Origin of the sequence: Caballeronia zhejiangensis, from assembly GCF_022879815.1 — a bacterium.
GTDB lineage: Bacteria > Pseudomonadota > Gammaproteobacteria > Burkholderiales > Burkholderiaceae > Caballeronia > Caballeronia zhejiangensis.
Map to the genome: position 1 here is coordinate 172,495 of NZ_CP084288.1, position 56,903 is coordinate 229,397.

The following is a 56,903-nucleotide window of genomic DNA, read 5'->3' on the forward strand; positions in this document are numbered from 1 at the left end:
CCAATGGCGACAAGATCTATCAGTACATGAACTTCGACCAGATCGAAGACTTCAAGGAAGTCGCCGACACCGTGCAGATGTAAGCGTGCTGTCGGGCTACGGCGAGCGGTTTCGTCGTAGCGTCGCGCAATGGCGCCGCGGGCTGAACGCCCGCGGCGCTTTTTTTTTGCGCGAGGGTCGTCGAATGGATTACCTCATATGTGCGCGCCCGTTTTCTACGCGCGTTCACTTCTTCGCCCCGTATGTCGGCGACGCCAGAGTTTCATGATGACCTTATAGGCGACGATGGCCACAAGCAGGTCGAGCGCCGCCATAGAGAACACGTAAAGACCATCATAGTCACGGACACCGAGCCAGTCGGAGACACCGATTAATATTTCCTGTTGCCGCAGCGTCAGCGGCGTCGGATAGGTATGTACGTAGCGAGTCGCGAGCAGAAATAGCCCAATAAACAGCGCGGATTTCAGCGAAAGGATCGCCACCCTACGGGCAAGTGTTGCCAATGGTAATCACCTCGATTACGCCATATGCGCGTAAGCCGGTGGCACCGACGGGCACTGTTGGCGATTGCAAGAGAGCCTGCCGCAGCCTTTGAAAATCCGCAACGCTTTGAAGCGTAATGCAGCCGAACGACACACCCGAACCGCCGATCGGATGAAGGCGAAAGTTCCCTCTATTAACGCCGTTCACCCAAGTCCAATCATCGATCAGTCCGTCATCGCGGTAGAGTGCGAACCATTCGCCGTGATATGACGGACGTCCGGCCACAGTATTCAACGTATCCTTGGCCCATGCATATAACTGCGAGCCAATCCCGCCAGTAGGTCTATCGACGATCCAGTAACGACCGGAAGGGATCGGGCCTTTATCGACCACCGCCGTGCAGCCCCCCCGATTGCGATAGGCTTTATCGCCGGAAAACGCCTGAAACGCCCCGACACCAGCCATGACAAGCGTCAGCATCGGCGCATTATCGACCACGAACTTTCCCCGCAGAGCCATCTCGTTCCCCCGAGCCTAGCGTTCCGTCCACGCGTCGGAGAACTTGATGTTGCCGTCCAGGTAGTGCCAGGTGATGTTGTCATACATGAGCGATACGGCCTCGACGTGATTGAGCGGGCTCATGCTGGCGATCTTCGTGTTCGCGAAACCGGGATGAACGCCGGCCACTTTCACGCCCTCGAGCAGCATCGTGAAGTAGTTTTCCTCCCGGCCCGCGTCATTGATCCGATAGAACCTGATCTCGGCAGATCGAAGGGTTTGCCCTTTGGCAACCGCTTTGTACAGATACGGGCTGGCCGCATCGAACTCTTTTTCGATCGACATGGGCGCGTGTATGCGCGTGCCGGTAATCCTGCCGGCGTTGCCATCGACCGGAAGCGTCAGGCCGTGTCCAAAGCCGATGATCTCGATGCTGCCCTCGCGCCCTTGCACGGAGACACTGCCCTTGATCGGCGAACCGCCATCGTCCTTCAGCCACATGTATGCGGGAATCGGCATGGTTGTTTCGCTTAATTCGTTGGGAAGCCGAAACAATGGAGTAAGACACATCAACAGCGCAATACGCTTTTTCTTAACAAGGTCGATTGAGTGGCGAAGTAGACAGCGCATGATTTTGTCGCCGTCGCGGACGAAAACGAGCCGCCCCGATATCATCCCCAATCCATCAGCCCAACCCTGCCGACATCCATGGAAAAAGCTTTCAGCGACGCCGATCGCGAAGCCGTCTACCGCGCGATCCGCGAGCGTCGCGACATGCGTCACTTCGTCGGCGATCCGGTGTCGCCGCACGTCATGCAGCGCCTCATCGACGCCGCGCTGCACGCGCCGAGCGTCGGCTTCATGCAGCCGTGGCGCATCCTGCGCATTACCTGCGCGAACCTACGCGCGCGGTTGCGCGATGCGGTCGAACGTGAACGCGTGCTGACCGCCGATGCGCTCGGCGAACGCCGCGATTCGTTCATGCGGCTCAAGGTGGAAGGATTGCGCGAGTGCGCCGAAGTGCTGGTGATGGCGCTGATGGACGGCCGCGAGCATCATGTCTTCGGACGGCGCACGCTGCCCGAGATGGACCTCGCTTCCGTCGCGTGCGCGATCCAGAACATGTGGCTCGCGGCGCGTGCCGAAGGGCTGGGAATGGGCTGGGTCTCGCTGTTCGATCCCGTGGAAGTTGCCGCGCTGCTCGACATGCCCGCCGGCGCGCGGCCCGTGGCCATTCTTTGCGTCGGGCATGTCGAACGCTTCTACGATGCGCCGATGCTCGAAAGCGAGCGTTGGGCGGCGCGCCGTTCGACAGAGGAATGCGTCTTCGAGAATACGTGGCCGTCTCGGAAGGACGGATGAATTTTTTCGCGATATCTGTCCATCGGCGCACGCCCCGCGCGTCATCGTGATGGCGCCCGGATGATCCGGCCGCATCGACCTTGTGACGGAGGCTCACATGCACTATCTGCTGATGATCTATTCGGACGAAAACCGCTGGAACCAGATGACCGACAGCGAGCGGCAGCAGGGCGTCGCCGCGTATCAGGCGTACACGGAATCGTTGAAGAAGGCGGATGCGCTCGTCGGCGCGAACCGCCTGCAGCACACGAGCACGGCCACGACGGTGCGGCTCGTCGACGGGAAACCGCAAGTGCTCGACGGGCCGTTTTCCGATACGAAGGAGCAGCTCGCCGGCTATTACCTGATCGACGTGCCCAATCTCGACGCGGCGATCGCGTGGGCGTCGCGCTGTCCCGGCGCGGCGCACGGCCTCATGGAAGTGCGTCCGGTGTGGACCGCGCCTTACGATGCGCCATCCGCCGGATGAGCGAGCCCGCTGACGGCGCGAGCGCGGTAGCGGAATTGGTCGCGCGACGCAGCTACGGCAAGCTCGTCGCGCTGCTGGCGATGCGTACGCGCGACGTCGCCGCAGCCGAGGACGCGCTCGCCGACGCGTTCGCGGCCGCGCTCGCGGACTGGCCGAAGCGCGGCTGCCCGGCGAATCCCGAAGCGTGGCTGATGACGGTGGCGCGCCGCCGGGCGATCGACGGCGCGCGCCATCGCCGGGTCGGTGACGACGTCGCGCATCAACTGACGATTCTCTCCGGCGAAATCGACGAGCACGAAGCCGGCGCATTGCCCGACCGGCGGCTCGGGCTGCTGTTCGCGTGCACGCATCCCGCGCTCGAGGCCGCGATCCGCACGCCGCTGATGCTGCAAGTGGTGCTCGGGCTCGAAGCGAAGACGATCGCTTCCGCGTTTCTCATGTCGCCCGCCGCGATGAGCAAACGCCTCGTGCGCGCGAAGAACAAGATCCGCGAAGCCGGCATTCCGTTCAGCGTGCCGGAGCGCGAAGACTTGCCCGGCCGTCTCGACGCGGTGCTCGAAGCCGTGTACGCGGTGTATGCCGAAGGATGGACGGATCCGCTCGGCGGCGATGCCGCGCGGCGCGATCTGACCGGCGAGGCGCTGTTTCTCGCGCATCTGCTCGTCGACTTGCTGCCCGATGAACCGGAGACGCTCGGCCTTCTTGCGCTGATGCTCTACGCCCAGGCGCGATGCGACGCTCGACGCGATGCGGCAGGCGACTACGTGCCGCTGTCGGCTCAGGATCCGTCGACATGGAACGCGCCGATGATCGACGCAGCCGACAGGCTGCTGCGGCGCGCGAACGCTTTCAACGCGATCGGACGGTTTCAGCTGGAGGCCGCGTTGCAGTCGGCGCATGTGCATCGCTGCCGCACGCATCGGCCGAACTGGGACGAGATCGTGCAGCTCTACGATGCGCTGTTCGGGATCGCGGCGTCGCCGGTGGTGGCGGTGAACCGCGCGCTCGCGCTGGCGGAACGCGACGGCGCGCGGGCGGCGCTCGATGCGCTCGCGCCCTACGCGGACGATCCGCGCCTCGCCGACTATCAGCCGTATTGGGCGGCGCGCGCCGATCTGCTCGCTCGCGTCGGCGCGACGGACGAGGCGCTCGCCGCCTACGATCTCGCGATCGGACTGGAGCGCGATCCGGCGGTGCGCCGGTTCTTGCAGCGCAGGCGCGCCGCGGTGTCAGCGGGCGGGCGATGAACCCTCGGTTCCAGGCGTCGCGGGCTGCGCCGCGTTTCGCACATGCGTCAGATCGACCACGTTGGTTCCGTCGCCGTGATCGTATCCATCGATGTGGGGCAGCGCCGGCACGGTGTCGTCCTTCTCCAGCCAGTTGTCGCTCTTGTACGTGGCCGAGCGCGCCTGCATGTAGCCGTAGCGATCCGCGGCGATCGCCTGAAGCTGCGACGCGTCGCGAACGATCACCGGCCTCAGGAAGATCAGAAGGTTCGTCTTCTGCCGGCTTTTCGTCTCGTGCCTGAATAGCGATCCGAGCACCGGAATCTTCGAAAGCCACGGGATTCGGGAATTGCCGTTCGTGTAGTTGTCGCTGATCAGTCCGCCGAGCACGACGATCTGGCCGTCGTCCGCGAGAATGGTCGTCTGCAGCGAGCGCTTGTCGATGCTGTAGCCGCCCGCCTGATCCGCCGTGCCGTTCTGCACGCTCGAATCTTCCTGATAGACCTGCAGCGTCAGCGTTCCGCCCTGATTGATCTGCGGCTTGACGTTCAGCATCACGCCGACATCCTTGCGGTCGTACGTGTTGAACGCCGATACCGATGACGAGCTCGTCGTGTTCGTCGAATAAGACCCGGACTCGATGGGAACATTGGTGCCGACGAGAATGCGCGCCTCGTGATTGTCGAGCGTGACGAGGCTCGGCGTCGACAGCACGTTGACATCCGAGTTCGACTGCAATGCGCGGAACAGGCCCTTGGTGCCGAGGATATTGCCGAATCCCGCGACCAGGCCGACGTTCGTCGTGGTCGCGGCGACGGACTGCAGCCCCGCAGCCGTCAGCCATTCGATGCCGAATTCGCCTTCCTTGTCGGAAGCCACTTCGATGATGAGCGATTCGATATACACCTGAACCTTGCGCTGATCGAGCCGCGCTATCACGGTGGCGAGGTTTCTGAACACCGGTTCGGGCGCGGTGATGATGAGCGAATTCGTGGACACGTCCGCGACGACTTCGCCGCTTCCTTGCTCGTCCTTGTCATCGCCCGAGCGCGATTGCATCCCGCCGAAAGGGCTTTTCGAGGAAGACGCCGACGATGACGTCGCGCTCACCGACGATGCCGAATCCGTGCCGCCCGGCAGCGGCGGCAGCGTGCCGTTGCTGCTCGGAAGCCCCGACGAGCTTTGATTGCCGCCGCCGTTGCCCGAGCCCGATTGCGAATCGCCGCCGCCTGTCTGGCCGAGAATCCGTCGCAGCGTCTTGGCGATATCGGTGGCGTCGGCGTTGCGCAGGCTGACGATATGAATGTTGCCCGGCGCGCGCGTCGGCGTGTCCAGCTTGACGATCAGCGATTCGGCGTCGGACAGCCGCGCGGCGCCGCTCGACCGAAGCACGACCGCGTTGCTTCTCGCGTCCGGCGTGACGACGACCTTCTGCGTCGGATCGCTGTTGCCGATGCCGTTCAGATCCAGCAACTTCTGCGCTTGTTGCGAGACGGCCGTCGCATCCGCGAAATTGAGCTGCACGACCGCGATATGCGGGCTCGACGCCCCTTCGATGCCCGCGATGATCGACGCGATCCTGCGCACGTTATCCGCATAATCGGTCACGATCAGCGTGTTGTTGCTCGGGTTGGCGGCAATCGTGTTGTTCGGGGAAATCAGCGGCCGCAGCGTCGGCAGGATACTGTTCGCGGACTCCCTGCGAAGCTGAAATACCTGCGTGACGATCTGATCGCCCTTCGCGACGGGCTGATTGCCGACATAGGTCGGCACGCCCTGAACCTTCGCTTCCGATTCCGGCACGACCTTGAGTACGCCGTGATCCTGCAATAGCGCGAAGCCCTGCATACGCAATGCGGATTGCAGCGTCTTGAGCGCTTCGTCTTCGGGAACCGGATTCTCGGAGACGAGATCCAGTTGTCCCTTCACGCGCGGATCGACGATGATCGTCTTGCCCGTGGCGAGTCCGATCGCGCGCACGACCTCGTTTATATCGGCATGCGAAAAATTCATCACGACGGCGGCGAACGGCGCACGCGGATACGCAACGAGGAAAGTCATCCCCGCGACGAATGCGGTTCTTGCAAGAGATCGCGACAGGGCGCGGCGAAAACGGTCTTGGATCGGGAGAGTTGTCAAATCGGCGGGCGATGTAGTTGGCTTCAGCGCAGACAGGAAATACACGCAAAAAAGCGCGCTGCGGGGACTATACGTGCCGTTCGATGACTAAAGGACTACAGGTAAGGTTTCGATAGGATTGCAGATCCGTTCAAGGCGCGCGATGACGTTCCACTATCACAAGATGTTTCGCAATCCTTCTTTAGAGCGAAGGCACTCGCACCGATCGACGACACAACCTGTTTCCCGGAGAAATAGTTGGTAAGAAGATCGTCGCGTGCGAGTGCCGGGCGCGCTTACTTGGCCGCGCCGACGAGCTTGAACGAGTCGAAAGCGGGATCGATGGGCGTGTGGCCGATATGCGTCAGCGCTTCCGCGACGAGCGGCTCGCACGCGCTGTAGTCGGAGTTCATGCTGTCGACGTGCGCCTGGGGAAAGTTCACGGACAGCACCTTGCCGCCCCAGCGTTCGGTGGTCGCGGTCATGCTGCACTTGCCGGCGCCGCCGATCTTCAGATCGAGCAGGATCACGTTCATTTCGAACGCCGCATCCGAATTCGAGAAGTTCCACTGCATCACCATGCGGTCGCCCGGCGTGTTCGTATCCACGAGTTTCATCGTCTTGTCGGGAATGCCGACCGCCGCGACGAGATCGAGAACATTCGATCCGATGAGCGCGCCGGAATCGCTGCGCGCCTCATGTGTCCGGTAAGCCGCGCATCCGGAAAACAGCGTCACGAACAGCAGAAAAATCAGGGTAAAAGGCCGCACGACAACTCCTCCGTCGAAGTAGATGGAATCCCGCAATTGGAAGAAATGCAGAGTGGGCGCCGTGAAAACGGGCGCGCAGACGGGAACCAGCAAGAAGGCGACCCAGGCGGCCGCGCGGCGCGTTTGTCTCTCGCCGATTGCCTTTCGGAATATTTCGCGGCGGTCCGCGTGAGGTATTAACTACCGCTTCATCAACGTCCATCGGGCAAAGTCGCCGCGACGGGCATCAAGAATCCGCTTGCGCCGCCGACATATCGTGCATGGCCTCCGGTGCCACACACGAATAGGCCCCGCGAATTGCGAGGCTCATCACCGCCGGACGCCGCAACGTCAAAGATGCGCGCGCAGCCAGTCCCATGCGAGCGGCCCGCAGATCACGCCCCACGTAAGCAAGCCGATGACGATGGCCACCGTGACCGCCGCGCTGCCGCAGTCCTTGGCGCGTCCGGAGAGTTCGTGACGTTCGAGCGAAATGCGGTCGATCGCCGCCTCGATGCTCGAATTGATCAGCTCGACGAGCAGCACGAGCAGCACCGAAGCCGCGAGCAGAACGCGCTCGGCGGCGCCCACGGGCACCGCGAACGCGATCGGCAGCAGCACGGCCGCGACGCACACCTCCTGGCGAAACGCGCTCTCCTCGCGCCAGGTCGCGGCGATGCCGTCGCGCGAATGGCGCAACGCGAAAAGGCCGCGCAGCAGGCCGCTGCGCTTGACTGCGGGCTTCGCGATCCGCTCGGCGTGGCCGGATTTTTCGGATGCGGAAGACGTAGCGGATGAAGAACGGGATCGAACCATGTCGCGATGTGGCGCTTTTTTTGATGAAGGACGGCTGAGGTGATACAAATTGTCACAAATTATGCTACTGTTGCGTCCGCTTTTCAGCGGCAAAGGTGCGTCATCGCACAGACCGGCGCGATGAACGCAGCAGCCGCACGACGGCACCCGCGTCGCGGATCACGCACGCCCCGACGCCTCGCTTCGTGCATCGCACGCTTGCCCCGATTCTTTCCCGCTCTTGCTGCATTCGTCCCGGTTGCCGCGCGCGCCGCTCGCCTGGCGATCCGATTGTCGTTGCGCCTCCGTCACGATGCCATAGCGGGCAGCGCGGCGCGCGGCCGTGAATTCCGTAGCTGACTCGCCGATGAAACCAGTCGTCTCGTTCTGCCTCTCGCTGGCGATGGCCGCCAGTGCGCTTTTCGCCGGCGTCTGCGCCGAAGCGGCGCCGCCGGCCGTCAATCCGGACGCCGCTGCCAGCGCCGACGCCGGCTCGATCCACGTCCCGTTCTCCGCGCTCGGCGCGTATCAGCCGATGCATCTGCGCGGCCTCGAAGATACGCGCTCGATCGTGCTCGGCGTGCGGCTCGACCGCGTCGTGACCGGCGCGCGCCTGCGTCTGCGCTACACCTACTCGCCCGCGCTCCTGTTCGCGCTGTCGCACGTCAAGGTGTCGATCAACGGCGAAGCGATCGCCACCGTGCCGTTCGACAAGGAGCACGCCGGCGCGATGCTCACGCAGGACATCCCGCTCGATCCGCGCCTGCTCACGGACTACAACCAGTTCGGGCTGCGCTTCATCGGCCATTACACGCTCGATCATTGCGAGGATCCGGCGAACACGGCGCTGTGGGCCGACATCAGCCCGACGAGCGAATTCATCCTCGATACCGCGCCGATCAGGCTGCCGAACGATCTCGCGCTGCTGCCCGCGCCGTTCTTCGATGCGCGCGATGTGAGCCGTCTCACGCTGCCGTTCGTGCTGCCCGCATCGCCGGACAGCGCGACGCTCAAGAGCGCGGGCGTGCTCGCGTCGTGGTTCGGCGCGCTCGCGGATTACCGTCAGGCGCGCTTCCCGGCGATGAACACGCTGCCCCCGAACGACCACGCGGTCGTCGTCGGCACGCGCGCGCAATTGCCGGCGGGTCTCGCGCTGCCCGATATCGACGGGCCGACGATTCTCGTCGCCGACAATCCGGCGTCCAAGGATCGCAAGCTGCTCGTCGTGACCGGCCGCAACGGCGCCGAAGTCGACGATGCCGCGTATGCGCTCGTGCTCGGCCGCACGGCGATGTCCGGCGATGCGGCGAAGGTCGCGCATGTCGACATCGGCCAGCCGCGCGAACCGTACGACGCGCCGCGCTGGATGCCGACGAATCGCCCGGTGCAGTTCAAGGAACTCGTCGACGACGTGTCGCAGCTTCAGGTCGCGGGCAGCGAGCCGGAGCCGATCCGCCTGAACCTGCGTGTGCCCGCCGATCTGTTCTCGTGGAACAGCGTCGGCGTGCCGCTCAATCTCAAGTACCGGTACACCGCGCCGACGGTGCAGAACAACTCCGCGCTCGCCATCGACATCAACGAGCAACTCGTGAAGTCGTTCCGGCTGCCGCCCGCCAAAACCGATGACACGCAAGGCCGCCTGCAATTGCCGCTGCTTTCGGGCGCGCCGGGCGGCACGGCCAACGCGCTGGACATTCCGGCGTTTCGCGTCGGCAGTTCGAACCAGCTGCAATTGCGCTTCAACCTCGATTCGCAGAAGCAGGGCCTGTGCGCGGGCGTGCCGACCAACCCGGCGCGGGCGGCGGTCGACCCGGATTCGACCATCGACTTCTCCGGCTTCGTGCATTACGCGCAACTGCCGAATCTCGCGTACTTCGCGAACAGCGGTTTTCCGTTCACGCGCTACGCCGATCTGTCGCAGACGGCCATCGTGATTCCCGCGCGTCCCGCCAATGCCGAGATCGAAGCGATGCTGACGATGCTCGGCCACATGGGCCAGTGGACCGGCTTTCCGAGCCTGCGCGTGACCATCGCGCGTCCGGACGATGTGCCCGCGCTCGCGCAGAAGGATCTGCTCGTGATCGGCGGCGCGCCGTCGTCGCCGGTGTTTTCGCGCTGGCACGATGCGCTGCCGCTGTCGATCGCGGGTTCGGCTGCGGGAACGCCGTCGAAGGAGGGCATCGCGCGGGCGTCGTTCTCGGTCGGCGAGCATTGGCGCGATGGCGCGCGTGTCACGCACGGCGGCGCATCGCTGGATCAGAACGGGCCGCTCGCGGCGCTGATGGGCTTCCAGTCGCCCGGAACGAAGGGGCGCAGCATCGTCGCGCTCGCGGCGACCGGCGACGGCCATCTCACCGATCTGCTCGACGTGCTCGAACGCGCGGATCGCCTGTCGCAGATTCAGGGCGATGTCGCGCTCGTGCGGCACGGCGGCGTGGACAGCGCGCGCGTCGGCGAGACGTATGTCGTCGGCTACGTGCCGTGGTACGCGAAGCTGTGGGGCCACGCGATCCGTCATCCGGCGCTGCTCGGCCTCGCCGGCGCGCTGGCGGGCCTGCTGCTCGCGATCGCGGCATTCGCGGCGCTGCAGGAACTGGCCGCGCGGCGCCGGGGTATCTGAGCGATGAAGGCTTCGGGCGTAAAGCGCGCGATCGTGTCCGGCGCGCTCGTCGTGTTCGGCGCGAATGCAGCAGCGACGGATCTGGCGTCGCCATCGGCGTGCATGGATTCGTGGCCGCGCTGGGACGCCTTCAAACGCGACTTCATTTCGAAGGAAGGCCGCGTGATCGACGTCGGTTCCGCAGACGAGCGCACGGTCTCCGAAGGCCAGTCCTACGCGCTTTTCTTCGCACTCGTCGCCAACGACCGCGCGAGCTTCGACACGATTCTCCACTGGACCGAAGACCGGCTCGCGCGGGGCGATCTCACGTCGCGCCTGCCCGCGTGGCTCTGGGGCCGCGACGACGCCGGCACGTTGCGCGTGCTCGACGGCAACGCGGCGTCCGATGCGGACTTGTGGATCGCCTACGCGCTCCTCGAAGCGGGCCGCGCGTGGGGCGAGCGCAGCTACACGGCGCGCGGCGCATCGCTTGCGAAGCGCGTGCTCGACGAGGAAACGGCCACGCTGCCCGGCCTCGGCCTCACGCTCTTGCCCGGGCCTCTGGGTTTTCATCCGTCAGCCGATACGTGGCGCGTCAATCCGAGCTACGCGCCGCTGCAGGTGATTCGCGGCATCGGCGCGAGCCTGCCCGATGACGCGCGCTGGACGCGGCTCGCGGCATCGAGCGCACGCATGCTGATCGACACCGCGCCGCAGGGCTTTGCGCCGGACTGGGCGCTGTATCGCGCGAACCGGGGTTTCGAGCCCGACGAAGAGACGCACGCCGAAAGCGCCTATAACGCGATCCGCGTGTATCTGTGGGCGGGCATGCTCGCATCCGACGATGAAGCGCGCGCGCGCCTCCTCGCGCATTTCGCGCCGTTCGCCGCGTATATCGACGCGCACGGCGCGCCGCCCGAGCGCATCGACACGCGCGACGGCAAGCCCGGCCCGAACGACGGCAACGCGGGTTTCTCCGCCGCCGCCGTGCCGTTTCTCGACGCCATCGGACGCCCCGAACTCGCGGATGCGCAAGCGGCGCGCGCGGCGGGGGCATCGGCGCCGGGGTACTACACGAGCGTGCTGACGCTCTTCGGCCTCGGCTGGCGCGAGGGCCGCTATCGATTCGCGGGCGACGGAACGTTGCGCACGGCGGCATCGGCATGCGGAGCGGCGAAATGATGCGCGCGCCCCGGACGAAGGCGACGTTGCTGCGCGCGGCGCTGATGTCGGCGAGCGTCGTGTGCGCGACGCAGACGCATGCCAGCGAGGCATCGACGGACGCGCTCGCCGAGCGTCTTTACGGCACCGCGCGCGCGTGGGCCAACAAGCATCGCGACGATCTCGCGTTGCAGGCGATCGACAAGGCGCTGCTCATCGCGCCGGACGATCCGCGTCTGAACGCCGAGCTCGTGCGTATCCAGTTGCGGCTCGGCCAGGCGCAAAAGGCGCAGGCCACGCTCGCGCGCATGAAAACGCGCGCGCCCAATGCGGCGCTCACGCAGCAAGTCGACGACGAATATCGCGTCGCGGTCAGCGGCCGTCAGGAAATGGCGGCGATCCGCCTGCTCGCACGCAGCGGCCAGTCGGACGAGGCCGCGCGCCGCGTGAGCGCGCTCTTTGCGCACGGCGCGCCGTCGGGCCCGCTCGGCGCGGAGTACTACCAGATCATCGCCGCGACGCCCGCGCGACGTGCCGAAGCGCTCGCGGCCTTGCACCGGCGCATCGTGGACGATCCCGCCGACGTCGATTCCGCGCTCGTCCTCGCGCGTCTGCTCAACAGCAGCGACGCGACCCGCGCCGAAGCGAACCGCATCGCATGGAATCTCGCCACGCGCACCGACACCGACCGCAACACCGCGCTCGACGTCTGGCGTCACGTACTGCAATCGGCGGGCGCGGACACGGCCTATCGGCAGGCGCTGCGTGCGTACCTCGAACTCGTGCCCGACGACACCGAGTTCAAGGATCGCGCCGATCTGCTCGACGCGCGCATCGAAGCGCAGCGCAAGCTCGAACGCGATCCCGATTACATCGCCCGGCAGCGCGGTCTGGCGGCGCTCGCTCGCGGCGACCTGAACGCAGCCGCGCCGTTGCTCGCGCGCGCGGCGGCCGCCCGTCCGGACGACGCGGAAGCCGTCGGCGGATTCGGTTTGCTGCGCATGCGCGAAGGCAATCGCGACGAAGCGCGCGCGCTGTTCGAACGCGCGGCGTCGCTCGCGCCGGACAACCGTGCGAAGTGGCTGGGCCTCGCGCGCACGGCGCGCTTCTGGGGCACGCTCGCGCACGGCCGTGACGCCGCGAACGCAGGCAAGCCGAAGGACGCCGAACGCTACGCGCGCGAGGCGCTCGCCATCGAGCCGGATAGCGCCGATGCCAAGCTGCTTCTCGCCGATGCGCTGCTCGCACAAGGCGACTGGCGCGCCGCCGAACCGATGCTGCGCGCGCAGCTTGCGGGCCGCGAGCCGAGCCTGTCGGCGCTGAAGAGCACGCGTGCGCTGCTCGAGTCGACCGGACGCGCCGATGAAGTCGAGCCGCTCATCGCCGCGTTGCAAAGCCGTTTCACCGCCGCCGACGATCGCCAAAGCCTGATCGCGATGCGCGCCGATATGGTCGCGAACGAGGCGCAGCAACTCGCCGCGCGCGGCCAGAACGGGCCGGCGGCGCAGAAATACGAGGCGTCGTTGCGCATCGAGCCGGATCAGCCGTGGACGCGCTTCGCGCTTGCGCGGCTGTATCGGGATATCGGTTTGCCGCAGCTCGGCCGCGCCGTGATGGACGACGGCCTCGCGCGCTCGCCGAACGCCGCGCCGATGGCTTACGCCGCCGCGCTGTATCGCAATTCGATGGACGATCTGGCGGGCGCGCGCGCCGCGCTCGATGCCGTGCCGCAAGCCGATCGCACTGACGCCATGCGCGCGCTCGCCCGCAATCTCGACGCGCAACAGTCGCTCGCCGATGCCCGCGCCGCCTTCGCGCGCAACGACGCCGACGCCGCCGCCGCCGCGCTCGATCGCGCGCAAGCGCTGGCCGCGGACGATCCCAACCTGCTCGCGTCGATCGGTGCGCTGTATATCGATCGAGGCGACGCGGAGCGCGGCCTCGCGCTGCTGCGCGACTGGATGGCCACGCATCCCGAAGAAACCGATGCTGACGTGCGCCTGCGCTACGGCGATCTGCTCGGCGGCGCGCGTCGCGAAGATGCGCTGTCGCAGACGCTCGCGCAAGTGCGCGCGGAGCCGAAGCTCACGCCGCGTCAGCAAGAGCGTCTGGAGGATCAGGCGTTGCGCAGCGTGCTGCGTCAGACCGACGATGCCATCGACGCCGCCGATTACGCGCGTGCGCGCCGTCTGCTCGATACCGTGAGCGACGCAGGCAAGCGCGACAAGCGCTACGCGTTCGAGCTCGCCGATCTCGCGCGCGCGCAGGGCGATTACGACAGCGCACGCGCCGCGCTCGCGCCGATGCTCGCGGCATCGCCCGACGATCCCGAAACGCAGCTCATGCTCGCGCGCGTGCTCGACGACAGCGGCGGCATCGGCGCGCGCAAGGAAGCGCTCGCGATCGTCCGCCGCGTCGCGGATGCCGCGCCGCCCGACGACATCGACACGCGCCTCTCTGCCGCGCGCCGTTTCGCCGCGCTGCGCCGTCCGCTCGATGCGCAGGCGCTGACGCAGCCGCTACGCGTCGCCTATCCCGAACGCGCGGACGTCACCGTGCAGGCGGGACGCGTCGCGGAGGACCTCGGCGAGTACGAGCAGGCGGCGTCGCTGTATCGGCTGTCGATGGAGCAGGAACGCGCGTCGGGCATCGCGCCGGCGTTCAGCGTGCCGGCCGGCTCGGCACGCGCGACCCCCGCAACGTCCGCCACGCCCGCGCGATCCGCACTCGACGATCTCGATCAGCGCCGCAATCCCGAAGTCGAAACGGCGTGGATACCGGCGTACAAGTCCGGCGATGCGGGCGTGTCGCAGTATCACGCGCAGCAGGTGCCGCTCTACGTGCAGATTCCGTATCGCTACGACGGGCATTTCTTCGTGCACGCGGACGCCGTGCATCTCGACGCGGGCACGCTCGACGTGAGCGGACTCACCGATCAGGCCGGCGCTTCGGCGCCGAGCCTGCCGTACACCATTCAGACCTTCGGCACGAACGCGGGCTTCTACGACGGCACGGCGGCGTCGGCGAACGCGCTGCGCCAATATCTGACGAACTCGCCCGTCACGACCGGCGATCTGCATCAGCACGCGAACGGTCTCGGCGGCGGCTTCGGCTATCTGTCCGATGCGTGGCGCGTCGATCTCGGCTCGACGCCGATCGGCTTTCCGGTGCATTACCTCGTCGGCGGCGCGCGCTACAGGTTCGATGCCGGTCCGGCGAGCCTGTCGATAGCGGCGTCGCGGCGTGCGGTCACGAGCAGCGAGCTGTCCTACGCCGGTCTCACCGATCCGCTCACGCACGTCGTCTGGGGCGGCGTGCGGCGCGACGGCATCGACCTGCATGTGAGCGTCGATGTCGGCAGGACGAACGTATTCGCCGATATCGGCGTGGCCGAGCTGAGCGGGCGCAACGTCGCGAGCAATCAGGAATTCACGCTGCGCACGGGCTTCACCGTGCCGGTGTATCGGCGCGCGACGATGCGCGTGCAGACCGGCCTCGTCGGCAATGCCTGGCATTACACCGACAACCTGCGCTACTACACGTTCGGGCAGGGCGGCTATTACAGCCCGCAGCGCTATCTGTCGCTCGGCGTGCCGATCGAATGGATGGGCAAGCGTAACGGCTTCACCTGGGACATCGCGGCGACGGCGGGCGTCTCGAATTCGTACGAGAAGAACTCGCCGTATTTCCCGAACGGCCTGCCGGCGGTAGCGGGACTCTCGCCGGTCGATACGAGCAGCCTGATTTATCCCGGCGGCTCGACGCGTGGCGTGAGCTTTTCGTACGGACTCGGGGCGACGGTCGAATATCGGCTGAATCCGCAACTGGCGCTGGGCGCGCGCGTGTCCATCGACCATTCGCACGACTATGCGCCGAGCGCCGGGATGATCTACGCGCGCTTCGCGTTCTCGCCGCGCAAGGACGATTACCGCATCAGCCCGCAGCCGGTGCGGCTGTATTCGAGTTATTGAGGAACGGATTGCCGTGAACGACGAATCGAACCGATCCAGTGGCGCAACGAGCCTCATCGCCGCGTTTGCGCGCTTCGTGCGCGCGCGCGTCGCGGGCCGCGATGCCGCGCCGGGCCGCATCGGCGTCGATGCGCTTCCCGACGATCTCGCCGTGCTCGCGCCGGGCGCGCTCTACGCGGTGCACGTCGCGCCGCGTTCGCCCGAATGCGATGCGCTCATCTGGGCCACGGCGCGGGCCGCGAACACGCGCCATGTGAGCGTCGTGCTCGCGCGCGAGCGTGCGGAAGCGGCGGCGCGTGCGCGCGAACTGGGCTTTTCGGGCGCGGCGGCGCAAGGCTGGCCGCGCCGACTGAACGTGCTCGCGATGCCGAACGAAGCCGCATCCGCCGATGCCGATTCTGAACCGCCCGCTCTCGCGCTCGCGCGCCTTTACGGCGGCCTGCGCGCGCTCAAGCGCTTCGGCTTTCGCGCGAACGCGCTGTATATCGTCGAAGGCGCGGAGCGCTGGTTCTCGTGGCGCGATCCGGCGGCGCTCGCGCGCGAAGGACGGCTGTTGTCGAGCTGGTGCGAGACGCGCGGCATCACGATGATCCTGCTGCTCGGCGACGCCGCCAGCGATGACGATTTGGACATCGACGAAACTCAGGCTTCGGCAAGCCGCAGCGAACTGAACGGCGCGTGCGCGGGCGTTGCGCGCGTGCGGCGCTCGCACGGCGAACTGCTGTGGCAAGTCGATTTCTGGCGCGCGGGCCGCGCGCTCGCCACCGGCGACGTGCACGCGTTGCGCTTCAACGAAGCCGGCCGCCTGAGCATCGCCGCGCCCGAGCGCGCGGGCGATGCGCGCCGCGATGCGCGTCTCGCGCCGGACGAAGCGCGCGTCGTCGTGAGCCGCGCGGTCGTCGGCGACGAGGCTTGGGTGCCGCGCGACTGGGAAGTGCTCGCGGACCGCGATGCCGTCGTCGCCGCCTGCGATGGCGCGCGCGGCGCGACCGTCGTGCTCGCGCATCGCAACGGCGCGCAGCTCGAAGCGCTGTGCGCCGCCGTGCACACGCTGCGCCGCCGCTGCGGACGCGCGCTCAAAATCGCCGTGGTCGAACGCGGCGAAGTGCTGCGTCATCAATATGAATTGCTGATGCTGAGCCTCGGCGCGAATCTTGTCGTCGGGCGCGACGTGCCGTTCTCGCGGCTCGAATCGCTGTTGCAGTCGCTGCAAGGCCAGCTCTACACGCGTCCGCTTTTGTCGGATTACCGCACGGCGCTCGCCGCGTCGCTCGCCGATGCCGCGCTCGGCTATCAGAACGTGGCGGCGTTCTGCGCGCAGACGCAAGGCGCGCTCGCACGCGGCGCGGTGCTGCGTCTGCCGCATGTGCTCGTGAAGCTGACGCTGCCGCCTGCGCTCGCTCACGTCGATGCGCTCGCGTGGTGCCGTCCGCGCCGCGCGGGCGATGTCTTCACGGCGGACGCGTCGCATCTGTACGTGTTCCTGTTCGGCTGCCGTCTCGCCGATGCCGACGCCGCGCTCGCGCGCATCTTCACCGTGCCGGTGGAGCGCGTGGCGAAGGACGTCACGTATCTGTCGGACGACGGCATCGGCGCGCAATTGCAGGCGCTCGAAGCGGAGAACCGGCGCGCGCCGTCGGCGGATTACAGCGATCTGTTCGCCGCGACCGCGCCCGTCATCGCGATGGAAGACAAGGCGGATGCGGCTACGGAAAGCGAATCCGTGCGCCGCTCGCGCGCGGAACTCGACGCGCTCGACGCCGTGCTGAACCAAGAAGCGCGCAGGAACGCGACCGACGAAGGTCCGTTGCATCCGCCCGCGCGCCGCGCCGTGCGTGCGCATATGCCGCTCGCCGAACCGGGAAACTGAAACGATGGACACCTTGCTCATTTCGATGCTGATCGGCGTGCTGGCCGGCGTGCCCGCGTGGATCGTCTGGCAGCGCGCGGGCGCGCGGCGCGGTCTCGTAGCCGCGCGTGGTTACGATCCGCGCGACGCGGTGCCGTGCCGCATCGAGCCGGTCGTGCTCAACGCGCGTCTCGTCCCCGATGTCGATGCCGCGCCGAAGGACGCCTCCCGCCCATGAAAACCATCGCGCTCATTTCGACGGCGGGCGGCGCGGGCCGCACGACGCTCGCCGCATCGCTCGCGACGCTGCTCGCCCGGCGCGGCCGTGCCGTGGTCGCGCTCGACTTCGATCCGCAGAACATGCTCGGCGCGTATCTCGGGCTGGACGCGTTCGCGGCGGAAGGCATCGGCGGCGCGCTCGCCGATCCGTCGCGCAAGTGGCACGAATCGACCTGGCGCAACGAGGACGGCGTGCTGTTCGTGCCGCACGGCGGTCTCACGCCCGCGCGATCCGCCGCGTGCGAAGCGCGTCTTTGCGAGCATCCGCGATGGCTCGAACGCACGATCGGCGAGATCGGCTTGCCGGAGACCGGCGTCGTGCTGATCGATACGCCGCGCTATCCGTGCTCGCATGCGGATCACGCCGCGCGCGCCGCCGATCTCGTGCTCGCCGTGTGCCCGCCTGAGCCGGCTGCGTGCGCGACGCTCGTCGCGCGTTTGCCCGCGCTGCGGGAATCGTGCGCGGATGTGCGTCTCGTCGTGAATCGCCTGAATCCCGCCCGCGCGATGCAGCGCGACGCGCTCGCGATGCTGCGCGGCGCGACCGGGAACATGCCGCTCGCGCAACGCATTCATCTGGAAGCGTCGATGCCCGAGGCATTTTCGCGCGGCGCGTGGATTTTCGACGAAGCGCCGCATCTGCAGGCGTCGCACGATCTGCACGGTCTCGCGCAGCACGTCGATGCGTGGCTGCCCGCGCTCACCGCGAGCGAGACGGCATGAAGCGCGAACCAGGCTCCCGCTCGAACCGCGCGATCGGCTGGATCGCGCGCGGGCTCGGCGTGCCCGACACGCGCTCGGCGTTCGACTGGTGCGTGCGTCTCTTCTTCAAGCCGCCGCGCGCGGGCAAGCGCGACATCGCGCGGGACATGCTGCGCGCGTTCGTGCTCGCGTGGGCGCGCGAGTGGGGCGTCATCGACGTGCGCAATCCTTGGGCGTGGCTGCTGCGCGCGTTCGTGCGCCCGCCGCGCGAAAACGCGAAGCCGCTCGCCGCGTATGCGCGGGCCGCGCTCGGCCTGATCGAACGCGCGCTCACGCCGCTCGCTCTCGCGCTGATGTGGATGAAGCGCCGCATCGATGCCGCCATCGACGGACTGCCGTGGGCGCGCTTCGGCGCGCGGCTCGAGGGCGGCGCGAATGTCATCGGCAAGAAGCGCTGGATGCTGCCCGCGCTCGTCGTGATCGGCGGATTGCTGTGGGCGGTCGTCGGCACGTCGCCGCTCGCGTCGGGAAGCCAGTTCGTGTTCTTCGCCGTGCTGATGATCGCGGCGCTCGTCATCCGCCGCATTCCGGGGCGCATGCCGGTGCTGATTCTCGCGTCGCTCGCGCTGCTCGTCACCGCGCGCTACGTCTGGTGGCGCACGACCGAGACGCTCGACTTCCGCACGCCCGGCGAGGCGATCGTCGGCTACGCGCTCTTCGGCGCGGAAGCCTATACGTGGATGATCCTGCTGTTCGGCTTCGTGCAGACCGCGTGGCCGCTCGAACGCGCCGTGTCGAAGCTGCCCGACGATCCCGCCGACTGGCCGAGCGTCGATGTCTTCATTCCGACCTACAACGAGCCGCTGTCGGTCGTGAAGCCGACGCTTTTCGCCGCTCAAGGCATCGACTGGCCGCGCGACAAGCTCAATATCTGGCTGCTCGACGACGGCCATCGTCCGGAGTTCGAGGCGCTCGCGCGGGCGGCGGGCATCGGCTACATCACGCGCGACGACAATCAGCACGCGAAGGCGGGCAACATCAATCGCGCGCTCGCGAAGACGCACGGCGAATACATCGCCATTTTCGATTGCGATCACGTCCCCACGCGCTCCTTCCTGCAAGCGACGATGGGCACCTTCTTCGCCGATCCGAAATGCGCGCTCGTGCAGACGCCGCATCACTTCTTCTCGCCCGATCCGTTCGAGCGCAATCTCGACACGTTCCGCCGCGTGCCGAACGAAGGCAATCTGTTTTACGGGCTCGTGCAGGCGGGCAACGATCTCTGGAACGCGACGTTCTTCTGCGGCTCGTGCGCGGTCATCAAGCGCGCGCCGCTGGAAGAGGTCGGCGGCATCGCGGTCGAAACCGTGACCGAAGACGCGCACACGGCGCTCAAGCTGCATCGGCGCGGCTATACGACGGCGTATCTGCCGACGGTGCAGGCCGCCGGTCTCGCCACCGAAAGCCTCGCGAGCCACATCAAGCAGCGCACGCGCTGGGCGCGCGGCATGGCGCAGATTTTTCGCATCGACAATCCGTTTTTCGGGCGCGGGCTGAACTTCTTTCAGCGCCTGTGCTACGGCAACGCGATGCTGCACTTCTTCTACGGCATTCCGCGCCTCGTGTTCCTCACCATGCCGATGTGGTACCTCTTCTTCCAGATGTACTTCATCAACGCGGCGGCGACGACCATCGCGGGTTTCGTGCTGCCGTACATCGTCATCGCGAACATCGCGAACTCGCGGATGCAGGGCAAGTTCCGGCATTCGTTCTGGGCCGAAGTCTATGAGTCGGTGCTCGCGTGGTATATCGCGCTGCCGACGACCATCGCGTTCTTCAGCCCGAAGCATGGCAAGTTCAACGTGACGGACAAGGGCGGGCGCATCGACGAGACGTATATCGACTGGGCGATGAGCAAGCCGTATCTCGTGCTGCTCGGCCTGAACGCGTTCGCGATGTCCGTCGGCATCGTGAAGCTGATCGCCGGCGCGGGCGACGAAGACGCGACCATCCTGATGAACGTGTTCTGGACGCTCTACAACCTCGTGATGCTCGGCGCGGCGGTGAGCGTCGCGCGCGAGGCGAAGCAGGTGCGCGTCACGCATCGCATCGCGATGAACATGCCCGCGACGCTCGTGCTCAACGACGGCAGCAGCATCGCGTGCAGCACGAGCGATTACTCGACAGGCGGGCTCGGGCTCGTCGTCGGCGAAGGATTGCTCTCGCTCGAAACCGGCGACACGCTCGGCGTCGTCGTGAGCCGCGGCGAGCGGCAGTTTCACTTTCCGGTGCGCGTGACGCGCCTTTCCGGCACGCATCTGGGCGTGCGCTTCGATTCGCTCACGCTCGAAGACGAGCGCCGTCTCGTGCAATGCACGTTCGGCCGCGCGGATGCGTGGATCGAATGGGACGAGCGCACCGAAGACGACGCGCCGCTCAAGGGCCTGAAGGAAGTGCTGCTGATGGGCTTCGAAGGCTATGCGCGGCTGTTCGGCGGAGCGCGCCGCGCGCTGCTCGACAAGCTCGCGCTCGATGGCCGCCGCTACTGACAAGAAGAACGAAGATGACCTTCTGGAACCTGTATTTCATCATCAAGATCGCGCTCTTTTCGACGGGGCATCTGAAGCCGATATGGCTCGCGAACATCGCGTTCGCGGTGGCGCTCGCCGCGAGCTCGCCGCTGCGCTCGCGCATCTGGCGGGCGGTGCGGTTCGTCGCCGGGCTCGGCATCGGTTTGCCGCTGATGTATCGCGAGGCGAACGTGCCGCCGTTCGGCCGCATCGTCGAGGAATTCGGCAATCTCACGACCTTCAGCTTCGGCTACTGGCTCGAGTTGCTGCCGCGCTTTCTTCCGCCGATGCTGCTCGCCGTCGCGCTCGGTCTGCTCGTCGCGTATCTCGTCGTCAATCGCTGGCTGCGCGTCGCGACCTTCGTGATGATCGCGCTCGTCGCGCTGCCGGTGTGGCAGGGCGCGAATGCGGTGCTCGCGCGCATCGAGGCGAAGCCGCAGGGCAATGCCGTTGCCGCAACTAACCGTCAATCCGCGGACCCCCTGGATTACAACGCGACGCTCGCGGCATTCAGGGCGAAGGAGTCGCAGCGACAGGTGAGCTTCGGTCATCTGTCGAGCGATCCGAAAGAGCAGTTCGACGTGATCGTGCTGCACATCTGCTCGCTGTCGTGGGACGACCTCGATGTATCGAAGGAGCGCAATCATCCGTTCCTGTCGCACTTCGACTATCTGTTCACGAACTTCAGCACGGCGGCGAGCTACAGCGGCCCGGCGGCGATTCGCGTGCTGCGCGCGTCGTGCGGACAGGAAGCGCACGCCGATCTGTACAAGGATGCGCCCGCGCAGTGTCATCTGATGGCCGATCTTGCGCAGGCCGGCTACACGCCGCAGGTCACGTTCAATCACGACGGCCACTTCGACAACTTCACGCAGCTCGTGAAGGAGAACATCGGCGTGCCGAACGTGCCTTTCGTGCCGAACACGGCCGCGCCCGTCGCGATGCACGCGTTCGACGGCTCGCCGATCATGGACGATTACGGCACGCTCGCGAACTGGTACGCAGAGCGCGCGCGGGAGCCGGGACCGGTCGCGCTGTACTACAACACGATCAGCCTGCACGACGGCAACCGCCTGCCGAACAACAAGATGACGAGCCTCGAGTCGTATCCGCTGCGCGTGGCGAAGCTGATGAGCGATTTCGACAAGTTCGCCGATCTGATCCAGCAATCGGGGCGGCGCGCGGTGATCGTGTTCGTGCCCGAGCACGGCGCGGCGCTGCGCGGCGACGCCAATCAGGTCGCGGGCCTGCGCGAGATTCCGACGCCGAGCGTGATCCACGGGCCGGTGGGCGTGCGGCTCGTCGGCTTCACGGGCAATCACGGCGCGACGACCGTCATCGATCAGCCGACCGGGCATCTCGCCATCGCGCAATTGCTGTCGAACCTCGTGTCGAACAGTCCGTTCAAGGCGGGCGTCACGCTGTCGCAATACGCGGCCAATCTGCCGCAGACGCCGATGATCGGCGAGAACGAAGGCACCGTCACGATGAAGACCGCGACGGGCTATGTCGTGAAGACGCCGGACGGCGTATGGGTGGATCAGAAATGAACACGCTGAACAAGGAAGCGCGCGACCGGCATGATGTCGTCGCGCTTGCGGAGCGCGTCGCCGGTCTCGACGCCGCGCGCTATTTCGATGCCGAAGCCGACGAGGAATTGCGCGCGGCGGTGACGCGCTGGCCGGTGCTCGCGCGGCTGATGGCGCTCGCGCCCGTCAGCGCCGACGACGATCAGCGCGCGATGAGCGGTTGCGCGACGGCGCCGTCATCGGCGTGATCGCGCGGGCGTCGATGGGCCGGAATCGCTCGTGTCGTACAGACGTTCCGGAATGAACAACGTGCCGATGCCGCTCGGAATGAACACCGCGCCGACGAGCAGAAAGCTCACGCCGAACGAGAACTGCGTCGCGATATAGCCGAGCGCGACAGGCGACGGCCCTCGCAGCACGAATGAAGCGCGTTCTGACTATTTCGCCGCCGTCTCCTGCACTTGCGCATCCTTGCGCCAGCCGCCGCCCAGCGCCGTGTAGAGCGTCACCATGTTGGTCTGTTGCGCGGCGCGGTCGGTCACGAGCTGGGTCTGCGCGCTGAACAGCGTGCGCTGCGCCGTGAGCAAAGTGAGGAAGCTGTCCAGGCCGCCGCGATAGCGCGCATTGGCGATGTCGTAGTACTGCTGCGCGGCATCGACATACTGAAGGTCCGCGGCGGTCTGATCGACATACGTGGCGCGCGCCGCGAGCGCGTTCGACACCTCCTTGAAGGCGGTCTGGATCGTGCCTTCGTACGCCGCGACGTAGATGTTCTTCGAGATCGTCGCGGAGTCGAGCGAGGCGCGCAGACTGCCGAACTGGAAGATCGGCACGCTGATCGACGGCTCGAACGCCCACGCGCCCGAACCCGCCTTGAAGAGCGACGACAGCCCGTTGCTCGCGACGCCGCCCGTCGCGGTCAGCGAGACGGTCGGGAAGAACGCCGCGCGCGCCGCACCGATATACGCGTTCGCGGACTTCAGCGCATGTTCCGCCTCGATGATGTCGGGCCGCTCCGTCAAGAGCGTCGAAGGCAGGCCCTCGGGCACCGCGGCGAACAGCGGTTCGTCGGGCAAGGCGCGATCGTCGGGGAAGCCGTCGGGCAACGGGCAGCCGATCACCGCGATCAGGTTGTTGCGATCCTGCTCCACCGCGCGTCGATACGCGGCGAGATTCGCCATTGCGCTCGTCAGCGATGTGCGCGCGGACTGCACGTCTTCCATCGAGCCGCTGCCGAGATTGGCCGCGCGCAGCGTCGTCTCGTAGGTGTCGCGATACGAAGCCACCGTGCGTTCCGTCACGTCGAGCAGGGCGCGATCCGCGAGCCATGTCAGATAGTCGCCCGCCGTGGTCGAGATGAGGCTGATCTGCGTGCTGCGGCGCGCCGCGTCCGTCGACAGATACTGCTCCAGCGCCTGATCCTTCAGGCTGCGGATGCGGCCGAAGAAGTCGATTTCCCACGCGCTCGTGCCGAGTTCGAGGCTGGTGGATTTCGTCGTCACGCCCGACTGGTGCGACGCGCTATGCGTGCCCGTCGCCGTGATCGACGGCCCCAGTTCGGCGCGCACGATCCGATACTCCGCCTCGTATTGCGCGACCTTCAGCGCGGCTTGCCGCAAGTCGCGGTTGTTCGTCAGCGCAAGCTCGATCAACTGACGCAGATACGGATCCCGCACGAACGAGCGCCAGTCGGACAGCAGGTCGGCAGCCGATGCCTGTTGTTGCGCGCTCGTCGATTCGTACTGCGGATAGGACGCGGGCATCGGTGCGGCGGACCGCTCGTAGTGAGGCTCGAGCGTGCACGCGCCGAGCGCGAAAACCGTCAGCGTCGCCGCGACGATGCGGCAGACAGCGAAGCGCTTATTCATGAGCGGCTCCTTCCTTCTTCCTGTTTCCGAAGCCCCGAATCAGCACGAAAAATACTGGCACGAAGACGATGGCGAGCAGCGTCGCGGCAATCACGCCGCCAAGCACGCCGTTGCCGAGACTCTCGCGGCTCGATGCGCCCGCGCCGCTCGCGAACGCCATCGGCAGCACGCCGAAGCCGAAGGCGAGCGAGGTCATCACGATGGGCCGCAAGCGCAGATGCGCCGCTTCGATCGCCGCCTGACGCACGCTGTGACCGCGCTCGTGCAGGGACTTCGCGTACTCGACGATCAGGATCGCGTTCTTGGTCGCGAGTCCGATGGTCGTCAGCAAGCCGACCTTGAAATAGATGTCGTCGGTGAAGCCGCGCAGATGCGCCGCGACCAGTGCCCCGACGATGCCGAGCGGCACGACGAGGATCACCGAAAACGGCACGGACCAGCTTTCGTACAGACCCGCGAGACAGAGGAACACGACGATCAGCGAAAGCGCATAGAGATACGTCGCCTGCGAGCCCGCGAGCTTCTCCTGATACGACTGGCCGGTCCACTCCATCGCAATGCCTTGCGGCAACTGCGCGACGAGCGCTTCGATCGCGTTCATCGTGTCGCCGCTGCTGACGCCTTGCGGGCTTTGCGCGGTCATCTCCATCGAAAGGCTGCGGTTGTAGCGTTCGACTTGCGGAGAACCGGTCGTCCAGTGGCCCGAGGCGAACGACGAGAACGGCACCATCTTGCCGTCGTAGCTGGTCGTGCTCGTCGTCGTATTGCTCGATGTCACGAACCATTTGCCGATATCGGCGGGCATCATGCGGTATTGCGGCAGCGCCTGAACATAGACCTTCTGGATGCGCCCCGTGTCCACGTAATTGTTCACGTAGGTCGAGCCAAACGCGGTCTGCAGCGTGTCGTTGATATTGGATGCGCTGACGCCGAGCGCCGACGCCTTCAGGTAATCGATATCCACGGCGTACTGCGGCACGTCGGCCATGCCGGCGGGACGCATACCGGTGATCTTCGGATCCTTCGCGGCAAGAGCCAAGAGCTTGTTTCTCGCGGCGACAAGCTGATCGTGACCCAGACCGGCCATGTCCTTCAGTTCGAAATCGACACCGCTGTAACTGCCGAGACCTTGCACGGCGGGCGGATTCATCACGAAGACCTGTCCGGCGCGCAAGCTGCGAAAGTGCGCGTTCGCGGCGCCGACGATCTCCGCCGCGGACTGGCCTTTGCCCTTGCGATCCTTCCAGTCCTTGAGCTTGACCATGGCCATCGCCATGTTCTGTCCGCTGCCCGACACGCTGAAGCCATCGAGCATGACGACGTTCTCCACTTCGGGAAGCGCCGTGAAATACGACTCGACCTGCTTCTCCACGACGTTCGCCTGCACGCTCGAGCTGCCCGCGGGCAGATTGACGATGGTCATCAGCGTGCCCTGATCCTCATCCGGCAGGAACGACGATGGAAGCTGCCAGTACAGCAGCGCGGCCACGCCGCAGATCGCCGCATACGCGGCCATCCAGCGCAGCGGGCGCGCAACGAGGCGCGTCACTACACGCTCGTAACGGCGCGTGCCGCCTTCGAATGTGCGCTCGAACCACGCGAAGAAGCCGCGCCGCTGATGTTGCGGATCGACCGGGCGCAGCAGCGTCGCGCACAGCGCGGGCGTGAGCGTCAGCGCGAGCAGCACGGAGAGCACCATCGCCGACGTGATCGTGAGCGAGAACTGACGATAGATCTCGCCCGTCGAGCCCGACATGAACGCCATCGGAATGAACACGGCCGTCAGCACGGCGGTGACGCCGATCAATGCGCCGCCGATCTCGCCCATCGCCTTGATGGTCGCATCGAGCGGCGACAGGCCTTCGCTCAGCAACCGCTCGACGTTCTCGACCACGACGATCGCGTCATCGACCAGAAGACCGATGGCCAGCACCAGCGCGAACAGCGACAGCACGTTGATGGTGAAGCCGACCGCGGCGATCAGCGCGAACGTGCCGAGCAGCGCGACCGGCACGACGATGGTCGGAATGAGCGTCGCGCGCAGGTTGCCGAGGAACAGGTACATCACGAGGAACACGAGCACGACGGCTTCGAAGAGTGTCGTGATGACCTCGGAGATGGACGCGGATACGAAAGGCGTCGTGTCGTGCGGAACGCTCAGTTGCACGCCGCCCGGCATCTGCTTCTGCAACACCGCGAGTTGCGCGCGCACGGCCTTCGCGACCGACAGCGCGTTCGCGCCGCTTGCGAGCATGATGCCCATCGCGGCGGCGGGCTTGCCGTTCAGACGCGACGTCATGTCGTAGGAGTCGCCGCCGACTTCGACCGTGCCGACATCCTTCAGATACACGCGCGAGCCGTCCTGATTGACGCGCAGGAGAATGTTGGCGAACTCGTCCGAAGTCTTGAGAAAGCCGCGCGTCACGATGGTCGCGTTGATGGCTTGCGTCTTCGTCTGCGGTGCGCCGCCGATCTGCCCGACGGAAAGCTGCGCGTTCTGACTGTCGATGGCGGTCGTGACATCGCTCGGCATCAGGCCGACGCTGCGCAGCTTGACGGGATCGAGCCACACGCGCATCGAGTGCTGCGCGCTGAAGAGCGTCACTTGCCCGACGCCGCTGATCTGCGTGAGCGGATCCTGCACCCGCGTCGCGAGCAGATTGCCGAGATCGACGGTGTTCATGCGGCCGTCCGTGGACGTGACCGATACGACCATCAGGATGTTGCCCGCGGTCTTGCTGACCTGAATGCCCTGTTGCTGAACGGCGCTCGGCAGCGATGCGTTCGCTTCCTGCACCTTGTTCTGCACCTGCATCGCGGCGACGTCCGCGTTGGTGCCCGACTTGAACGTCAGCGTGATGGTCGCCGTGCCCGCCGAACTGCTCGTCGACGACATGTACATCAGATTGTCGATGCCCGTCATGTCCTGCTCGATCACCTGCGTGACCGTGGTGGCGAGCGTATCGGCGGATGCGCCCGGATAGGTCGCGGTGATGCGGATCGACGGCGGCGCGACGTTCGGATATTGCTCGACGGACAGCGTGCGGATCGAGAGCGCGCCGATCAGCATCACGACGATGGCGATGACCCATGCGAGCACGGGCCGGTGAATGAAGAAACGGGAGAGCATCGTGCGTCAGTCTCCCTTGGCGAGCTGCGCTTGCGCATCGCGTTCGACGGGCGAGACCTTCATGCCCGCGCTCACCACCTGCAGATTGTCGGTGGCGATGCGCTCGCCCGCGCGCAGGCCGCGCGTCACGATCCAGTCGTTGCCGTGCGCCGTATCGGCGGTGACGGTGCGGCTTTCGACGACGTTCTGCGCGTTCACGACGAGCACGGTCGAGGTGCCGCCCGCGCCGCGATTCACGAGCGTTTGCGGCACGAGAATCGCGTCCTGCTCGCCTTCGTCGAGTTGCGCCTGCACGAACATGCCCGGCAGAAGCTGATGCTCCGGGTTCGGAATCGATGCCCGCAGCGTGATCGAGCCGGTGGTCTGATCGACGGTGACATCGGAGAAGAGCAGCGTGCCGGTATGCGCGTAGGTCGCGCCGTCTTCGGTCTGCACCGTGACCTTGCTCGTGCCGGGCTTCAGCGCGCCGGACGCGATGGCCTTCGAGAGCCGCAGCGCTTCGGTGCTGGAACGCGTGACGTCGAGGTAGAGCGTGTCCATCGACTGGATGGTCGTGAGCGCCGTCGATTGTCCCGACGTGACGAGCGCGCCGACCGTCACCGCCGACTTGCCGATCTTGCCGCTGATCGGCGCGACGATGCGCGTGCGCGCCAGATTCACGCGCGCGGTTTCGAGCGAGCCGCGATCCGTGACGATATCGGCGCGTGCCTCGTCGGCGGCGGCGGCGTAGTTCTCCACGTCCTGCGCGCTCACGCTCTTGATCTTGAAGAGTTCCTGATAGCGCTTCGCCGTGACGTCGGCGGCCTTCGACGTGGCGATCGCCTTTTGCAGCGTGCCGAGCGCGGTGTCGTACGCGGCCTGGTAGCTCGCGGCATCGAGTTGATAAAGCGGCTGGCCGGCCTTGACCGTCGAGCCTTCGACGAAAAGCCGCTTGGTCACGATGCCATCGACTTGCGGGCGCACGTCGGCGACTTCGACCGACGAGAGGCGTCCGGACAGATCGTCCACGATGTCGATGCGCTGCGCCTTCAGCGTCATCACGCTGACTTCGGGCGCATTCGCCGCGGGTGGCGCGCCGGCGGCGGCGGATTTCTCGCCGCACGCGGACAGCGCGAAGGCGGCGGCCGCGACGAGCGCGAGCATTCGCGCGAGCGGGGCATGGGCAAACGGCGGGGCAAAAGCGTATTCGTTGTCTGGCATGTCGGAAGTGGAAGGGCTGGCGTCGCGCGGGAGTTCATCGCTTGATCGGGGAATGCGGTTCCCGCCGCCGTGCATCGGACGAGCCGAAGGGCGGTTCACAACGTGACGAGAGGATGTCGCGACGCGGATTGCAGGCGTCGATCAGGAGAGACAGCGCGAAGTATTGCCGAGGGCCCAACGATAATCGCAGCGCGCGCCGAAATCAACTAAGTCTTTGATTCATATCGACATTCACATAATGTGTCTGAATTGACACGATTCGGCGAAGCGCTCGCGACGGAGAATCTAGCGCATTCGCGTGGCATTGGGAATCGGCGCAAACGCCGTCAGGCGACGCTCGGCGCGAGCGCCGATTGCATCAGCGATATTTCGGCCAGTTCCGGTCGCATCGGGCATCCCAGCCAGAAGCCCTGTACTTCGTCGCAGCCGTTGTCGATCAGATAATCGAGCTGATCCGCCGTTTCCACGCCTTCCGCGACGACGCGTATGTCCAGCGCCTGGCCCATGGCGATGACCGCCTTCACGATGACTTCGTCGGCGCGCGAGCAACCGATGCCGCGCACGAACGACATATCGAGCTTGACCCGATCGACCATGAAGCTGCGCACGTAGCCCAGGCTCGAAAAGCCCGTGCCGAAATCGTCGATGGCGATCGACACGTCGAGCCTGCGCAGCGCTTGCAGCGAAGGCAGCGCGCCGGGCGCCATGAGCGTGCTTTCGGTGATCTCCAGTTCGATATTGCGCGGATCGACACGCGAGCGTTCGAGCACGCGCGCGACCATCGCCGGGACGTCGCTGCGTTCGAACTGCACGGGCGAGACATTCACCGCCACCACGACGAACGGCGACAGCCTCGCCCATTCGCCGGCCTGCCGGCACGCCTGCTCCAGCACCCATTCGCCGATCTGCACGATGAGCCCCGTGCTCTCCGCGAGCGGGATGAACTGCGCGGGATTCACGAGGCCGAACTCCTTGCTCTGCCATCGGAGCAGCGCTTCGAAGCCTTCGACCCGCCGCGTGCGCAGGCAGATCTTCGGCTGATACAGCACGAACAGTTCGTTCTTCGCGATGGCGAGTCCCAGCGCCTTGACCATGGCGCTGCGCGCCGTCTCCGCCGCCGCGATCTCCGGATCGAAAACCTGTATCGAACCGGCGTGAAGCGACTTCGAGCGATACATCGCCGCATCGGCGGCGCGCAGCAGCGTCTCGGCGTCGCTGCCGTGATCGGGAAAGAACGCGACGCCCATGCTCGCGACGGAGACGACGGTGGCATCGGCGGCTTTCATCGGCTGCGCGAGAAGCGTCGCGATCTGCCGGGCATGGGCGAGGCATTCGTCCTGGCTCCGGCCCGGCAGCAGCACGACGAACTCGTCGCCTGCGTAACGCGCGACGAAACCGGGCGGCGTGACGCTCGATTCGAGCCGTCGCGAGACTTCGCGAAGCACATCGTCGCCGGCCGCATGACCGAGGCTGTCGTTGACGTCCTTGAAGTTGTCCAGATCGAGGAAGATGAATCCGAGCCGGTCGCCGTTGCGCCGCGCGATCCGCACGGCGTGGTCGAACAGTTCGCCGAGCGCGAGCCGGTTCGGCAGACCGGTCAGCGGATCTTCGAGCGCCTGGCGCTTCAACTGCTCCTGATGGCGCACGCGCTCCGTCACGTCGCTCAACACCGTGATGCTGTGCGTGACGCGTCCGTGGTCGTCGAGAATCGGACCGACGTAGGTATCGCTCCAGAACGTCGAGCCGTTGCTGCGCGACATCTTCAGCAGTCGCGATGCTTCGACATTGCCGCGCATCGCGTGCGTCAGCGATCCGGTCTCGGGCATCGCGCGATCCCAGCCGAGCGCCGCCTGCGTTTGTGCGCCGAGCACATCCGCCACGCGGCGGCCCGTCAGGCGCTCGAACGCGGTGTTCGCATACGTGATGCGGTGCGAGCCGCAAGAGAGATGCGAAATGACGATGGCGTCGCGCGTCGCTTCGAGCGCGCGGCTGCGAAGGTGCAGTTGTTCCTTCGCGTTCTCGTGCGCGGTGACGTCGTGAGCGGTGATGAAACACGCCTCGTGACCGCCGAACGAAAGCAGATGAAACGACACGTCCACGAAGATGACATCGCCATCGAGCCTGCGATGACGTCGGATGCCGCCCGCGCCCGAACCGGCTCCCGACTGCACGTAGCCCGCGAGATCGAGCCGGAAGTTCGCGACTTCTTCGGCGGGGCGCAGATCGAAGATCGTCAGCGCGTTGAGCTGTTCCAGCGTCGCCCGGTACTGACGTTGCGCTGCCGCGTTCGCGGTGAGAATCGCGCCGTTCCCGACATCGAAGATCAGCATCGCGACCGGATGCTGGTCGAAGTACTGGCTGAAGCGTTTCTGTGCTTCATCGGCGACGATGCGCGCCGCGTTCTTCGCGAGCGCCGAGCGATGCCGGCTCGACGCCGCGAACGCGAGCAGCAGCATGCCGGCGGCGAGACCCACGATGAGCGCGATGCGCTGCTTCAGAATCTGCGATTGCGCTTTCTCCTGCATGCTGGCGATCAGCTCCCGCTCGTCGCTGCGCAGCAGGGCGAGAATGTCCATGATCGATTTCAGCGACGCGTTGGCGAGGAGCAACCGTCCGGAGTCGACTGCGGTGCCATGCGACGCAAGCGCGACGTTCGCCGCGGCATCCTGCAGCGCTTTGGGCCATTCGCCGCTCAGGCGTCTGAGTTCCGCGAGCTTTTCGGCGGCTGCGGGCGAATCGGCGAGCAGCGCATCGAGATGGTTATAGGCGCGCGCCACCATCACCGCGCGGGCGATGGGCCACGCGCGCGATTCGAACGTGGCCGAGCCGACGCCCTTGAGGAAGTCGGTGTTGGCGGCGAGATGCAGATCGACGAGCAGTTCGAGCTCCGAGCCGACGTCGAGCGCCCGGCGCAATTCCCGCTCGCCGATGTCGCGATCGACGGTGATGGAAACGGCGGCGAGTGCGGCGAGGCACAGCCCGGACGCCGACAGCGTCGCCAGAACCAGCGTGGTCGCGAAACGCCGGCGAGACCACGAGATCAAGGTTCTGAGGCGAAGGTGAAACATGATCAATCCTGTACACGGTTTGCATGTTTTACGACCTTCGTCGAAAGCTCTTTAGCGGGTTAAGCCCTTATTGGAATGATTCTTCTGACGGTTGAGGCAATAAATACCTCTCGCCGGAACGCGTAGCGCCCGCGCTCATCGATGCATGACGTATTGCCAAAGCGCCTGGCATTCGGTATCGGCGATGCGGTAGTGGGGCATCGACTTGCGCAGCAGCACGCCCGCCGGATCGATGCCGTCCTTCACGGCGCGGCAGAAGGACGTCGCGTCATAGTGACTGAGCGGCCCGCCACGGCGGCTTGCGACGCCGAGCAGGGCGTCGTGCGTCAGCGGCGGCGCGAACGCGGGTTTCGTCGATGTGCCGACGTGGCAATTGACGCATCGCGTCGCAAAGGAAGGCAACGGGCGCTCGTCGTCGCGCAGATGCGCGGTCATCGGATGTTGTCCGTTGAAGATCGCGCAGCCCATGTCGGCGGGGTCGCATGCGGTCTGCGCGCGCGCAAGCGGCGCAATTGCCACGACCGCGACGAATGCGACGACCGCGACGAATGCGACGCGCATCGCCGCGGCCCGCGCCTCGAGGAAGCGGCGTCGGGCCATTCAACGCACGCGCAGCACGCGCGAAACGCTCGGCACGCCGTTGGCGTTCAGCGCGAACAGCATGTAATAGCCGGGGACGACGACGCCCGGATCGGACGGAATGTTCAACTGGAATTCGCCCGCCGTACCGACGCTGAACGTGAGCGGCACGCGTCGTTGCTCGTTGTTCAGCGAATGCGTAACCGAAGACGAGCGCATCAGCACGAATGCGCGCGTGCTCCGGCTGGCCGTCACCACGATCGTCGTGCCGAGCTGCGCATCGCTCGGAACGGAGCTGAGAGTCGGACGCGACGCGGCGGAACCGTCCGAGTTGAGCAGGTACGGCGGCGTCAGGATCTCGATGTCGGTGTGATTGGTCGAGCATGATCCGCACAGACCCCCGCCGCCGCTCAGCACGCGTCCGTCGTTCAGCAGCAGCGCGACGCTGTGATAGGTGCGCGGCACGGCCTGCTGCGCGAGCGGGGAAAACGTGTTGGTCGCGGGGTCCCAGAGTTCCGGGGTGAGGACCGCGTTGTTGTCCGAGAAAGGCTCGGCGAAGGTCTGTCCGCCGATCACGACGACCTGTCCGTTCGGCAGCACGACGCTGTTGTTGAACGCGCGCCGGTAGCTCATCGGCGGGATGGTCCGCGTCGTCGCGTTGCCGCTGCTGATGTCGATGAGCGTCGCGTTGGCCGTGGCCGGCGACTGATCGTAGCTCGGCGCGCCACCGACCGCGAGAATCTTGCCGACGTCGTACATGACCGCGTTGCCGTTCATCGCGTCGCCGTCGCTGCCACGGTTGCCGGCCGGGCTCACGTTGCCGTTGCCCGCCGTATCGAACCAGTGCATCGCCTTGCTCGGTCCCGCATGGAACACGCGTCCGTTGCCGACCGCGAACATCCACGCGTGATTGTCGGAGCGGAACACGCCTCTCGCGTCGTTCGTGACGATGTAATCGTCGAGAATCGCGCTATTGATCCGCCAGCCCGAACCCGAGGTCCACGTTTCGCCGGACTTTCCTCCGAGCCCTCCGCTCCACGATCCGCCCATGACGAACACGTTGCCGTTGCTCAGCGTCACGCTGCCCTGATAGCCGCGCGGGATGTTCATCTGATTGCCCGCGGTCCATGTGTTGGTCGTCGGCGAATAGATGCTGGTCTGCCGCACGCTCAATCCGCCGGTCACGAAGATGCGGCCATCGGGGAGATTGGAAATGCCGGGGCAGAACATGTCGTGCGCGGTATTGGTCACGATCACTTGCGAACTCGTGCCGTTCGATGGATTGAAGATCGCCGTGTAGGTTCTCGCCGGCGGATTCGCGCTGTCGGTGAAGTCGAGCGGCGCGTCGGCCGACCAGACGAGCACGTTTCCATTGGGCAGATTGGCGGCTTGCAGCGGGACGAGCGGCAACTGATACGGCGTCGTCCACTTCGACGGCAATGCGGCTTGCTGTACCGGCAGGCCGGCCACTTGCCACGTTTGCGTCGCGCTTCCGTTGCACACTTGCTGCGATAGTTGATTGCCTTGCGACGTCGTGCTCGATGCGGTCACGCACAAGCCGCTATGTCCCGCGACGATCGCGTAGCCCGCGCCTTGCGGCGTCAACGAGAACGCCTGATTCGCGCCGCCATTGCAGGTCCACTGGATGACGGGGCCGCCCGGACTCTGGCTTTGGCCCGAGACGTCCATGCACAGGCCGCTGTTCTGATTGATGAGGTTGTAGCGCGTGCCGGTCGCTGACGGAAACCACTGCTGATTCGCGCCGCCCCAGCAGGACCACGTAATCACGGGCGCGCCCGGCGCCCTCGATTCGCCGCTCACGTCGGCGCACAGGCTGGTGCCGCTCAGCGTGATGGGCGCCGAGCTTTGCGCGCGCGCGGCGTGCGGCATGCCCGCCAATGCCAGCGGCAACGCGACGAGCAGCAAGAAGCGCATGCATCGGACGAACAGGCTTGACGCGTGGCTCGTCGAACGGATTCCAGGCATGGTTGCACCCCGTACATGAAGCGGGTTACGTACGTGCGAGCGCGCCGAGCACATCGCAGATGTCTTCGACGCGAGGAAGATCGGCGCTTCGCCAGCGCAACATCGCGTTGGCATCGAAGCAATAGACCTGGGTGGAATGGTCAGCGATGTCGCCGAGAGGCGCGTTGCTGCCCGAGAGCGCCACGCGCATCCGGTCGACATCGGCGAGTGCCGGCGTCGCTGCATTCCAGGCGGAACCCGCCTGAAAGCGCGCGAGCCACGCGCGCAATGCCGACGGCGAATCCGAAAGCGGATCGATCCCGACCGACAGCAATTGCACCGGACGACGCGCGCGGATTTGCGGTATCCGTTCCTGAACCGCGTTGAACAACGCGCCTTGCAAGGGACATATCGTGCCGCAGCCGGTATAGACGGTTTGCACTGCAGTCACGCGCTGATGCAGCAAGTCGCTGAGCAGACGCTTCTTGCCGGTCTGATCGACGAGCCATGTATCGTCGAGACGGACTGGCGGCGTGACGAGTCCGAGATCGCCATGCTGCGCGAAGGAGGGCGACGACACTGCACCCAGAGCGAGCGCGGCCATGTGGCGAAGCAGCGAGCGGCGAGCCGATGAGCGCGGGGGCGCCTGCATGCCGGATGTCATTCGGTCGGGCATCGTTTCGCGGATTTCCGAAATCGTCGTCATCGGCACGTTCCTGGTCCCGGCGAGGGCTCTCAAGGTGAGACTTGCATGTCGGACATCCGGACAGACGGCCTTGCGATTTGCATGACCATTGGCCCAAAGATTAGCAGCCCAAATCGGCAAAAAAAGTTCGAGACGCGAAATAAGTAGGTAGATATGTGCACTCCCCCACATTCGTTTTTACAGCCCCGGCAACATGTCATCAACGACGCGCACGATTTCGAAAAGTGCAATGTAAAGCCTGCGCGATTGATTCACTCCGCGATTTGCGATAGCTTTCAGTCGGTAAAGAGCCTTCCCCGTTACGCCCGAACGTTCGGTGACAAGACTGCTCTGGTTCTCCGTCACCATTCCGCGAAGGCGCGCGAGTCGCGAGCAAAGCTGACGCGCTCTTTTGTAAGCCAGGTTCGTCGCTCGCCCTCCGTTTCCCGATGTTCAATAGCGGCCGAATTGCGTCCCTCGGGGCGCTCGACGGCTTCCTCGCTTCGCTGATGCGCTGGTTTGCGGGTACACGCTGCTATGGGGCATCACGATTGCTCTGTTGCAGCACCGATGTCGCCCGACACCGCGTTGTCCGTTCCGGCCCCTTCCGGAGAAGGAGAATGCAAATGAATGCGCGTTTTTCCGCTTATGCCGCCGCACTCGGCGCCGTGCTGATCGCGGCAATCATCGCCGCGTGCAGTGGCGGCGACTCCGGCGGCGATGCGACATCGGCCGCGGCGAGCCGGGCCGCGTCGAGCGTGGCGAAGGCAACGTCGCCCAGCAACGCGATGGACGTCGTCACCTGGCACAACGACATCGCCCGCACCGGACAGCAACTCGCCGAAACGACCCTCACGCTCGCGAACGTCAACCAGAACACGTTCGGCAAGGTGGCTTTCTATTCCGTCGATGGCGCCGTCGACGCGCAGCCGCTCTTTCTCGCGAACGTTCCGATCGGGGGCGCCACGCACAACGTCGTGTACGTCGCGACCGAGAACGGAAGCGTCTACGCGTTCGATGCCGACAGCGGCGCGACGCTTTGGAGAGTCTCGACGCTCGGCAGCGGCGAGAATCCGAGCGACGATCACAAGTGCCACCAGATCACGCCGACGATCGGTGTGACGGCGACGCCCGTCATCGATCGCGGGCGCGGACCGAACGGCGCGATGTATGTCGTCGGCATGTCGAAGGACGCGTCGGGCGGCTATCACCAGCGCATCCACGCGCTCGATATCACGACGGGCGCCGAGCTCTTCAACGGTCCGACCGAAATCCGCGCGACCTATCCGGGCAACGGCGCGGGCAGCCAGAACGGCACGCTGACGTTCGATCCGGGTCAGTACGCCGAGCGCGCGGCGTTGCTGCAGTTGAACGGCGTCATCTATACCGCGTGGACATCGCATTGCGATTTCATGCCGTACACCGGCTGGGTGATCGGCTACGACGCCAACACGCTGCAGCAGGCGAGCGTGCTGAACGTCACGCCGAACGGCCAGATGGGCTCGATCTGGATGAGCGGCGCGGGCCCTGCGTCGGACGGCGAATCGATCTATTTCCTCGATGCCAACGGCACCTTCGATCCGACGCAGAACGAGCACGAGATGCCGATCAACGGCAACTTCGGCAACGGCTTCCTGCGGCTGAACCTCGGGCCGTTGAGAGTGCAGGACTACTTCCAGCCGTCGAACACGGTGCAGCAATCGAACGAGGACGAAGACCTCGGTTCCGGCGGCGCGATGGTCTTGCCCGATTTCACCGATGCGAACGGCAAGGTCTGGCGTCTCGCGGTCGGCGCGGGCAAGAACTCGACGATCTATGTCGTCAACCGCTGGTCGATGGGCAAGTTCGATTCGAACGCGGATCACATCTATCAGGAGCTCGTCGGCCAGATACGCGGACCGATGTTCGGCGCGCCCGCGTACTTCAACGGCAGGGTCTATTTCGGCTCGGTCGGCGACAACATCAAGGCGTTCACGGTAACGAACGCCGCGCTGTCGCGCACGCCGTCGAGTCAGACGCTGAACTCGTTCGGCTTCCCGGGCGCGACGCCGAGCATTTCGGCGAACGGCACGTCGAACGCGATTCTGTGGGCGGCGGAGAACGGGTCGATCGGCGTGCTGCGCGCCTACGACGCGACCAATCTCAATCATCAGCTCTACAGCAGCGTCGATGCGGGCGCGCGCGACCAGTTCGGTGCGGGCAACAAGTTCATCACGCCGATGATCGCGAACGGCAAGGTGTATGTGGGCGCGAAGAATGGCGTCGCCGTGTTCGGATTGCGGTCGCAATAGCGCTGTCTGCCTATGACCGAACACGTCACGCACAGGATCGAGGCGAAGGAGAAAGCCACCGGGTTGCTCTTCGCAGTGGCGTACGCGGTACTTTCGTTGACGGCGATCGCGCTGGCCGGCCCATACGGATGGGACGACGGCGCCATCACCGTCGCGTATGCACAGACGCTCGGGCGGCACGGATTGTTTGCGTTGACCCCGGTGTCGCCGTTGGGCGAAGGTACGTCGACGCTGCTCATGACGGCGATGCTCGCGATCGGGCATTGGCTGTTCCATCCGGGCTTTCTCGAAGCGATCAGGGCGGCGCAACTGCTTTCGTTCATCGCGCTCAGCGCTACGCTGGTGCTGATGTGGCGCGCGCTTCAACCGTCATTGCCGAGCCCGACGCATCGGCTCATCGTCGTGTCCTTGCTCGGGCTGCTTCCGATGTGTCAGGCCGAGATCGTCAACGGCATGGAGATGACGGTCTTCGCGTTGCTGCTGCTCGCGTTCGTGCTCTACTGGCGCGCGCAATCGACGCTCGCGTATGCACTCGTGCCGCTTCTGATGCTGACTCGCTTCGAAGCGGTGTTCTATCTGGGTTTCGCGCTGGGCTGGATGGTCGTGTTTTGCCCGCAGGAACGCTCGCGCGCGTTTCGAATGTGCGTGTGCCTGATGCTTTGTTTTCTGCTGATGACGCTCTGGCGATATTGGGTCTTCGGCGTATTGTTGCCGAACACCATTCTGGCCAAGCTTCACGCGCCATACAGCAAGAAGGGCTGGGACGGCTTACTGGAGAAGCTGCGCGGCCTCAAGGATTTTCTCTTCGTGAACGCCGCGCTGCTGGCTGGCATCGTCCTGAGCTGGAAGGGCGGTCAGGCGCGCCGTCTCGATCCGATGCCGCTGCTTCTGATAGCGGCCTTTGGCGTGTTCGCACTAATATCGGGAAGAAACTGGGGCTATACCGGCCGGATGTTCGTGGCGGTGCTGCCGATCCTCGTGCTATCGCTCGCGGAACGTTTCGCGAACATGCGTCGGCCGCGCGTGTTGCGCTGGCTCTTGCTGTGCCTTGCCGGGACCTTCGTGTTCAACGCCAAGGTGCTGCGCGAAAACGTCGACACGATGATCGTCGGCGCGGCGATGCGCGGCGCGCTGCCGGCTTCGATGGATGCAATGGGAAGCGCGGTTCGCAAGAGGGTGTGGAATCAATCGCCCGGCGACTGGCGAGGCGTAACGCCACAGAACTTCGCGATGACCGGCGCGTCGGTCGATCGCTTGCGCGAGCATCTCGGGCAGCCGACGCTCAAGTTCCTGACGCCGGACGTCGGCGGCACGGCATTGTGCTGCGAACGCCTGAACATCCTGGATCTGGGGCTGCTGACGAATCCATCGCTGACGCGTCAGGGGTATGCGAAGCTGGGCGACTACATAAGCACGGAACGTCCCGAAGTCATCGAAACGCATGGCGTATGGAGCGGGGACAGCGACATCTACTCGCTTGCCGCGTTCAAGGCGGATTACAGGCCCGCCATATACGACGGGTCGCTGTTCTGGCTGCGTGACGACGTTCTTCAACGTCTGATCGCGCGCGGCATGTCCGCCGATCTCGTCTCGCCTCGCGCGCTGCCGGATACGCGCTATCTGGGCGACGAGTGGGACGTTGAAAATCTGATGCGCTTTCCCGCCGTGACGGTGCTCGGTCGATGAACGATTCACACGCGCCGATGCGACCTGCGGTAAGGAAACGAAAGGCATCGCATTGAATCAATGAGCGCGCCATCGCTCTCATTGGTTTTATGGAGATGCCTATGAACAGACTTGCGATTGCTTCCCTTCTTTGTGTCATCACCTTTGGACAGACGGCCGCGTTCGCTCAACCGGCCGGACCGGATGCAGGCCCGGATCATCGACAACAGGAAGGGCCCGGCAAGCCGCGAAACGCCGGACCCGAAGCACGCGGACACGACGATGCGCGCCGTCCGGTGCCGCATCAGGACTGGCATTCGGGCGACCGTCTGCCGGATTCGTATCGTGGATCGCGTTACGTCGTGAAGGACTGGCGCGCGCATGACCTGCACGCTCCGCCCTCGGGTTATCAGTGGGTGCAGGTGAACGGCGACTTCGTGTTGGCGGCGATCGCCACGGGCGTCATTTCGAGCATCATCGTGTCGTCGCATTGACCGACAAGGCGGCTCGAATCAGCCGTGCAAGGCCAGTCCCTTTACCGCCTTGTCGACGGCCTTTTTGGCGCCGTGCAGCGCGAGGCCGACGAGATCGAGATTCGCCGCGTCCTCGGCACGAAATGCCTCGCGATTCGCGGCATCGTGCCCGGTGGAAAACATCGCGTGAACATACGGCACGATTCTGAGTTCGCGCGTGATCGCCTGTCGATGCGCGGCTTGCAGGCCGGACAGATCGGCGGCGAACACGAGCATCGGCTGGCCCAGCATGCGGCCGTAGCGATGTCCGGCGGCGTCCTCGTAAGGCTCGCCGAGCGCTTCGGGCACCGCGGCCGCGACGCCGGTCGCGAGAAAGGCGACGACATTGAGCTTTTGCCAGACGGGCAGATCATCGCGCACGATGAGCGCCACTTTGGTGTCGAACATGAAGGTTCCTCCTTGGAACATTCATGTTGCGCGATTCGCGGCGTTCAGTCTGGAACGTTTGTGCACATCCGCCGATACGCGGCCGGTGTCATCCGGTACGCGCGATGAAACCAGCGGCCGAGGTGGCTCTGATCCGAGAATCCGACGATCGCGGCAACCTGCGCGGGCCGATGACCGGCCGCCAGCAAGCGACGCGCGGCGCGCAGGCGCAAGCGCACCAGATACGCGTGCGGCGACGTGCCGAACGCCCGCTTGAAGAGGCGCGTCAGGCGGAACCGGTCGATGCCCGCAACGGTCGCGAGCTCATCGAGTCCGATGTTGCCGTCCATCTGTTCATGCAGGAGATCGCGCGCGCGAAGGGCGGCGAGCGGCGCGGTGACGCCGCCGATCGACGGCGCGTCGCGCAACTGGCCGCTGAGTTGCGTCAGCAGGCGATCGAACGCCTGATCGCGCGCGAGCCTGCCTTCGTCGTGATAGATGGCGTGGAACGCCGTGCGGATGACGTCGACGAGCCGGCGATCGTCGACGAGCGTTCGACTGAAAGCCGCCTCGACGCTGCGCAGGCCCGGAAGATTCAGTTCGTGCGCCGCGCGTTCGACCCATGCTTGCGGCAGGTACAGCATCGCGTAGGTGAAGCCGCCGGCTTCCGGCGCATGACCGTCGTGCAGCGCGCCGGGTTCGATCAATATCGCGCGGCCCGGCACGCTCGTATGCAAAGACCGATGACACTGAAAGCGCTGCACGCCTTGTTCCGTGTAGCCGATCAGCATGTCGTCGTGATCGTGCGGATCGTAGGCGTGACCGCTGAAATGCGCGCGCAGCCCTTCGATACCCGTCTCCGGATCGCGCCGCGCGGCGAGCCAGTGATCGGCGTGCTCGTTGAATACGGTTGCGGTTGTCATCGCTCGCTCCGGCCTGCTTAACCAAGGAATGTTATCCGAAAGGGCACGCATCCTGCTGCGCGCGTAGTGCGTTCTTCCATCCAATTTTCGCTACACGATGTCCACAGAAACAATCGACGTTGCCGTTTCACCGATCCCGTTAAACCAGCGCCGGCGCGTGTTCGCGGGCCTCATTCTCGCGATGATCCTCGCGGCGCTCGACCAGAGCATCGTGGCGACCGCGCTGCCGGTCATCGCGGGCGAACTCGGCGGCCTGAACCATCTTACGTGGGTCGTCACCGCGTTCATGCTGACGTCGACGGTCAGCGCGCCGCTCTACGGCAAGCTCTCCGACATGTACGGACGCAAGCCGTTCTTCGCGCTCAGCATCGGCATTTTTCTCGTGGCTTCGGCGCTGTGCGGCGCGGCGCGATCGATGAACGCGCTCATTCTGTTTCGCGCGCTGCAAGGATTCGGCGCCGGCGGGCTGATGACGATGTCGCAGACGCTCGTCGGCAGCATCGTGCCGATGCGCGAGCGCGGGCGCTATCAGGGCCTCTTCACCGGCGCGTTCGCGGTGAGCAGCGTCGCGGGGCCGTTGCTGGGCGGCTTCATCACGAGTCACGCGTCATGGCGATGGGTGTTCTACATCAATCCGCCGATCGGCGCGCTGTCGCTCGCGCTCGTGATGATGTCGCTGCCGAAGGTCGAGCGCGGCGGCGAGCACGCCGTCGATTACGCGGGCGCGGTGCTGGTCTGCATCGGGACATCGGCGCTGTTGCTGGTGTTCAATTCGGCGTCCGCGTCGTTCATGTCGGGCATGCGCTTGCCGTTGTCGTGCGTGCTTGCGCTCGCGTGCTTCGTCGCCCTGTTCTTCGTCGAGCGGCGCGCGCGGGAACCGATCATCGATCTGAAGCTCTTCGGCAACGTGCCTTACGCGACCTGCGTGGCGGCTTCCGGCATCATGGCCTTCGCGATGATGGGCTCGCTCGTCTTCATGCCGCTCTATTTCCAGCTCGTATTGGGCGAGACGCCCGAGCAGTCCGGCGCGATGATGCTGCCGCAAGTCGCGATGATGCTCGTCACGTCCGTGACCGGCGGACGCTTTTCCGTCGGCAGCATGCGGCGTATCGCGACGCTCCTGTCGATCGGCGTCTTTCTCGAATGTCTCGGTCTCGCCTCGCTCGCCTTGCTTGCGCATATCGGCGCGAGCGTGCCGCTCTTTCTCTGCGCGATGGCGGTGCTCGGCGCGGGCATGGGCATCGGCATGCCGAACGCGACGGTCATCGTGCAGAACTCGGTGCCCGAGCGCGTGCTCGGCGCCGCCACCGCGACGATGGGATTCGTGCGCTCGCTGGGAGCGTCGCTGGGCGTGGCGTTGTCCGGCGGCATCATGACCTTCGTGCTCAAGCGCGAGATGAGCGGGCTGCCTGCGTCCCTCGATACGCAGGCGCTGCTGGATCACGGTATCGCCGCGATCGCGCAGATGAGCGCGGCGCAGCAGGCGCAGATCGTCGCGGTCTATCGCGGCGCGATCGGTGCGAGCCTGATCGCGGGCGGCATCGTCATGTTCATCGGCTTCCTGCTGGTGCTGAATCTCACGCGGCGCGCCCTGCCGCAACGCTAGCCGCGCGCGTTACAGAATGCTGTTCAGCGCCTTCGCGAATCGGGCCTCCGTGCCTTCGATGTCGTGAAGCTTGTCCAGCCCGAACAAGCCGATGCGGAAGGTCTTGAAATCTGCCGGCTCGTCGCATTGAAGCGGAACGCCCGCCGCGATCTGCACGCCGGCATCGGCGAATTTCTTGCCGGTGCGGATGCCGTCATCGTCCGTGTAGCAGACCACGACGCCCGGCGCTTCGAAACCTTCGGCCGCCACGCTCTTGAAGCCCTTGTCGGCCAAGAGCGAGCGGATGCGCTTGCCCAGCTCGAATTGCTCCGCTTGCACTTTGTCGAAGCCGTACGCCTCGGTTTCCTTCATGACATCGCGCAGTGTCGTGAGACTGTCCGTGGGCATCGTGGCGTGATACGCGAAGCCGTTGTTCTCGTAGGCTTCCATGATTTGCAGCCATTTGCGAAGGTCGCAGGCGAAGCTCGTGCTCGTCGTCGCGTCGATTCTTTCGCGGGCGAGCGGGCTCAACATGACGAGTCCACAACACGGCGACGCGCTCCATCCCTTTTGCGGCGCGCTGATGAGCACATCGACGCCGCTCGCTTCCATGTCGACCCAGACGGTGCCCGAGGCGATGCAGTCCAGCACGAACATGCCGCCCACGGCGTGAGCCGCATCGGCCACGGCGCGCAGATACGAATCGGGCAGGATGATTCCGGCTGCGGTTTCGACGTGCGGCGCGAAGACGAGATCGGGCTTGTTCTGCTTGATCGCGGCGACGACTTCTTCGATCGGCGGCGGCGCAAATGCGGCCTGCCTGCCTTGCGCGACCGGGCGCGCCTTCAGCACGGTCGATTCGGACGGAATGCCGCCCATGTCGAAAATCTGCGACCAGCGGTAGCTGAACCAGCCATTGCGGATGACGAGGCACTTCTTGTTCGTCGCGAACTGCCGGGCGACCGCTTCCATGCCGAACGTCCCGCTGCCGGGAACGACCGCGACGGCCTTGGCGTTGTAGACCTTCTTCAGGGTGTTGGAGATGTCGCGCATGACGCCCTGAAAGCGCTGCGACATATGGTTGATCGATCGGTCGGTGAAGACGACCGAGTATTCGAGAAGTCCATCTCGATCGACGTCAGGGAGTAACGCGGGCACGCTGGCCTCCTGTAGCGGACGATTCGACGAATCGGAATTAGATTCTAACGTCGCCATCGACGAGGCGTCGGCTGCGGTCGCGCGACGTCGGCAATCGGACTTTGTTACAAGTCTTACCGCCGACGTGCGGCAGTTTTACCGAAGGTTTTCGTAAGCCGCGGTTATACTCGGCCCGTCTCAAAAACAATCATCCGAACTATGTCAAAGCGAATCATTCGACTCGTTGCAATCGCAGCGCTCACGGCTGCTGCGTCGGTTTCGGCGATGGCCGGCGACATGAACAATGCGCTCGGCGGCGCGCTCGGCGGCGTAGCCGGCGCGGCGCTGGGCGGCGCGGTGGGCGGCAGCACGGGCGCGGTGCTCGGCGGGGCGGTGGTGGCGGCGCCGGCGGCGGTCACGTCGAACCGTCGCGAGCGCACGGGCGCGATCATCGGCGGCGCGCTCGGCGGCGGTGCGGGCACGGCGGCAGGCAACGCCATGGGCGGCCGCGGCGGCGGTCTGATCGGCGCGGCGCTCGGCGGCGGCGCGGGCGCGGCATTGGGCGGCAATGTTTCGCGCTCGAATTCGTACGCGGACGACTACAGCCGCGGCTATAACGGCCATCGCGGCAAGCATCACAAGCATCATCGCCACGACTGACGTTCACGCGTCGGCATGCTGTCTGCGCGCGCCTTTCATCGCATCGAGCACGGTCCTTGAATGCGATGGATGCGCGCAATGATCACGCACGTCGCAGAGGCGCCGCTTTCGGCGTCCGCGCGCTCGCGCGCCGCTTCGCCGGCCCGAGCGCGCATCCAAACGCAAAGCGACGCGTCCTCACCCTGCGCGGGTGCGTCGACTAAGGCTTCAGGACCACCTTGATGCACCCGTCCTGCTTATCGCGGAAGGTTTCGTACATCTGCGGCCCGTCCGCCAGATTCATCCGGTGCGTGATGACGAAGGACGGATCGATCTGTCCTTCTTCGATGCGCTTGAGCAAGTCGTCGCTCCATCGATTGACGTGCGTTTGCCCCATGCGCCAGGTGAGACCTTTGTTCATCGCCGCGCCGAACGGAATCTTGTCGATCAGTCCGCCATACACGCCCGGCACCGAGAGCACGCCCGCCGGACGGCACACGTAGATCATCTCGCGCAGCACATGCGGCCGGTCGGATTCGAGCATGACGGCCTGCTTGATTCGATCGTAGATGCCGTCGAACGAGCGCGTCGCGTGCGACTCCATGCCGACGGCATCGATACACTTCTCGGGGCCTTTGCCTTGTGTCAGATCGCGCAAGCGGTCGAGCACGCTTTCGTCCTTGAAGTTGATCGGGATCGCGCCCGCCGCCTGCGCCATCGCAAGCCGCTCGGGAACGTGATCGATGACGATGACCTGTCGCGCCCCCAGCAATATCGCGCTGCGGATCGCCATCTGCCCGACGGGGCCCGCGCCCCAGATCGCGACGGTGTCGGTCGGTTCGATTTCGCAATTGACCGCGGCCTGCCATCCGGTCGGGAAGATGTCGCCGAGAAAGAGCACCTGTTCGTCGGAAAGGCCATCGGGGATCTTGATATGGGTCTTGTCCGCGAACGGCACGCGTACGTATTCGGCCTGTCCGCCCGCATAGCCGCCTGTCAGATGCGTGTATCCGAAGAGGCCGGCCGTCGTATGACCGAAGAGTTTGTCGGCGGCGTCCTTGTTCCGGTTCGAGCGTTCGCAAACGGAGAAATTGCCCCGCTTGCATTGATCGCATTCGCCGCAGATGATCGTGAACGGCACCACGACACGATCGCCCACTTTGAGGGCGGTGTTATCACGGCCGACTTCGACCACTTCGCCCATGAATTCATGACCCATCACATCGCCCGATTCCATGCCGGGCATGAAGCCATCGAACAGATGGAGGTCCGAGCCGCAGATCGCGCAAGTCGATACCTTGATGATCGCATCGCGGCCGTGCTCGATCACGGGGTCCGGAACGGTGTCGTAACGGATGTCTTTCTTGCCATGCCAGATGAGTGCCTTCAAGGTCGCCTCCTGCGGATTGATCCGATTGTCGGATAGGTGCGTCGTCGCTGCCATTCGACTTGCGCAACGCGTATTCCCGCCGAGGCATGGCACATGCACATGCACGCTTGAACGATTCCTCCGACATCAAGGGTAAAGCGCGATGACAAACGGTATGGCCGACCTCTTCCGGCGTCTGACGGCAGGCGTCCATGTGATCGGCGTGGCGGACGGCGCGACGAAGAACGCGTTTACGGCGAGCTCCGTCATGCAGGTCTCGTTCGACCCGCTGCTCGTTGCGATCGCAATCAATCCGGCGCATGCGTCCTATCGGATACTGCAACGCGGACGCGCGTTCTCCATCAACGTGCTGCGTTCGGATCAGCAGACGTTGGCCGCGCACTTCGGGACACAATCGGGCCGCACGATCGACAAGCTGTCGTCGACGCCTTGGAAAACCGGCCGAAGCGGCGCGCCGATACTGCCCGATGCGCTGGCGTATTTCGACTGTCAGGCTATCGGCGATATCGAAGCCGGGGATCATCGCCTCGTGACAGGCAGCGTGATAGACGGTGCGGTGCTTTCTCCCGAAGCGCAGCCGTTGATCTATGCCGCGACGGAAGATCTGGACCGGAGCGCGCAGCTCTACGCCAAGTCGTTCAACGAATCGAAGTAGAAGTTACGCTTGCGGCGGCCGGTGACGAAGCGCGTCGCATGCTGTGTCGAGATTCGTTCATGGATCGATCAGGGAAAAGCGGGTTCTCATTTCAGATCGGCCGGCACCTTGCCGCCGTTCTCCGCTAGCTTCGTCATGACCTGCTTGTGCAGCCAGATGTTCATCGTGGCGGAGTCGTCGGTGTTGCCGGTGTAGTGCAGTTCTTGCGCCAGCGCCTTGCGCGATTCGAGACTGCTATCGAGATCGAGCAGCTTCAGCAGATCGACGATGGACGATCGCCAGCTCAGCGCCGCGCCGTTTTGCTGCTGCTTTTGCGTGAGGATCGCAATGACGTCCACTTCGGGCAATGGCGTGACCGCTGGCCGTGCAGGCTCGACGCCGGGCGTTGCGGGCGTGCCGGCGGCGCCGCTCGCCGAACCCAGAGGCGTGCTGGTCGGATTGCCCGAAGAGGTCGTGCTCGATGGCGGCGCCGCATTGGGTGCCGCAGGCGGCACGGTCCCGCCGGAAGCGGTCGCCGCCGGATGGTCGTGCGGAAAGATCTTGTTCAATATGTTCGAGAAGATGCTCATGTTTTCCTCTGTGCGTCAGTGATGTCGATGTTCCGCGCATCGCGCATCGAGCGTGCCGCGCGTCTCGTCATGCGACGGGCCCGTGCACGAAGTAACGAAGCAACGGCGCGAAGGTCATCGCGTCGGTCGGCTTCGCGCAAAACGCGTCGAATCCCGCTTGCTTCGCGCGTTGCAGATCGGCCTCGCTTGCTGCCGCCGAATGGGCGATAAGAATGGTCCCGGACGTGTTCGCGTCCGCGCGAAGGCGGGCGGCGACTTCGAGCCCGGACATGTCGGGCATCCAGATATCCAGCAGGACGACTTCCGGTTTGCATCGCGTGGTCGCGTCGATTGCGCCGAGGCCGCCGTAGACGGCATCGGCATCGAATCCGCACACGGCCAGAACCATGCTGATGGCGTCGGCCGTATCCACATAGTCGTCGACGACGAGCACGCGCGGCGTGCCGGGCGCGGTTTTCGTTCTACGTGTCCAGATCGCGCATTTCGGTACCAGGTATTCGCTCACGGCACTCATGATTCGTTGGCGCATCGATAACGCTCGAGCGGCGCTGCCCCGAACCGGAGCAGCGCCGCCGGTCTTACACTTCGTTCGCCTTTCCAGCGCCCAGGTCGGCGCCGGTGGTCGGATCGGCGGACGGATCCGAAGCCGTGCGCGATGCCATCGCCTGCAGCACTTCGACATCGCGTTCGGTCACGGTCACGGTGGCCGCTCCGTCGCCGCCATCGACGGCCGGTTGCGGATCTTCGACGAACTTCCAGTCGCCGCCTTCGTTCCACGGCCCGCGCGCGTCATTGCCCTTCGACATGTTGAAGTACACGCTCGTGAACTCCGGCTCGCCCGGCAGCTTGCCTTGCGGGAAGTTCGGCTGAATCGAATGAAGCGCCTTTTCAAACGACTTCTGATGCGCAATTTCGCGCGTCATCAAAAAGCCCAGCGCTTCCTTGATGCCCGGATCGTCCGTCACGTTGATGAGACGCTCATAGACGATCTTCGCGCGTGCCTCAGCGGCGATATTCGAGCGCAGGTCGGCCGTCGGTTCGCCGATGGTGTCGATATAGGCAGCGGTCCAGGGCACGCCCGCGGAGTTGGTGAGGGCAGGGCCGCCGCCATAGAGCAGCGCGGTGGTGTGCGAATCGTTGCCGCCGCCCGTGAGCGAGCGATACAACTCGGCTTCCGATTCCACTGCTTCCGCGAGCTGGCCCTTTGCGCCCTTGTTCAGCATCGCGACGATCGAGCCGATCACTTCGAGATGGCTCAGTTCTTCGGTGGCGATATCGAACAACAGGTCCTTGCGGCCCGGATCGTCTTCGCCGACAGCTTGCGTGAAGTACCGGCACGCGGCAGCCAGTTCGCCCTGCGGCCCGCCGAACTGCTCGAGCATCAGATTGGCGAGACCCGGATTGGGCGCGCTCACGCGGACGGTGTATTGCAGACGCTTGTTATGCACGAACATTGCATGGCTCCTTTTAGGGCGCACGAAACCCTTCACGGTCCCGGCGCGAATCATCAAGGTTGGACGGTTATGCTCGCAGCGACCAAGAGGACGTCGAAGGCGTCGGTTACGGTCATGCTGCTGCAAGCCTCAGCGCGATGCATCGCGCTGGCGTATCGCGGGGGAAAGCCGCGTCGTGGAATGGAAGGCCGGCTGTCCGGATCGAAGTCCGCGGCATCGGCCTGAATGGGAATCAGCAACGCGTATGCCACGCGATCCAACTGACTTCGAAGGAGCGGGCATCGACGATGCTTGATGCCGAGCGGATGAATCAACGGAGACAACCATGAACGTCAAGTCGCTTATGGGACGAACCTTCGCGTGGCCCGCACGCACGTTCAAACGTTTCAGCGCGGATCGTGCTGCGCCGATGGCCGCGAGCATCGCGTTCTATTCAGCGTTCTCGCTCGCGCCGACGCTCGTCATGGTGATCGCCGTCGCGGGCCTCGTGTTCGGCGCGGAGGCCGCTCGCGGTCAGCTCTTTCATCAGATCAACGGCATGCTCGGCAAGGATGCCGCCGCGAGCGTGCAGGCGATCGTCGAGCACGCGCATCAGAGCGGCGGAAGCGGCATTGCCGCGGTGATCTCGTTCGTACTGCTGGCCGTGGGCGCATCGGCGACGTTTTCATCGTTGAACACGGCGCTATCGATCATCTGGCCGAAAAGCGGCAGAGAAAAATCGGGCGTCGCCACGCTCGTCAAGGTTCGGCTGATCTCCTTCGGTCTCGTGATGGGCGTCGCGTTCCTGCTGATCGTGTCGCTCGTGCTGGACACCGCCGTGCAGGCCGCGGGCAAATGGGTGTTCGGGGAATCGCCGCTCGTCGTCATCGGCGACATCGTGCAGTTCGTGCTCGGTCTCGCGATCCTTTCGTGCGCTTTCGCCGCGCTGTTGAAGTATCTGCCCGATGGTCACGTACCGTGGCGCGATGCGCTCGTAGGCGGCGTTATCTCCGCGGTGCTGTTCTCGGTCGGCAAGAAGCTGTTCGCGCTCTATCTCACGCATGCCGGGACCGCGAGCGCATTCGGCGCGGCCGGCTCGCTCGCCGTGCTCCTGATGTGGCTGTATTTCGCGGCAGCCGTCATGCTGCTGGGCGCGGAAGCCGCTGCAACGCGAGTCGAGGCGCGCGAAGGCAAGACCGACGAATCGAACGAGAAGCGCGAGCCTCATGCAGCGCCGGCGACGAACGTGCCCGCCACGACACGTCCGCAAACCGCGCCCGCGATGCAAACGCGCCCGAGCGTCGCGCCGAACGGTTCGCCCGTGATCGCGAAGGTAATCGGTGCGGTAAAAGCGAACCCCAGTCGATTCGCAATCGCCGCGGCAGGCGCGACGCTCTTCGTGTTCGCGAGGGGCGGACATCGACATCACACGGAAAGACGTTCCTGAGCAACTTCGGCACGGCGGATGCTGCGAAACGCGTGAGCGTTCGGCAAGGAGCCACACATGCAAGGGCATTTCGACGACCTGATGAAGCGGGCCATCTATTCAGGCTCCGCTGCGGGACTGGCTTCGGCTTGCGCCGCGTCGACCGCGGCCGTTCGCGCGGGACACGAGCCATACGCGGCGATCAACGCCGTATCCCACTGCTTATGGCCGAGAGCAATCTGGCATGAAGAACCGAGCTTCAGATACAGCGCGTTCGGCGCAACCATTCACATGGGAAGCGCGGCTTTCTGGGGCGTGTTGTTCGAGTCGTTATGCGGACCGCGTTCCCGGCCAGCGACGATCGTCGCCGCCGCCGCGACGACCGCGCTCGTCGCCTATGTCGTCGATTACCACGCCGTGCCCAAACGAGTCACGCCCGGCTTCGAAGCTCATCTGTCGAAGCGCTCGCTCGCGATGACCTACGTCGCGCTCGGCGCAGGCTTCGCGATCGCGGCGCTGATTCGCGGACGCGCGGCACGCTGAAGGCATCGGCTGTCATCGCCATTTGTCCATCACACAGGAGCACACGATGAACAAGGATCAAAGGGAAGGGATCAAGGAACAGATCAAAGGCTGGACCGATACGGCCATCGGCACCGTGACGGGCAATGAAGATCGCAAGGTGAAAGGCGATGTCGAAATTACCAACGGCGCCAATCGCAAGGACTATGGCGATCAGAAGGACAACATCGAAAAGGGCGTGGAAGACCCGGGCGATCCGACCAACGAGTAATCGATAGCGCGCAAGCGTTGAAACAAGAGTGGCCGTATGGTGCGGCCGCCGTAACCGTAAGGAGCATCGAACATGAGCACGCCATCCCAGCAAAGCGGACAGGACCAGAAGCCCTCCGACGACGAAACCTTCACCACCGATGTCTCCGAAACGGACGACGAAGGCACGACCGTGCGCGAAGCCGAAGTGCGGAAGGACGACCTTTCCGAAGTCAAGCCGAACGAGGGCGCGGGCACGCCGGAGTAACGCACGTCATTTGTGGATGGTCGCGCGAAACGATCCCACGTCGTTGGCCGTGACCGGGCGCGCGTCGTTGCCCCACGACGCGCGCACATACGTGAGCACTTGCGCGATCTGTACGTCGGTGAGGCGTCCGGCGAAGGGCGGCATCGCCTGACGTGGCGGGCCGTGGATCGTCGCGGGGCTGTTGCCGCCTTCGACGAGCAGCCGGATCAGCGAGGTCGTATCTTCGCTGATGACCGAGGGATTGCCCGCCAGCGCGGGAAACGCATTCGGCACGCCCTTGCCATCGCTTCGATGACACTGTGCGCAAAACCCCGCATAGACCGCCGCGCCCTGTTCGGGCGCAACGTCGGGCGCGCGCGTCTTGAGACGTCCCGGCGACGCAAGCGACGGATCGAACACGCCGTCCGCCGCGCCGGTCGCGGGCAGCGTCTTCAGATAGACGGCGATCGAGCGCAGATCGTCATCGGTCAGGTATTGGGTGCTGTCCTCGATCGTTTCGACCATGCTGCCGAATGCGGCCATGCCCGCGCCGTGGCCCGTCTTGAGAAACGCGGCGATATCGTCCTGTGCGATGCGCCCGAGCCCCGAGCCGGAATCTCCGCGCAAATTCGGCGCGAACCAGTTGTCGTTGACGCCGCCGGAGAGGAACGTTTTCGATGACTCGTCGTATCCGCGTTCCTGATATGCGATCCCGCGCGGCGTGTGGCACGAGCCGCAATGCCCGAGCGACTGCACGAGATAGGCGCCGCGATTCCAGCTCGCATCGCGATCGGCGTGCGGTTCAAACCGCTGCTTCGGCGCGAACGCCATGCGCCACAGAGGCAACGCCCAGCGCTGGTTGAACGGAAAGGGTACTTTCGTTTCCGGCGGCCGGTGATTCACGGGCGGCACGCCATGCATCATGTAGGCGTAGAGCGCGCGCAGATCGTCGTCGCTGATCTTCACGAACGCCGGATACGGCATCGCGGGATAAAGCCCCTTGCCGCCCGGCGCGACGCCCTCGCGCAACGCCTTCGCAAAGTCCTCGTAGCTGTATGTGCCGATGCCCGTCTCGCGATCCGGCGTGATGTTGCTGCTGACGATGGTGCCGAACGGCGACGTCATCTCGAGCCCGCCCGCATACGGCGCGCCGTTCGAGGGCGCGGTATGGCATCCGGCGCAGTCGGCGGCTTTGGCGAGATACGCGCCGCGCGCAATCAGTTCGGGCGATGGCGACGCCCTGTCGTCCGCCATGACGGCGAGCGGCCACAGAAGCAGAACGGAGAGGATGCGGGATACGTTCATCGTTATTGGTGATACAGGTATGCGGCGATGTCACGCGCATCGATTTCGCCGACGCCGAGATCGGGCATCGCGCTCTGCGGTGAAATGCGCTGCGGAAAACGGATCCATGTCTGCAGATTCTCCGGTGTGTTCGGCAGCTTGCCCGCGACATAAGCCCGCTCGCCGATGTTTTGCAGCGTCGGTCCGACCTTGCCGTAAGCGCCCGGCACGCCGTCTATCCGGTGGCACGCGCCGCAGCCGTAACGCTGGATCGCATCGAGGCCGTGTCGCGGATTGCCGCCGGTGATCGCGTCGGCCGAAGGCGGCTTGCCCTGGCAAGCGGCGAGCGTAGCGATCAGAAGGAGCGCGATTGGAGTCGTGTGCATGTGCTCATCCTTCGCTGGCCACGTCGGCGACGGCGCGCGGCGGCGGCCGCCGCATCAGCCAGCGCGCGCCGACGAGCAATCCGCCGATCAGATACGCAAGCCCGCCCGGAACCCACATCACCAGACCGCCGAGTTGCTGATCCTGCAAGGGATCGAAGCCGAGGGCGCGCGTCGTCTCGATGCACGACGGATACCAGACACCCGGCGCGAGCGTCAGCAGCGCACCGAGCGCGCCGGTGTGGACCATCGTCGTGAAGAGGGAAAGCATCGCGTGGGCATTGGATGCGCCCTGTGCCTCCGATGCGCGGCCGAACACCGTCCACCAGAACAGCAGCGCGCTCGCCAGAAAACTGGCGTGCTGAAGCGTGTGGATGCCGGGGCGCGCGAGCGCCGCCTCGAAGAAGCGCGGCGCGTGCCAGCACCACAGCGCGGCGGCGTGCAACGTCCACGCGACGACGGGCAAGGTCAGGAAGCGCCATGGCAGTTTGATCCAGCGTGAACGCGTCGCCGCGCCGATGCGCGCTCTCGCGTTCGCGGGAAACGCCCAGAGCCACACGGCGAGCGGCCGGCCGATGACGAGCAGCGGCGCGGCCACGAGCATGAAGAGCTCGTGCTGCAGCATGTGCGCGGAGAAGAGCCATTCGCTCAATGCGTGCAGCGGCGAAACCAGCGCGACGACGAGCGTCGACCATCCGGCGGCGAACGCGATCAGCTTCGCGGTCCGCTCGCGACGGCCTTGCGCGCCGCGCTTGTTCAGCTTCAGATAGCCGGCGAGATAGAGCGTCAGGCTCGCCGCCAGCACGGCGACGATCCACGGCTCGAACGTCCACGCGAGCGGCGATGCCTCCGTCGCTGCGACGTGGGCATACGCATCGGCGGACGACAGGAGCACGCAAGGCAGCGCGCATTTCAGCAGGCGGACAGTAGCCATTGCGGTATCGAAATCGCGATCACGGAAAGCACCGACAGCGCGCCCACACCGGCTGCGACCGCCGCGATGAAACCGGCGCGTGCCGGACGGTCGCCGGTATCGGGCGTCGGCAGGGCGAGTTTGCGCCGCGCGTCGCGCCAGCGCTGCCATGCGAGCAGCGTCGCGGCCACGCAGACGATCGCGCTCGCGCCGCTCACGCCGTCGAGCAACGCATGGCCTCCGAGCCGGCACGCGGGCGTCACCAGCGCGTAGTTCAAGCTGAGACAGGCGAGAACGATGAACGGAGCGCCGAGCAGCGCGAGCCAGGTTTTCATAGCCGCGCCGCCCAATAGATGACGCCGTAGATCGGCAGCCAGCTCAACACGACGAAGTACCAATAGAGCGCGTTTTCGCTGACATCGACGAGCCGCTTGCCCTCGAACGGCCCCGTAAAGAGCAGCACCGTGAGCACGGCCGTATCGACGGTATCGGTGATGAGGTGAGTCGTGTGCAGACCGAGCAGCAGCCAGATGACCGAGCCATACGCGTTCGCGTACCAGCTCACGTTGAGCGATGCGAATTCGAATCCGCGTATCACGAGGAAAATCACCGATGCGCCCAGGCACACCGCGAGCCAGATCGCCGCTTTCCGGCGATCGCCACGTTCCGCCGCGTTCTTCGCGAGCTGGTTCGGCCACAGGCTGGCGAGCAGCACGACCGTGTTGAGCGTGCCCCAGAAAAGACGCGGCGGCTCGGCCGCCATCGGCCAGGCGGGGGCGCGCGTGCGCAGATAGAAGACCATCATCACCGCGATGGCGAACACCGTGCCTTCGATCAGCATCAGGCCGGCCGTGCTCCACCACATGAGGCTGCGGTGACTGAAGGCGAAGGTCGGCAACGCGCGCACGTCGAGCACGAGCTCGCCGGTGCCGTGCGCTTCGCGGCGCGTTTCGGCGTTCATGGCCGGCGCTCCCGCGCGACCGCGAGCCGGTTCTCGCCGCGACTCGGCCAGAACCAGCCGATCATCGCCACGGCGACCGGCAGCGACGCCCATACGATCGCCCACGGCGTGTAGATCGAGCCGATGAACAGAATCGTCGTGGCGACGGCGCTTGCGAACGGCCACAGAGAGGGCGTCGGAAACATCGGCCGATGATCGGGCTGCGCATCGAGCACGCTCGTCACGAGCACTTCGCGCGCATCGGCGGCGAGACCCGCGACGAAGGCCGGTTGCGCGGACGGCTCCCACAGCGGATCGCGTCCGTGCACGACCGGAATCGCATCGAAGTTGTGCGGCGGCGGCGGCGACGGCACGCTCCATTCGAGCGTGCCCGCGCCCCACGGATCGGCGGCGGCGCGTTCGTCGCTGCGCATCGTCTTCACGACATTGACGATGAAAAGCAGCACGCTCAACGCGATCATGTAAGCGCCGATCGTCGCCGTGAAATTCATGCCGTCCCAGCCCATGCCGTGCGGATACGTCCACACGCGCCGCGGCATGCCTTCGAGTCCGAGCAGATGCATCGGAAAGAAGGTCACATTGAAGCCGATGAAGAACAGCCAGAATTGCCACTTGCCGAGCCGCTCGTCGAGCAAGCGTCCCGCGAATTTCGGAAACCAGTAGAAGAACGCGCCGAAGAGCGGAAACACCGCGCCGCCGAGCAGCACGTAATGCAGATGCGCGACGACGAAGTACGTATCGTGAACCTGGAGGTCGAGCGGCACCGACGCGACCATGATGCCGGTCATGCCGCCCATCACGAGGATGAAGAAGAACGCGAGGACGAACAATAGCGGCACACGCAGATTGAGCTTGCCGGTCCATAGCGTGCCGATCCAGCAGAAGATCTGTAGCGCCGATGGAATCGCGATCATCAGGCTCGCCGCCGTGAAAAAGCTCTTGCCGAGCTCGGGAATGTTCGTCGCGAACATGTGATGCACCCACAGCCCGAAGGCGAGGAACGCCGTGGCGATGAGCGACAGCACCATCGCCGGATAGCCGAATATCGGGCGGCGCGCGAACGTCGGAATGATCGACGAGATGAAGCCGAGCGGCGGAATGAAGATCAGATACACCTCGGGATGGCCGAAGAACCAGAAGAGGTGTTGCCACAGCAAAACGTCGCCGCCCTTCGCCGGGTTATAGAAATGCGTGCCGACGAGGCGGTCGAGAATCAGCGCTGTGCTGCACAGCATGACGGCGGGCATCGCGAAGATCACCATGAACTGCGTCACGAGCGTCGCCCAAACGAAGAGCGGCATGCGGTTGAGCGACATGCCGGGCGCGCGCAGCTTGAAGATCGTCGTGATGAGAACCACCGCTTCGAGCAGGCCGGAAAGCTCGGTGAAGGTAATCATCTGCGCCCAGATGTCCGTGCCCTTGTTCGGCGAGTAGTCGGGACCGGCGAGCGGCACGTAGCTGAACCAGCCGGTGTTCGGCGCGGTGTTCACGGCGAGCGCGGCGAACAGCAGCAAGCCGCCGAACAGGAACACCCAATACGCATACGCATTCATGCGCGGAAATGCGATGCTGCGCGCGCCGATCATCAAAGGCACGAGGTACGCGGCGACGGCCTGCATCACCGGCACGGCGAAGAGGAACATCATCGTCGTGCCGTGCATCGTGAAGAGTTCGTTGTAGAGGTTCGGGCCGATCAGCCGCTGATCCGGACGCGCGAGCTGCGTGCGCATCGCGAGTGCGAGCAAGCCTGCGAGCACGAAGAACACGAAGGTCGTCACGATGAAGCGTCGCGCAATCGTCTTGTGATTGACCGCGCTCAACATGCCGATGAAGCCCGGCGGATCGCTCCAGGTTTTCGCGAGCGCATCGCGCACTTCGGGCGATGCGTGCGGACCGTCTGTCAGCGGTGCTTCACTCATTTGAGCGTCTCCATCCAGACGAGCAGCGCTTGCAGATCGGCGGGCGGCAGGCGCGTCGGCGGCATGACGGTGCCGGGCTTGAGCGCGCGCGGATCGACGATCCATCCGGCGAGATTGCCGCGATTGTTGGAAAGCGTCCCGGCCGCGATGAACTGCCTGCTCCCGACATGCGTGAGATCGGGGCCGATCGTGCCTTGCGCTTCGGTGCCGCGCACGGTGTGACAGCGCGCGCAGTCCTGGCTCATGAACACGTCGCGGCCGCGCACGGCGATGTCGTCCGATGGCGCGATGGACGGCTGGCGCTGACGGGCCGCCCACGCTTCATACTGCGCAGGCGGATCGGCGATGACCTGAAACGCCATCAACGCGTGTTCGTAACCGCAGAACTCGGCGCATTGTCCGCGATACACGCCCGCCTTGTCCGCGCGAAACTCGATGGTCGCATCGCGGCCGGGAATCATGTCTTTCTTGCCATGAAGATTCGGCACCCAGAACGTGTGGATCACATCGGCGGCTTTCAGCGACACGACCACCGGCCGTCCGACCGGCACATGGAGTTCGTTGGCGAGCGTGAAGCCGGGCGCGTCGCCATCGTTCGCGTAGCGCACTTGCCACCACCATTGATAACCCGTCATCTCGATGCGCAACGCGTTGTCGACGGGCAGGCGCGAGAGCGCGCGGTCCGTGAGGACATCGGCGAGAACGAGACCGAAGAGCAGAAACGTGGACACGCCCGTCGCGGCGACGACCCAGAAGCGCACGCGCGGCTCGCGATGCCCGACGGCGGAGAGATCCGCAGGCGTTGCGCGATTCGCGCGAGGCGCGCGCATCATCGCGATGAGACACGCGAGCAGAATCGCCGCGAACACAACGCAGCAGACGGCCAGCGTCAGATGCCACAGGTCGAGAATGCGGCTGGCTTGAATGCCCGCGGGCGTCAATGCGCTTTGCATGGGTG

General features: G+C 65.3%; 51 protein-coding genes (1 of these 51 running past the window's edge). 23 read left to right on the forward strand and 28 right to left on the reverse strand.

All coding sequences use genetic code 11. The annotated features are described in order from the left end of the window. Window positions 1–83: the 3' end of a bifunctional aconitate hydratase 2/2-methylisocitrate dehydratase gene (gene acnB, locus LDZ23_RS33615; protein ID WP_008345821.1), read on the forward strand. It extends 2,503 nt beyond the left edge of the window; 83 of the gene's 2,586 nt are visible here — the last part of the coding sequence; the start codon falls outside the window, past its left edge; the stop codon is at window positions 81–83. A 132-nt stretch (window positions 84–215) separates the two neighbouring features. On the opposite strand, the gene LDZ23_RS33620 is transcribed toward acnB, so the two are convergent. The 3 genes from LDZ23_RS33620 to LDZ23_RS33630 are packed head-to-tail and all read right to left on the reverse strand — an operon-like array spanning window position 216 to window position 1,500. Beyond that, window positions 216–503 carry a hypothetical protein gene (locus LDZ23_RS33620; RefSeq protein WP_008345819.1) on the reverse strand — a complete coding sequence of 96 codons (288 nt, stop codon included), beginning with the start codon at window positions 501–503 and terminating at the stop codon, window positions 216–218. After that, window positions 484–1,002, reverse strand: a complete 519-nt coding sequence (locus tag LDZ23_RS33625) for a DUF2778 domain-containing protein (protein WP_008345817.1) — start codon at window positions 1,000–1,002, stop codon at window positions 484–486. The genes LDZ23_RS33620 and LDZ23_RS33625 overlap by 20 nt, the downstream gene beginning before the upstream one ends. A gap of 15 nt (window positions 1,003–1,017) precedes the next feature. Then, on the reverse strand, window positions 1,018–1,500 hold the full coding sequence (locus LDZ23_RS33630; protein WP_008345816.1) for an Hcp family type VI secretion system effector: 483 nt from the start codon (window positions 1,498–1,500) through the stop codon (window positions 1,018–1,020). Window positions 1,501–1,689: 189 nt separating this feature from the next. On the opposite strand from LDZ23_RS33630, the gene bluB reads away from it, so the two are divergent. From bluB to LDZ23_RS33645, 3 genes are all read left to right on the forward strand, one after another. Then, a complete protein-coding gene (gene bluB, locus LDZ23_RS33635) occupies window positions 1,690–2,343 on the forward strand; it encodes a 5,6-dimethylbenzimidazole synthase (protein ID WP_008345813.1) in 654 nt (217 codons plus the stop codon). A gap of 97 nt (window positions 2,344–2,440) precedes the next feature. Continuing rightward, entirely contained in the window at window positions 2,441–2,812 is a 372-nt protein-coding gene (locus tag LDZ23_RS33640) for a YciI family protein (protein WP_008345811.1), read from the forward strand. Beyond that, window positions 2,809–4,059: an RNA polymerase sigma factor gene (locus LDZ23_RS33645; protein ID WP_008345809.1), complete on the forward strand. Its 1,251-nt coding sequence runs from the start codon at window positions 2,809–2,811 to the stop codon at window positions 4,057–4,059. Before LDZ23_RS33640 ends, LDZ23_RS33645 begins: the two co-directional genes overlap by 4 nt. On the opposite strand, the gene LDZ23_RS33650 is transcribed toward LDZ23_RS33645, so the two are convergent. From LDZ23_RS33650 to LDZ23_RS33660, 3 genes are all read right to left on the reverse strand, one after another. Then, a complete protein-coding gene (locus LDZ23_RS33650; RefSeq protein ID WP_008345808.1) occupies window positions 4,042–6,099 on the reverse strand; it encodes a secretin GspD/PilQ domain-containing protein in 2,058 nt (685 codons plus the stop codon). The genes LDZ23_RS33645 and LDZ23_RS33650 overlap by 18 nt on opposite strands. 353 nt (window positions 6,100–6,452) lie before the next feature. After that, a complete protein-coding gene (locus tag LDZ23_RS33655) occupies window positions 6,453–6,926 on the reverse strand; it encodes a hypothetical protein (RefSeq protein ID WP_008345806.1) in 474 nt (157 codons plus the stop codon). Window positions 6,927–7,256: 330 nt separating this feature from the next. Then, complete coding sequence (locus LDZ23_RS33660; protein ID WP_008345804.1) at window positions 7,257–7,721, reverse strand: diacylglycerol kinase; 465 nt, start codon at window positions 7,719–7,721, stop codon at window positions 7,257–7,259. Window positions 7,722–8,067: 346 nt separating this feature from the next. Between LDZ23_RS33660 and bcsB the strand changes: the two genes are divergently transcribed. Genes bcsB through LDZ23_RS33705 form a run of 9 tightly spaced genes read left to right on the forward strand, consistent with a single transcriptional unit; the run spans window position 8,068 to window position 22,608 of the window. Next, window positions 8,068–10,320, forward strand: a complete 2,253-nt coding sequence (bcsB, locus tag LDZ23_RS33665) for a cellulose biosynthesis cyclic di-GMP-binding regulatory protein BcsB (protein ID WP_008345802.1) — start codon at window positions 8,068–8,070, stop codon at window positions 10,318–10,320. A gap of 3 nt (window positions 10,321–10,323) precedes the next feature. Next, window positions 10,324–11,481 carry a cellulose synthase complex periplasmic endoglucanase BcsZ gene (bcsZ, locus tag LDZ23_RS33670; RefSeq protein WP_034473656.1) on the forward strand — a complete coding sequence of 386 codons (1,158 nt, stop codon included), beginning with the start codon at window positions 10,324–10,326 and terminating at the stop codon, window positions 11,479–11,481. Continuing rightward, window positions 11,478–15,431 carry a cellulose synthase subunit BcsC-related outer membrane protein gene (locus tag LDZ23_RS33675; protein WP_244808894.1) on the forward strand — a complete coding sequence of 1,318 codons (3,954 nt, stop codon included), beginning with the start codon at window positions 11,478–11,480 and terminating at the stop codon, window positions 15,429–15,431. The genes bcsZ and LDZ23_RS33675 overlap by 4 nt, the downstream gene beginning before the upstream one ends. Window positions 15,432–15,444: 13 nt before the next feature. Then, window positions 15,445–17,301, forward strand: a complete 1,857-nt coding sequence (gene bcsE / locus LDZ23_RS33680) for a cellulose biosynthesis protein BcsE (protein WP_008345798.1) — start codon at window positions 15,445–15,447, stop codon at window positions 17,299–17,301. A 4-nt stretch (window positions 17,302–17,305) separates the two neighbouring features. Next, the gene (locus LDZ23_RS33685; RefSeq protein WP_008345796.1) at window positions 17,306–17,518 is read left to right on the forward strand and encodes a hypothetical protein; all 213 of its coding nucleotides are present in this window, start codon (window positions 17,306–17,308) and stop codon (window positions 17,516–17,518) included. Beyond that, complete coding sequence (gene bcsQ, locus LDZ23_RS33690) at window positions 17,515–18,282, forward strand: cellulose biosynthesis protein BcsQ (RefSeq protein WP_008345794.1); 768 nt, start codon at window positions 17,515–17,517, stop codon at window positions 18,280–18,282. Before LDZ23_RS33685 ends, bcsQ begins: the two co-directional genes overlap by 4 nt. Next, window positions 18,279–20,810 (forward strand): UDP-forming cellulose synthase catalytic subunit, encoded by a 2,532-nt coding sequence (bcsA, locus tag LDZ23_RS33695; protein WP_008345793.1) that lies wholly within the window; start codon window positions 18,279–18,281, stop codon window positions 20,808–20,810. The genes bcsQ and bcsA overlap by 4 nt, the downstream gene beginning before the upstream one ends. A gap of 14 nt (window positions 20,811–20,824) precedes the next feature. Continuing rightward, the gene (gene bcsG, locus LDZ23_RS33700; protein ID WP_008345791.1) at window positions 20,825–22,381 is read left to right on the forward strand and encodes a cellulose biosynthesis protein BcsG; all 1,557 of its coding nucleotides are present in this window, start codon (window positions 20,825–20,827) and stop codon (window positions 22,379–22,381) included. Further along, window positions 22,378–22,608, forward strand: coding sequence for a hypothetical protein (locus tag LDZ23_RS33705; protein ID WP_008345789.1), 231 nt, complete (start codon window positions 22,378–22,380; stop codon window positions 22,606–22,608). The genes bcsG and LDZ23_RS33705 overlap by 4 nt, the downstream gene beginning before the upstream one ends. Here LDZ23_RS33705 and LDZ23_RS33710 read toward each other — a convergent pair. From LDZ23_RS33710 to LDZ23_RS33745, 8 genes are all read right to left on the reverse strand, one after another. Further along, on the reverse strand, window positions 22,597–22,779 hold the full coding sequence (locus LDZ23_RS33710) for a hypothetical protein (RefSeq protein ID WP_008345788.1): 183 nt from the start codon (window positions 22,777–22,779) through the stop codon (window positions 22,597–22,599). The genes LDZ23_RS33705 and LDZ23_RS33710 overlap by 12 nt on opposite strands. Window positions 22,780–22,797: 18 nt before the next feature. Continuing rightward, window positions 22,798–24,228 (reverse strand): efflux transporter outer membrane subunit, encoded by a 1,431-nt coding sequence (locus LDZ23_RS33715; RefSeq protein WP_008345786.1) that lies wholly within the window; start codon window positions 24,226–24,228, stop codon window positions 22,798–22,800. After that, entirely contained in the window at window positions 24,221–27,358 is a 3,138-nt protein-coding gene (locus tag LDZ23_RS33720) for an efflux RND transporter permease subunit (protein WP_008345784.1), read from the reverse strand. The genes LDZ23_RS33715 and LDZ23_RS33720 overlap by 8 nt, the downstream gene beginning before the upstream one ends. Window positions 27,359–27,364: 6 nt before the next feature. Next, on the reverse strand, window positions 27,365–28,558 hold the full coding sequence (locus tag LDZ23_RS33725) for an efflux RND transporter periplasmic adaptor subunit (protein ID WP_033535642.1): 1,194 nt from the start codon (window positions 28,556–28,558) through the stop codon (window positions 27,365–27,367). Window positions 28,559–28,884: 326 nt separating this feature from the next. Continuing rightward, on the reverse strand, window positions 28,885–31,626 hold the full coding sequence (locus tag LDZ23_RS33730; RefSeq protein ID WP_008345781.1) for an EAL domain-containing protein: 2,742 nt from the start codon (window positions 31,624–31,626) through the stop codon (window positions 28,885–28,887). Window positions 31,627–31,761: 135 nt separating this feature from the next. Beyond that, on the reverse strand, window positions 31,762–32,226 hold the full coding sequence (locus LDZ23_RS33735; protein WP_051996442.1) for a hypothetical protein: 465 nt from the start codon (window positions 32,224–32,226) through the stop codon (window positions 31,762–31,764). After that, on the reverse strand, window positions 32,227–34,191 hold the full coding sequence (locus LDZ23_RS33740; protein WP_033535643.1) for an RICIN domain-containing protein: 1,965 nt from the start codon (window positions 34,189–34,191) through the stop codon (window positions 32,227–32,229). It lies immediately after the preceding gene. A 25-nt stretch (window positions 34,192–34,216) separates the two neighbouring features. Continuing rightward, on the reverse strand, window positions 34,217–34,876 hold the full coding sequence (locus LDZ23_RS33745) for an SCO family protein (RefSeq protein WP_008345776.1): 660 nt from the start codon (window positions 34,874–34,876) through the stop codon (window positions 34,217–34,219). Window positions 34,877–35,481: 605 nt separating this feature from the next. Here LDZ23_RS33745 and LDZ23_RS33750 point away from each other — a divergent pair. The 3 genes from LDZ23_RS33750 to LDZ23_RS33760 all read left to right on the forward strand — a co-directional run bounded on the left by LDZ23_RS33750 (window position 35,482) and on the right by LDZ23_RS33760 (window position 39,305). Next, a complete protein-coding gene (locus LDZ23_RS33750; protein WP_008345774.1) occupies window positions 35,482–37,146 on the forward strand; it encodes a BamB-related PQQ repeat family beta-propellar protein in 1,665 nt (554 codons plus the stop codon). Window positions 37,147–37,158: 12 nt separating this feature from the next. Next, window positions 37,159–38,832, forward strand: coding sequence for a hypothetical protein (locus LDZ23_RS33755; protein ID WP_008345772.1), 1,674 nt, complete (start codon window positions 37,159–37,161; stop codon window positions 38,830–38,832). A 101-nt stretch (window positions 38,833–38,933) separates the two neighbouring features. Next, window positions 38,934–39,305 (forward strand): RcnB family protein, encoded by a 372-nt coding sequence (locus tag LDZ23_RS33760; RefSeq protein ID WP_008345771.1) that lies wholly within the window; start codon window positions 38,934–38,936, stop codon window positions 39,303–39,305. Window positions 39,306–39,323: 18 nt separating this feature from the next. On the opposite strand, the gene LDZ23_RS33765 is transcribed toward LDZ23_RS33760, so the two are convergent. Both LDZ23_RS33765 and LDZ23_RS33770 read right to left on the reverse strand, forming a co-directional pair. Then, window positions 39,324–39,731 carry a PTH2-like family protein gene (locus tag LDZ23_RS33765; RefSeq protein WP_008345769.1) on the reverse strand — a complete coding sequence of 136 codons (408 nt, stop codon included), beginning with the start codon at window positions 39,729–39,731 and terminating at the stop codon, window positions 39,324–39,326. A 44-nt stretch (window positions 39,732–39,775) separates the two neighbouring features. Next, window positions 39,776–40,633, reverse strand: coding sequence for an AraC family transcriptional regulator (locus LDZ23_RS33770; RefSeq protein ID WP_008345768.1), 858 nt, complete (start codon window positions 40,631–40,633; stop codon window positions 39,776–39,778). A gap of 97 nt (window positions 40,634–40,730) precedes the next feature. Between LDZ23_RS33770 and LDZ23_RS33775 the strand changes: the two genes are divergently transcribed. Continuing rightward, complete coding sequence (locus tag LDZ23_RS33775) at window positions 40,731–42,239, forward strand: MDR family MFS transporter (protein WP_033535645.1); 1,509 nt, start codon at window positions 40,731–40,733, stop codon at window positions 42,237–42,239. A gap of 9 nt (window positions 42,240–42,248) precedes the next feature. Here LDZ23_RS33775 and LDZ23_RS33780 read toward each other — a convergent pair whose 3' ends face one another. Beyond that, window positions 42,249–43,376: an aminotransferase class V-fold PLP-dependent enzyme gene (locus tag LDZ23_RS33780; RefSeq protein ID WP_008345764.1), complete on the reverse strand. Its 1,128-nt coding sequence runs from the start codon at window positions 43,374–43,376 to the stop codon at window positions 42,249–42,251. Between the two features lie 198 nt (window positions 43,377–43,574). On the opposite strand from LDZ23_RS33780, the gene LDZ23_RS33785 reads away from it, so the two are divergent. Further along, window positions 43,575–44,015, forward strand: a complete 441-nt coding sequence (locus tag LDZ23_RS33785) for a hypothetical protein (RefSeq protein WP_244808895.1) — start codon at window positions 43,575–43,577, stop codon at window positions 44,013–44,015. 199 nt (window positions 44,016–44,214) lie between these two features. Here LDZ23_RS33785 and LDZ23_RS33790 read toward each other — a convergent pair whose 3' ends face one another. Next, entirely contained in the window at window positions 44,215–45,384 is a 1,170-nt protein-coding gene (locus LDZ23_RS33790; RefSeq protein ID WP_008345760.1) for a zinc-dependent alcohol dehydrogenase, read from the reverse strand. A 142-nt stretch (window positions 45,385–45,526) separates the two neighbouring features. Here LDZ23_RS33790 and LDZ23_RS33795 point away from each other — a divergent pair, with 142 nt between their 5' ends. Then, window positions 45,527–46,039, forward strand: coding sequence for a flavin reductase family protein (locus LDZ23_RS33795; protein ID WP_033535646.1), 513 nt, complete (start codon window positions 45,527–45,529; stop codon window positions 46,037–46,039). A gap of 86 nt (window positions 46,040–46,125) precedes the next feature. On the opposite strand, the gene LDZ23_RS33800 is transcribed toward LDZ23_RS33795, so the two are convergent. The 3 genes from LDZ23_RS33800 to LDZ23_RS33810 all read right to left on the reverse strand — a co-directional run bounded on the left by LDZ23_RS33800 (window position 46,126) and on the right by LDZ23_RS33810 (window position 48,062). After that, complete coding sequence (locus LDZ23_RS33800) at window positions 46,126–46,608, reverse strand: DUF3597 domain-containing protein (protein WP_008345756.1); 483 nt, start codon at window positions 46,606–46,608, stop codon at window positions 46,126–46,128. A gap of 67 nt (window positions 46,609–46,675) precedes the next feature. Continuing rightward, window positions 46,676–47,137, reverse strand: coding sequence for a response regulator (locus tag LDZ23_RS33805; RefSeq protein ID WP_235366132.1), 462 nt, complete (start codon window positions 47,135–47,137; stop codon window positions 46,676–46,678). 49 nt (window positions 47,138–47,186) lie between these two features. Next, a complete protein-coding gene (locus LDZ23_RS33810; RefSeq protein WP_008345754.1) occupies window positions 47,187–48,062 on the reverse strand; it encodes a manganese catalase family protein in 876 nt (291 codons plus the stop codon). Window positions 48,063–48,387: 325 nt separating this feature from the next. Between LDZ23_RS33810 and LDZ23_RS33815 the strand changes: the two genes are divergently transcribed. The 4 genes from LDZ23_RS33815 (at window position 48,388) to LDZ23_RS33830 (ending at window position 50,506) form a co-directional block, all read left to right on the forward strand. Then, on the forward strand, window positions 48,388–49,488 hold the full coding sequence (locus LDZ23_RS33815; protein WP_008345753.1) for a YihY/virulence factor BrkB family protein: 1,101 nt from the start codon (window positions 48,388–48,390) through the stop codon (window positions 49,486–49,488). Window positions 49,489–49,545: 57 nt separating this feature from the next. After that, window positions 49,546–50,010, forward strand: a complete 465-nt coding sequence (locus LDZ23_RS33820) for a hypothetical protein (protein WP_008345752.1) — start codon at window positions 49,546–49,548, stop codon at window positions 50,008–50,010. 46 nt (window positions 50,011–50,056) lie between these two features. Continuing rightward, window positions 50,057–50,260: a CsbD family protein gene (locus LDZ23_RS33825; RefSeq protein WP_008345751.1), complete on the forward strand. Its 204-nt coding sequence runs from the start codon at window positions 50,057–50,059 to the stop codon at window positions 50,258–50,260. 72 nt (window positions 50,261–50,332) lie between these two features. Beyond that, window positions 50,333–50,506, forward strand: coding sequence for a hypothetical protein (locus LDZ23_RS33830; protein WP_008345750.1), 174 nt, complete (start codon window positions 50,333–50,335; stop codon window positions 50,504–50,506). Window positions 50,507–50,512: 6 nt separating this feature from the next. Here LDZ23_RS33830 and LDZ23_RS33835 read toward each other — a convergent pair whose 3' ends face one another. From LDZ23_RS33835 to coxB, 7 genes are read right to left on the reverse strand one after another with little or no spacing between them, the layout of a single operon-like run. Further along, complete coding sequence (locus LDZ23_RS33835; protein ID WP_008345749.1) at window positions 50,513–51,790, reverse strand: c-type cytochrome; 1,278 nt, start codon at window positions 51,788–51,790, stop codon at window positions 50,513–50,515. A 2-nt stretch (window positions 51,791–51,792) separates the two neighbouring features. After that, window positions 51,793–52,155, reverse strand: coding sequence for a c-type cytochrome (locus LDZ23_RS33840; protein WP_008345748.1), 363 nt, complete (start codon window positions 52,153–52,155; stop codon window positions 51,793–51,795). Window positions 52,156–52,159: 4 nt separating this feature from the next. Next, window positions 52,160–53,086: a cytochrome c oxidase assembly protein gene (locus LDZ23_RS33845; protein WP_008345747.1), complete on the reverse strand. Its 927-nt coding sequence runs from the start codon at window positions 53,084–53,086 to the stop codon at window positions 52,160–52,162. After that, window positions 53,065–53,400, reverse strand: coding sequence for a hypothetical protein (locus LDZ23_RS33850; RefSeq protein WP_033535647.1), 336 nt, complete (start codon window positions 53,398–53,400; stop codon window positions 53,065–53,067). Before LDZ23_RS33850 ends, LDZ23_RS33845 begins: the two co-directional genes overlap by 22 nt. Next, window positions 53,397–54,026, reverse strand: coding sequence for a cytochrome c oxidase subunit 3 (locus LDZ23_RS33855; RefSeq protein WP_008345745.1), 630 nt, complete (start codon window positions 54,024–54,026; stop codon window positions 53,397–53,399). The genes LDZ23_RS33850 and LDZ23_RS33855 overlap by 4 nt, the downstream gene beginning before the upstream one ends. Continuing rightward, window positions 54,023–55,945 carry a cytochrome c oxidase subunit I gene (gene ctaD, locus LDZ23_RS33860; RefSeq protein WP_244808878.1) on the reverse strand — a complete coding sequence of 641 codons (1,923 nt, stop codon included), beginning with the start codon at window positions 55,943–55,945 and terminating at the stop codon, window positions 54,023–54,025. Before ctaD ends, LDZ23_RS33855 begins: the two co-directional genes overlap by 4 nt. After that, window positions 55,942–56,898: a cytochrome c oxidase subunit II gene (gene coxB / locus LDZ23_RS33865; RefSeq protein ID WP_008345743.1), complete on the reverse strand. Its 957-nt coding sequence runs from the start codon at window positions 56,896–56,898 to the stop codon at window positions 55,942–55,944. The genes ctaD and coxB overlap by 4 nt, the downstream gene beginning before the upstream one ends. Window positions 56,899–56,903: the final 5 nt, after the last annotated feature.

Bases quoted from the DNA above. Each gene is read 5' to 3' on its own strand.
- LDZ23_RS33625 (WP_008345817.1), bottom strand. From the start codon at position 1,002: ATGGCTCTGCGGGGAAAGTTCGTGGTCGATAATGCGCCGATGCTGACG.
- LDZ23_RS33630 (WP_008345816.1), bottom strand. From the start codon at position 1,500: ATGCCGATTCCCGCATACATGTGGCTGAAGGACGATGGCGGTTCGCCG.
- bluB (WP_008345813.1), top strand. From the start codon at position 1,690: ATGGAAAAAGCTTTCAGCGACGCCGATCGCGAAGCCGTCTACCGCGCG.
- LDZ23_RS33640 (WP_008345811.1), top strand. From the start codon at position 2,441: ATGCACTATCTGCTGATGATCTATTCGGACGAAAACCGCTGGAACCAG.
- LDZ23_RS33645 (WP_008345809.1), top strand. From the start codon at position 2,809: ATGAGCGAGCCCGCTGACGGCGCGAGCGCGGTAGCGGAATTGGTCGCG.
- LDZ23_RS33650 (WP_008345808.1), bottom strand. From the start codon at position 6,099: ATGACTTTCCTCGTTGCGTATCCGCGTGCGCCGTTCGCCGCCGTCGTG.
- LDZ23_RS33660 (WP_008345804.1), bottom strand. From the start codon at position 7,721: ATGGTTCGATCCCGTTCTTCATCCGCTACGTCTTCCGCATCCGAAAAA.
- bcsB (WP_008345802.1), top strand. From the start codon at position 8,068: ATGAAACCAGTCGTCTCGTTCTGCCTCTCGCTGGCGATGGCCGCCAGT.
- bcsZ (WP_034473656.1), top strand. From the start codon at position 10,324: ATGAAGGCTTCGGGCGTAAAGCGCGCGATCGTGTCCGGCGCGCTCGTC.
- LDZ23_RS33675 (WP_244808894.1), top strand. From the start codon at position 11,478: ATGATGCGCGCGCCCCGGACGAAGGCGACGTTGCTGCGCGCGGCGCTG.
- LDZ23_RS33685 (WP_008345796.1), top strand. From the start codon at position 17,306: ATGGACACCTTGCTCATTTCGATGCTGATCGGCGTGCTGGCCGGCGTG.
- bcsQ (WP_008345794.1), top strand. From the start codon at position 17,515: ATGAAAACCATCGCGCTCATTTCGACGGCGGGCGGCGCGGGCCGCACG.
- bcsA (WP_008345793.1), top strand. From the start codon at position 18,279: ATGAAGCGCGAACCAGGCTCCCGCTCGAACCGCGCGATCGGCTGGATC.
- bcsG (WP_008345791.1), top strand. From the start codon at position 20,825: ATGACCTTCTGGAACCTGTATTTCATCATCAAGATCGCGCTCTTTTCG.
- LDZ23_RS33705 (WP_008345789.1), top strand. From the start codon at position 22,378: ATGAACACGCTGAACAAGGAAGCGCGCGACCGGCATGATGTCGTCGCG.
- LDZ23_RS33715 (WP_008345786.1), bottom strand. From the start codon at position 24,228: ATGAATAAGCGCTTCGCTGTCTGCCGCATCGTCGCGGCGACGCTGACG.
- LDZ23_RS33720 (WP_008345784.1), bottom strand. From the start codon at position 27,358: ATGCTCTCCCGTTTCTTCATTCACCGGCCCGTGCTCGCATGGGTCATC.
- LDZ23_RS33725 (WP_033535642.1), bottom strand. From the start codon at position 28,558: ATGCCAGACAACGAATACGCTTTTGCCCCGCCGTTTGCCCATGCCCCG.
- LDZ23_RS33730 (WP_008345781.1), bottom strand. From the start codon at position 31,626: ATGTTTCACCTTCGCCTCAGAACCTTGATCTCGTGGTCTCGCCGGCGT.
- LDZ23_RS33735 (WP_051996442.1), bottom strand. From the start codon at position 32,226: ATGGCCCGACGCCGCTTCCTCGAGGCGCGGGCCGCGGCGATGCGCGTC.
- LDZ23_RS33740 (WP_033535643.1), bottom strand. From the start codon at position 34,191: ATGCCTGGAATCCGTTCGACGAGCCACGCGTCAAGCCTGTTCGTCCGA.
- LDZ23_RS33745 (WP_008345776.1), bottom strand. From the start codon at position 34,876: ATGACGACGATTTCGGAAATCCGCGAAACGATGCCCGACCGAATGACA.
- LDZ23_RS33750 (WP_008345774.1), top strand. From the start codon at position 35,482: ATGAATGCGCGTTTTTCCGCTTATGCCGCCGCACTCGGCGCCGTGCTG.
- LDZ23_RS33755 (WP_008345772.1), top strand. From the start codon at position 37,159: ATGACCGAACACGTCACGCACAGGATCGAGGCGAAGGAGAAAGCCACC.
- LDZ23_RS33760 (WP_008345771.1), top strand. From the start codon at position 38,934: ATGAACAGACTTGCGATTGCTTCCCTTCTTTGTGTCATCACCTTTGGA.
- LDZ23_RS33765 (WP_008345769.1), bottom strand. From the start codon at position 39,731: ATGTTCGACACCAAAGTGGCGCTCATCGTGCGCGATGATCTGCCCGTC.
- LDZ23_RS33770 (WP_008345768.1), bottom strand. From the start codon at position 40,633: ATGACAACCGCAACCGTATTCAACGAGCACGCCGATCACTGGCTCGCC.
- LDZ23_RS33775 (WP_033535645.1), top strand. From the start codon at position 40,731: ATGTCCACAGAAACAATCGACGTTGCCGTTTCACCGATCCCGTTAAAC.
- LDZ23_RS33785 (WP_244808895.1), top strand. From the start codon at position 43,575: ATGTCAAAGCGAATCATTCGACTCGTTGCAATCGCAGCGCTCACGGCT.
- LDZ23_RS33795 (WP_033535646.1), top strand. From the start codon at position 45,527: ATGACAAACGGTATGGCCGACCTCTTCCGGCGTCTGACGGCAGGCGTC.
- LDZ23_RS33800 (WP_008345756.1), bottom strand. From the start codon at position 46,608: ATGAGCATCTTCTCGAACATATTGAACAAGATCTTTCCGCACGACCAT.
- LDZ23_RS33805 (WP_235366132.1), bottom strand. From the start codon at position 47,137: ATGCGCCAACGAATCATGAGTGCCGTGAGCGAATACCTGGTACCGAAA.
- LDZ23_RS33810 (WP_008345754.1), bottom strand. From the start codon at position 48,062: ATGTTCGTGCATAACAAGCGTCTGCAATACACCGTCCGCGTGAGCGCG.
- LDZ23_RS33815 (WP_008345753.1), top strand. From the start codon at position 48,388: ATGAACGTCAAGTCGCTTATGGGACGAACCTTCGCGTGGCCCGCACGC.
- LDZ23_RS33820 (WP_008345752.1), top strand. From the start codon at position 49,546: ATGCAAGGGCATTTCGACGACCTGATGAAGCGGGCCATCTATTCAGGC.
- LDZ23_RS33825 (WP_008345751.1), top strand. From the start codon at position 50,057: ATGAACAAGGATCAAAGGGAAGGGATCAAGGAACAGATCAAAGGCTGG.
- LDZ23_RS33830 (WP_008345750.1), top strand. From the start codon at position 50,333: ATGAGCACGCCATCCCAGCAAAGCGGACAGGACCAGAAGCCCTCCGAC.
- LDZ23_RS33835 (WP_008345749.1), bottom strand. From the start codon at position 51,790: ATGAACGTATCCCGCATCCTCTCCGTTCTGCTTCTGTGGCCGCTCGCC.
- LDZ23_RS33840 (WP_008345748.1), bottom strand. From the start codon at position 52,155: ATGCACACGACTCCAATCGCGCTCCTTCTGATCGCTACGCTCGCCGCT.
- LDZ23_RS33845 (WP_008345747.1), bottom strand. From the start codon at position 53,086: ATGGCTACTGTCCGCCTGCTGAAATGCGCGCTGCCTTGCGTGCTCCTG.
- LDZ23_RS33850 (WP_033535647.1), bottom strand. From the start codon at position 53,400: ATGAAAACCTGGCTCGCGCTGCTCGGCGCTCCGTTCATCGTTCTCGCC.
- LDZ23_RS33855 (WP_008345745.1), bottom strand. From the start codon at position 54,026: ATGAACGCCGAAACGCGCCGCGAAGCGCACGGCACCGGCGAGCTCGTG.
- ctaD (WP_244808878.1), bottom strand. From the start codon at position 55,945: ATGAGTGAAGCACCGCTGACAGACGGTCCGCACGCATCGCCCGAAGTG.
- coxB (WP_008345743.1), bottom strand. From the start codon at position 56,898: ATGCAAAGCGCATTGACGCCCGCGGGCATTCAAGCCAGCCGCATTCTC.